The 54,443-nt window shown below is 71.1% G+C and carries 46 protein-coding genes and 1 pseudogene; 18 read left to right on the top strand and 29 right to left on the bottom strand.

What is annotated here, in order from left to right:
* The 13 genes and pseudogenes from BIV03_RS19525 to BIV03_RS07280 form a co-directional block, all read right to left on the bottom strand.
* A pseudogene (locus tag BIV03_RS19525) lies at positions 1-432 on the bottom strand (hypothetical protein); the annotation flags it as partial.
* Positions 433-608: 176 nt separating this feature from the next.
* The gene (gene pilO / locus BIV03_RS07335; protein ID WP_071295206.1) at positions 609-1,301 is read right to left on the bottom strand and encodes a type 4a pilus biogenesis protein PilO; all 693 of its coding nucleotides are present in this window, start codon (positions 1,299-1,301) and stop codon (positions 609-611) included.
* The gene (locus BIV03_RS07330) at positions 1,298-2,035 is read right to left on the bottom strand and encodes a hypothetical protein (protein ID WP_083295164.1); all 738 of its coding nucleotides are present in this window, start codon (positions 2,033-2,035) and stop codon (positions 1,298-1,300) included. Before BIV03_RS07330 ends, pilO begins: the two co-directional genes overlap by 4 nt.
* The gene (gene pilM / locus BIV03_RS07325; protein ID WP_070417672.1) at positions 2,032-3,084 is read right to left on the bottom strand and encodes a type IV pilus assembly protein PilM; all 1,053 of its coding nucleotides are present in this window, start codon (positions 3,082-3,084) and stop codon (positions 2,032-2,034) included. The genes BIV03_RS07330 and pilM overlap by 4 nt, the downstream gene beginning before the upstream one ends.
* Before the next feature lie 39 nt (positions 3,085-3,123).
* The gene (locus BIV03_RS07320; RefSeq protein WP_254789424.1) at positions 3,124-3,999 is read right to left on the bottom strand and encodes an A24 family peptidase; all 876 of its coding nucleotides are present in this window, start codon (positions 3,997-3,999) and stop codon (positions 3,124-3,126) included.
* On the bottom strand, positions 3,966-5,795 hold the full coding sequence (locus BIV03_RS07315) for a hypothetical protein (RefSeq protein WP_139201901.1): 1,830 nt from the start codon (positions 5,793-5,795) through the stop codon (positions 3,966-3,968). Before BIV03_RS07315 ends, BIV03_RS07320 begins: the two co-directional genes overlap by 34 nt.
* Before the next feature lie 47 nt (positions 5,796-5,842).
* Positions 5,843-6,547, bottom strand: coding sequence for a type II secretion system protein J (locus tag BIV03_RS07310; protein ID WP_071295204.1), 705 nt, complete (start codon positions 6,545-6,547; stop codon positions 5,843-5,845).
* Complete coding sequence (locus BIV03_RS07305) at positions 6,544-8,007, bottom strand: prepilin-type N-terminal cleavage/methylation domain-containing protein (protein ID WP_139201900.1); 1,464 nt, start codon at positions 8,005-8,007, stop codon at positions 6,544-6,546. Before BIV03_RS07305 ends, BIV03_RS07310 begins: the two co-directional genes overlap by 4 nt.
* Before the next feature lie 80 nt (positions 8,008-8,087).
* Positions 8,088-8,510, bottom strand: a complete 423-nt coding sequence (locus BIV03_RS20295) for a prepilin-type N-terminal cleavage/methylation domain-containing protein (protein ID WP_336697333.1) — start codon at positions 8,508-8,510, stop codon at positions 8,088-8,090.
* A gap of 192 nt (positions 8,511-8,702) precedes the next feature.
* On the bottom strand, positions 8,703-9,926 hold the full coding sequence (locus tag BIV03_RS07295) for a type II secretion system F family protein (protein WP_083403275.1): 1,224 nt from the start codon (positions 9,924-9,926) through the stop codon (positions 8,703-8,705).
* Positions 9,926-11,596, bottom strand: a complete 1,671-nt coding sequence (locus BIV03_RS18720) for a PilT/PilU family type 4a pilus ATPase (protein ID WP_083403274.1) — start codon at positions 11,594-11,596, stop codon at positions 9,926-9,928. The genes BIV03_RS07295 and BIV03_RS18720 overlap by 1 nt, the downstream gene beginning before the upstream one ends.
* A 16-nt stretch (positions 11,597-11,612) precedes the next feature.
* On the bottom strand, positions 11,613-13,283 hold the full coding sequence (locus BIV03_RS07285) for a GspE/PulE family protein (protein ID WP_071295202.1): 1,671 nt from the start codon (positions 13,281-13,283) through the stop codon (positions 11,613-11,615).
* 208 nt (positions 13,284-13,491) lie between these two features.
* A complete protein-coding gene (locus BIV03_RS07280) occupies positions 13,492-14,514 on the bottom strand; it encodes a GNAT family N-acetyltransferase (protein ID WP_071295201.1) in 1,023 nt (340 codons plus the stop codon).
* Positions 14,515-14,593: 79 nt separating this feature from the next.
* Between BIV03_RS07280 and BIV03_RS18715 the strand changes: the two genes are divergently transcribed.
* Positions 14,594-14,989, top strand: a complete 396-nt coding sequence (locus BIV03_RS18715) for a VOC family protein (protein WP_071295200.1) — start codon at positions 14,594-14,596, stop codon at positions 14,987-14,989.
* Positions 14,990-15,059: 70 nt separating this feature from the next.
* Here the strand turns inward: BIV03_RS18715 and rpoC are convergent, their stop codons facing one another.
* The 6 genes from rpoC to BIV03_RS07245 form a co-directional block, all read right to left on the bottom strand.
* On the bottom strand, positions 15,060-18,941 hold the full coding sequence (gene rpoC / locus BIV03_RS07270; RefSeq protein WP_070417663.1) for a DNA-directed RNA polymerase subunit beta': 3,882 nt from the start codon (positions 18,939-18,941) through the stop codon (positions 15,060-15,062).
* A 42-nt stretch (positions 18,942-18,983) separates the two neighbouring features.
* Positions 18,984-22,472: a DNA-directed RNA polymerase subunit beta gene (rpoB, locus tag BIV03_RS07265; RefSeq protein WP_070417662.1), complete on the bottom strand. Its 3,489-nt coding sequence runs from the start codon at positions 22,470-22,472 to the stop codon at positions 18,984-18,986.
* 390 nt (positions 22,473-22,862) lie between these two features.
* A complete protein-coding gene (locus BIV03_RS07260) occupies positions 22,863-23,390 on the bottom strand; it encodes a hypothetical protein (protein ID WP_071295199.1) in 528 nt (175 codons plus the stop codon).
* Between the two features lie 348 nt (positions 23,391-23,738).
* Entirely contained in the window at positions 23,739-24,398 is a 660-nt protein-coding gene (locus tag BIV03_RS07255; protein ID WP_071295198.1) for a response regulator transcription factor, read from the bottom strand.
* Positions 24,395-25,606, bottom strand: coding sequence for a sensor histidine kinase (locus BIV03_RS07250; RefSeq protein ID WP_071295197.1), 1,212 nt, complete (start codon positions 25,604-25,606; stop codon positions 24,395-24,397). The genes BIV03_RS07255 and BIV03_RS07250 overlap by 4 nt, the downstream gene beginning before the upstream one ends.
* Positions 25,603-26,112 carry a hypothetical protein gene (locus BIV03_RS07245; protein WP_071295196.1) on the bottom strand — a complete coding sequence of 170 codons (510 nt, stop codon included), beginning with the start codon at positions 26,110-26,112 and terminating at the stop codon, positions 25,603-25,605. Before BIV03_RS07245 ends, BIV03_RS07250 begins: the two co-directional genes overlap by 4 nt.
* A gap of 133 nt (positions 26,113-26,245) precedes the next feature.
* Here BIV03_RS07245 and BIV03_RS07240 point away from each other — a divergent pair, with 133 nt between their 5' ends.
* The 6 genes from BIV03_RS07240 to BIV03_RS07215 all read left to right on the top strand — a co-directional run bounded on the left by BIV03_RS07240 (position 26,246) and on the right by BIV03_RS07215 (position 31,519).
* Positions 26,246-27,088, top strand: a complete 843-nt coding sequence (locus BIV03_RS07240; RefSeq protein ID WP_070417657.1) for a spermidine synthase — start codon at positions 26,246-26,248, stop codon at positions 27,086-27,088.
* A gap of 126 nt (positions 27,089-27,214) precedes the next feature.
* Entirely contained in the window at positions 27,215-27,970 is a 756-nt protein-coding gene (locus BIV03_RS07235; RefSeq protein ID WP_071295195.1) for a hypothetical protein, read from the top strand.
* Positions 27,971-28,105: 135 nt separating this feature from the next.
* A complete protein-coding gene (locus tag BIV03_RS07230; protein ID WP_070417655.1) occupies positions 28,106-28,948 on the top strand; it encodes a hypothetical protein in 843 nt (280 codons plus the stop codon).
* Positions 28,945-29,421, top strand: a complete 477-nt coding sequence (locus BIV03_RS07225; RefSeq protein ID WP_139201899.1) for a SprT-like domain-containing protein — start codon at positions 28,945-28,947, stop codon at positions 29,419-29,421. The genes BIV03_RS07230 and BIV03_RS07225 overlap by 4 nt, the downstream gene beginning before the upstream one ends.
* Before the next feature lie 47 nt (positions 29,422-29,468).
* Positions 29,469-30,164 (top strand): CGNR zinc finger domain-containing protein, encoded by a 696-nt coding sequence (locus tag BIV03_RS07220; protein ID WP_070417654.1) that lies wholly within the window; start codon positions 29,469-29,471, stop codon positions 30,162-30,164.
* 104 nt (positions 30,165-30,268) lie between these two features.
* Positions 30,269-31,519, top strand: a complete 1,251-nt coding sequence (locus BIV03_RS07215) for an Nramp family divalent metal transporter (RefSeq protein WP_071295194.1) — start codon at positions 30,269-30,271, stop codon at positions 31,517-31,519.
* A gap of 15 nt (positions 31,520-31,534) precedes the next feature.
* On the opposite strand, the gene BIV03_RS07210 is transcribed toward BIV03_RS07215, so the two are convergent.
* Both BIV03_RS07210 and BIV03_RS07205 read right to left on the bottom strand, forming a co-directional pair.
* Positions 31,535-31,837 (bottom strand): DUF427 domain-containing protein, encoded by a 303-nt coding sequence (locus BIV03_RS07210; protein WP_070417652.1) that lies wholly within the window; start codon positions 31,835-31,837, stop codon positions 31,535-31,537.
* A gap of 54 nt (positions 31,838-31,891) precedes the next feature.
* Complete coding sequence (locus BIV03_RS07205; RefSeq protein WP_139201898.1) at positions 31,892-32,500, bottom strand: 2-phosphosulfolactate phosphatase; 609 nt, start codon at positions 32,498-32,500, stop codon at positions 31,892-31,894.
* A 96-nt stretch (positions 32,501-32,596) separates the two neighbouring features.
* On the opposite strand from BIV03_RS07205, the gene BIV03_RS07200 reads away from it, so the two are divergent.
* The 4 genes from BIV03_RS07200 (at position 32,597) to BIV03_RS20235 (ending at position 34,849) form a co-directional block, all read left to right on the top strand.
* Positions 32,597-33,229, top strand: a complete 633-nt coding sequence (locus BIV03_RS07200) for a GNAT family N-acetyltransferase (RefSeq protein ID WP_071295193.1) — start codon at positions 32,597-32,599, stop codon at positions 33,227-33,229.
* Positions 33,230-33,299: 70 nt separating this feature from the next.
* Positions 33,300-33,791, top strand: a complete 492-nt coding sequence (locus BIV03_RS07195) for a hypothetical protein (protein WP_070417649.1) — start codon at positions 33,300-33,302, stop codon at positions 33,789-33,791.
* A gap of 118 nt (positions 33,792-33,909) precedes the next feature.
* Positions 33,910-34,479, top strand: coding sequence for a DUF1684 domain-containing protein (locus BIV03_RS07190; RefSeq protein WP_071295230.1), 570 nt, complete (start codon positions 33,910-33,912; stop codon positions 34,477-34,479).
* A gap of 10 nt (positions 34,480-34,489) precedes the next feature.
* On the top strand, positions 34,490-34,849 hold the full coding sequence (locus tag BIV03_RS20235) for a GntR family transcriptional regulator (protein WP_071295229.1): 360 nt from the start codon (positions 34,490-34,492) through the stop codon (positions 34,847-34,849).
* Positions 34,850-34,982: 133 nt separating this feature from the next.
* Here the strand turns inward: BIV03_RS20235 and BIV03_RS07180 are convergent, their stop codons facing one another.
* Positions 34,983-35,807, bottom strand: coding sequence for an endo alpha-1,4 polygalactosaminidase (locus tag BIV03_RS07180; protein WP_071295228.1), 825 nt, complete (start codon positions 35,805-35,807; stop codon positions 34,983-34,985).
* 273 nt (positions 35,808-36,080) lie between these two features.
* Between BIV03_RS07180 and BIV03_RS07175 the strand changes: the two genes are divergently transcribed.
* Together BIV03_RS07175 and BIV03_RS07170 are read left to right on the top strand one after the other, a co-directional pair.
* Positions 36,081-37,688, top strand: coding sequence for a DEAD/DEAH box helicase (locus tag BIV03_RS07175; RefSeq protein WP_071295192.1), 1,608 nt, complete (start codon positions 36,081-36,083; stop codon positions 37,686-37,688).
* Positions 37,689-37,813: 125 nt separating this feature from the next.
* Complete coding sequence (locus BIV03_RS07170) at positions 37,814-38,017, top strand: CsbD family protein (protein ID WP_070417647.1); 204 nt, start codon at positions 37,814-37,816, stop codon at positions 38,015-38,017.
* An 80-nt stretch (positions 38,018-38,097) separates the two neighbouring features.
* Here BIV03_RS07170 and BIV03_RS07165 read toward each other — a convergent pair whose 3' ends face one another.
* Positions 38,098-38,640 carry an NUDIX hydrolase family protein gene (locus BIV03_RS07165; RefSeq protein ID WP_070417646.1) on the bottom strand — a complete coding sequence of 181 codons (543 nt, stop codon included), beginning with the start codon at positions 38,638-38,640 and terminating at the stop codon, positions 38,098-38,100.
* A gap of 85 nt (positions 38,641-38,725) precedes the next feature.
* Here BIV03_RS07165 and BIV03_RS07160 point away from each other — a divergent pair, with 85 nt between their 5' ends.
* Positions 38,726-39,343: an alpha/beta hydrolase gene (locus tag BIV03_RS07160; protein ID WP_071295191.1), complete on the top strand. Its 618-nt coding sequence runs from the start codon at positions 38,726-38,728 to the stop codon at positions 39,341-39,343.
* Between the two features lie 155 nt (positions 39,344-39,498).
* On the opposite strand, the gene BIV03_RS07155 is transcribed toward BIV03_RS07160, so the two are convergent.
* Entirely contained in the window at positions 39,499-40,137 is a 639-nt protein-coding gene (locus tag BIV03_RS07155) for a PadR family transcriptional regulator (RefSeq protein WP_071295190.1), read from the bottom strand.
* Between the two features lie 170 nt (positions 40,138-40,307).
* On the opposite strand from BIV03_RS07155, the gene BIV03_RS07150 reads away from it, so the two are divergent.
* On the top strand, positions 40,308-45,092 hold the full coding sequence (locus BIV03_RS07150; RefSeq protein ID WP_071295189.1) for a DEAD/DEAH box helicase: 4,785 nt from the start codon (positions 40,308-40,310) through the stop codon (positions 45,090-45,092).
* A gap of 20 nt (positions 45,093-45,112) precedes the next feature.
* On the top strand, positions 45,113-45,892 hold the full coding sequence (locus tag BIV03_RS07145; protein WP_071295188.1) for a DNA-formamidopyrimidine glycosylase family protein: 780 nt from the start codon (positions 45,113-45,115) through the stop codon (positions 45,890-45,892).
* 117 nt (positions 45,893-46,009) lie between these two features.
* Here BIV03_RS07145 and BIV03_RS07140 read toward each other — a convergent pair whose 3' ends face one another.
* The 4 genes from BIV03_RS07140 to BIV03_RS07125 form a co-directional block, all read right to left on the bottom strand.
* Positions 46,010-48,127, bottom strand: coding sequence for a glycosyl hydrolase (locus BIV03_RS07140; protein ID WP_071295187.1), 2,118 nt, complete (start codon positions 48,125-48,127; stop codon positions 46,010-46,012).
* 4 nt (positions 48,128-48,131) lie between these two features.
* A complete protein-coding gene (locus tag BIV03_RS07135) occupies positions 48,132-48,872 on the bottom strand; it encodes an HlyD family efflux transporter periplasmic adaptor subunit (protein ID WP_071295186.1) in 741 nt (246 codons plus the stop codon).
* Positions 48,869-50,629 carry a glycosyltransferase gene (locus tag BIV03_RS07130; RefSeq protein WP_071295185.1) on the bottom strand — a complete coding sequence of 587 codons (1,761 nt, stop codon included), beginning with the start codon at positions 50,627-50,629 and terminating at the stop codon, positions 48,869-48,871. Before BIV03_RS07130 ends, BIV03_RS07135 begins: the two co-directional genes overlap by 4 nt.
* Before the next feature lie 344 nt (positions 50,630-50,973).
* The gene (locus BIV03_RS07125) at positions 50,974-52,008 is read right to left on the bottom strand and encodes an aldo/keto reductase (RefSeq protein ID WP_070417638.1); all 1,035 of its coding nucleotides are present in this window, start codon (positions 52,006-52,008) and stop codon (positions 50,974-50,976) included.
* A 116-nt stretch (positions 52,009-52,124) separates the two neighbouring features.
* Between BIV03_RS07125 and BIV03_RS07120 the strand changes: the two genes are divergently transcribed.
* Positions 52,125-52,670, top strand: a complete 546-nt coding sequence (locus tag BIV03_RS07120) for a TetR/AcrR family transcriptional regulator (RefSeq protein WP_083403270.1) — start codon at positions 52,125-52,127, stop codon at positions 52,668-52,670.
* Here BIV03_RS07120 and BIV03_RS07115 read toward each other — a convergent pair.
* Positions 52,652-53,575 (bottom strand): LysR family transcriptional regulator ArgP, encoded by a 924-nt coding sequence (locus BIV03_RS07115; RefSeq protein WP_070419344.1) that lies wholly within the window; start codon positions 53,573-53,575, stop codon positions 52,652-52,654. The two genes, BIV03_RS07120 and BIV03_RS07115, sit on opposite strands and share 19 nt — an antisense overlap.
* 69 nt (positions 53,576-53,644) lie before the next feature.
* Between BIV03_RS07115 and BIV03_RS07110 the strand changes: the two genes are divergently transcribed.
* Complete coding sequence (locus BIV03_RS07110) at positions 53,645-54,385, top strand: LysE/ArgO family amino acid transporter (protein ID WP_071295183.1); 741 nt, start codon at positions 53,645-53,647, stop codon at positions 54,383-54,385.
* Positions 54,386-54,443: the final 58 nt, after the last annotated feature.

The following is a 54,443-nucleotide window of genomic DNA, read 5'->3' as shown; positions in this document are numbered from 1 at the left end:
GGTCGCGTGCGTCGCGTCGGGCGTGCTGGTCGCGTCGCCGTCGGCGTCCGGGCCCTGGAGGCGCGGCGCGGGTGCCACGGCGAGCGTCGCCGCCGCCCCGTGGTCGCGCAGCGCGGGTCCGACGATCGGCAGGACCGCCGTGGTCGCCGGCGGCTCGGCGTGGAGCACCGGCGTCTCGGTCGACGGGGCACCCCGCTTCGCCGCACGACGGGCCTTCGCCATCTTGACGAGCACGACGACCGCGACGATCGCCCAGATGCCGTTCACGATCGTCGACGGGACGGCGTGGTGCGCCGCGACGTTGATCGCCACGGCGAGCCCGCCCACGAGGTTGAACAGCTGGTACACCGGGCCGTTCGGGAGCTTGCCCATCGAGAAGAGCAGGTAACCAGCAAGGACGGTTACCGCTCCGAACCAACCGAGGAACTCCACGATTCCAGCCAACACGCGCGACTCCGGGCACGACGAGGAACGGCCGTTTCGAGCGACCGTTCGAGAGAGGGACGAGCAGCCGCGAACGCGGGCTCAGGAGCATCGTAAGCACAGCGGGAGGCCGTGCGGAAGAGGGTGCGGCGTGGCGCGTCGGACCCCAGTTGGTGGGGGTCGGATCAGCCGTTCGTGGCGGGGTCTGCGAGCACGTAGACGTACCCGGAGAGCGACCACGACTGGTCGGCCATCGGGTCGCCTCCCGAGTCGGAACTCGTCGCCGCGACCCCGTTCACGAGGAACAGCCGCTGACCGTTCTGCACGTTCTTCGTGAAGGCGAGCGCCTGGTCGTACGACCCCTTGACGGCCGCCGTCACGGGCACGACCACGAAGTTCGCGCTCGTGATCTGGGCGTCGCTGTGCGGGGCCGGCGCCTCGGGCGTCGCTGCGGCTGTCGGCGCTGCCGACGCGGACGCCGTCGACGACGGGGACGCACTCGCGGACGGGGCCGGTTCCGCCGCGGCCACTGGTGCGTACGCCTTGGGGTCGCCGATGGTGATCGACGTGACCGTGACGCCGCTGGCTGCGCCGGCGCCGTTCAGCTGGTTCAGCAGCGAGGCGGTGTCGGTCGAGGACGGGACCGAGGCCCGCAGGGCAGCCAGCTCGGCCTTCGTCGCGTCGAGCGACGTGTACGCCTCCTCGAGTCGGTGGAGTTCGGCGCGGTTCCGGGCGTTCGTCGCGTCGATGTCAGCCTGCTGGGCGCTGTTGTCGGACGCCTGTGCGAGCTGCGGCTGTGCGCCGAGGAACCACCCGCCCGCGAGGACGGCCAGCGTCGCGGCCAACGCGATGATGAGGGAGAGACGGTTCTTGTTCACTTCGATCCGTCCTTCGTGTACTTGCCGTCGAACGCCTTCGCGCCGAGGTGCGCCTGGATGGTCGCCGAGTACTGCCCCGTGTCCTCCTCGAGCGCGACCGAGGTGATCGTCGAGTCGACGTAGCCACGGAGCTGCGAGAGGCGTGCGGTCCAGTCCGGGACCGAGGGGATGCTCGGGCTCTGGATCGTCAGCTGCATCGTCGCCGCGCGTGACCCCTGCAACGGGACGGTCGACTGCGCGAAGGACTCCGTGGAGTCCGCCGAGTCGATCGTCATCGCGGTGATGGAGACGCCGGCGGGGAGCACCGACTTCAGCTGCGCGAGTGTCGAACTCCAGTCGATCTCGGTGGAGCCACCGACGGACTGGGCGGCTTCGAGCAGGGCCGTGTCGTTCTCGGCCGAACGGACCTCCGAGTAGCGCTGCTGCTGCTGCAGGAGCGAGGTGGTCTCGTTCTGCGCGGACAGGTACGACTGCGCCGTGTCGAGCTGGTGTACGTACGCGCCGCCGGAGCCCAGGGCCGCGACCGCGGCGGCGACGATCACGCCGAGCCAGGCCCGCCGCGCGATGGCCCGTTCGCGGCGCTCCGTGTGGACCTCGGGCGGGAGGAGGTCGACCCGCGGCTCACGCCCCGCGATCGAGGTGGACGCCGTCGTGCGCGGGCCGCGCGGAGCGCGACCCCGTCCGGGTCCGGTGGTGTCCTCGGGCGCTGCGGCCCGGACGTCGGTGGCGGTCATGCTGCTCGACTCCCCACTGCCAGCCCGTAGGCGACGGCGATCGCGTCCTCGTGGTCCGTCACGTCCTGCACCGGGATCGACCGCGCGAGGTCGACCCCCGCGAATGCCGAGCCGCGCTGCACCGGGAGGTGGGTGTGCGCGGCGAGCGCCTCCGGCAGGCCGACGAGGCGAGCGCCACCGCCCACGAGGACGATGCGCTCGACGTGGTCGCCCGGGCGCGTGTTGACGAAGTAGCTGATCGTGTTCCGCAGGCTCGCGATGAGCTCCGTCACGGCGTCGGCGATGACGGAGACGGCGCGCGCGTCGTCCGGCGTGCGAGCGCCCGTACCGATGCCGAGGTGCCGCTTCACGACCTCGGCTTGTCCGAACTCGATGTCGAGCGCTGCCGCGAGCGTCTTGGTGACGTCGTTCCCGCCCGTTGGGATGATGCGGACGAACTGGGGGACGCCGTCGCTCACGAGGACGACGGTCGTCGTGTCGGCGCCGAGCTGGACCAGCGCCGTGGTGCCGTGCAGCCCCGGCCGGCCCACGAGGACGCGGGTCAGGGCGAAGGGGATGAGGTCGACGCCGACCGGGTTGAGGCCAGCGAGCTGCGCGGCCTTGACGTTCGCGAGCACCGCGTCCTTGATCGCCGCGACGAGCAGGCCGTGCACGACGGGACCGTTGTCGCTCATCGCCTCGGCGGTCGGGTAGAAGTCGAGGATCGCGTCGCCGACGGGAACGGGGAGCATGTCCTGCACCTGGAACGGCAGGCTCTCGCGGATCTGCGCCAACGGTGCGGCCGGGACGGTCAGGTCGCGGGAGAGCACGCGTTGGTTGCCCATGCCGAGCACGACGTCCTTCGAGCGGAACCGGCCGATGGACCACAGGGAACGCAGTGCCGACGCGACCGTGTTGGGCTCGAGCACCTCGCCACGGCTGACGGCGTCCGGTGGGGTCGGGACCTCGGCGAACCGCAGGACGGTCGGGCGTGCGCGGTCGGCGTTCGCGACCTCGACCGCGCGGATCGAGGATCCCGCGATGTCGATGCCCACGATGCTCTTGCCCATGTTGCTGCTTTCGTCGAGGAGTGGTCGGTGGAGGATGCGTCAGGCGAGTCCGAGGACCCCGAGGTAGGCGGTCCAGAGAGCGTGTCCGAAGACGATGCCGATCCACGCGCCGATCAGCATCGACGGCCCGAACGGCACGCCACCGCGCCATCGCGCACGTCGTGTGGTGACCAGCGCGATCGCGACGGTACCTCCGACCACGAAGGCGCCGAAAGCACCCACTGCGAGGGGTCCCCATCCGAGGTACGCGAGGACGAGCCCGAGGACGACGGCGAGTTTCACGTCGCCGAGCCCCATCCCGCCCGGAACCGCGACGGCCAGCGCGAGGTAGGCGCCGCCCAGGACCACCGCCCCGATCCCCGCCCGGCCGAGGGCCGCGAGGTCTCCGCTCAGCACCGAGACGACGACCAGGAGGACGGCGAGGACCACGGCGGACGGGTAGACGATCGCGTTCGGCAGGGTGTGCGTCTCGAGGTCGATCAGCGCGAGGGCGACGGAGACCGCCATGAGGTAGAGCAGAGCCGCGAGGAGGACCGCCTGGGCTGCAGGGACACGGACGGGTCCGATCACCACGGGTCCGGAGACCGCGACGGCCGCGACCGCGACGAACAGCAGTGCGGTCGACAGCTCGACGATCGGGTACCGAGGCGAGATCGGCTCCGCGCAGTCCCGGCACCGTCCGCGCAGGAGCACCCAGGAGAGCACCGGCACGTTGTCCCGACGCCGGATGGCGTGTCCGCACCCGGGGCAGGAGCTCGGCGGCGACACCACCGAGAGGCCGGCGGGGACGCGGTGGACGACGACGTTCAGGAAGGAGCCGACGAGCAGGCCGAGCACGCCGGCGAGGACGACGACGATCGGCAGGACCTCGCCCACGCCGATCACCTGCACGCCCCCGTGCTGGTCGTCGCGCACGAGCCGTCTGCCTTGAACGCCGCCTGCACCTCCACCTGCGTGGTCACGCCGTAGGAGGTCGACACGGGTTGGAGGAACTTCGGCGGCGCGGTGGTCAGCAGGCGCTGGTCGTAGACGTAGTTCTTCGAGAACCCCGTGCTGCCCGTCGTCGCGACGGGTCCACGCCAGTTCTGCGCGATGGAGCCGATGACCTTGAGCACACCCAGCTTCGACCCGATGTCGTAGTTCTGGTTCCAGAACGTCCCCGCGTTGCTCGCGATCGCCGCACTGATCGTCAGGGACTCTCCGCCGGAGCGGTTGAGGAGTCGGACGCCGCTCTGGTTGCAGCGTGTGGTGTCGGTGACGTTGCCGACGCCCCACTGGTAGACGGTCGGGTAGGAGGTGCAGCGTGCGGGGTTGTAGACCTCGACGGCGTTCTGCCCGACCAGTCCGAGGATGTCGTTCGTCGCGCTGACGTAGGTGATGTCGTCCGTCACCCAGATGGTGCCGGACGACGCGATGGTCATGGCACCGGCGAACGCGCCGCTGACGAACACGTCCCCCGCCGAGCAGCTGTACGTGTCCGACGCCGACCCGGTCTGCGCGTACGAACCCGACGTGCCGCCGTTGATCCACTCGCCGGCGGCCGGGAAGCCCTGCCCGTTGCTGAAGGGCTGGTTCGTCGTGGTCGTTGTGGTCCCGTTCGATCGCACGGTGACCGTCGTCGTGCAGTACGTGTTCGTGTACTTCGAGGGGAACGTGTTCGCCGCCCAGGAGTTGGCGTTGTTCGAGGCGGTCGGCACGTCCTGGACGTACATGAGGTTCGCCGGGAGGGTCGTGATGGTGGCACCGGCAGCGCTCTGCAGGTCCGAGATGGTCCCGCACAGTGCGGCGGACTTCGCGAGGTCGGCTCCCGCCTTGACCTCACCGGTCGACGCGACCACCTGGATCTGCGTCGCCTTGGACCACGGCGACCAGACGGTCATCTTGCCGTTGCCGAGGAACGACACCCGCGTCGGCCCTGTGTAGAGGCATCCGGGACGAGGGACCGTGGTCGGGGTGTCCGTGCGGGTCTCCTGCGACATGTTCGAGTTCAACGCGGGGAGCCCGAGGTAGGGCACCGCGGTCGCGGCGCCGCCGTTGAACACGCCGCTGCACGTCCCGCTGGACGGGCGGACGCTCGTGTCGTGCTGCTCGACGGTGCCGTTGAACACCGTCGAGCAGGCCGCGGTGAACACGTCGTTCGTCCGGATGGGACCGTTCAGGACGTCGGTCCCGGCGAACTGCACCGCCTGGCACTTCGTCCCGCTCTGCCACTGGTACATGGTGGTGCAGGAGCTGCCCGAGATCGCCGGGTTCGACGATTCGTAGTTCGTGAAGTAGAGGTAGTTGATGAAGCCGTCGCCCTTGAGGTTGGCGACCAGGGACCGCACGCTGCCGCCCGACTTGCCGGTCACGCGGACCTTCAGGACGCCCTTCGACGAGTAGTTCGAGTTGTCGACCTCGTACCGGTACCACTGGTCCGTCGACCCGACGACCGCTGCCCACTTCGAGAAGGCGTCGTTGCCGTTCTGTCCGCTGAAGGTCGACCCGCTGTCCTTGCTGAACTGCGCGTCGGCGTTGCCGTAGAGGGCGTACCCGTTGTCGTTCGAGAGCTTCGACTGGTAGTCGGCGAGCCCCGCGTACGCGGCGGCGATCGCGTTCTGGAAGTTGCGGTCGGTCGCCGACTTCACGGCGCCGGACGTCGACACGGCGATCATGGTCGCGACGAGCAGCATCATGACGGTGCCGAAGATGAGCACGTTGGCGAGGATCATGCCCCGCTCGTCGCGCTGGGCCCGGTCCAGGAGTGCGTGGATCCGCCTCACGGGGTCCCTCCGGTGTTCGTCCCGTAGACCACGTTGAAGAGGTACAGGGTGTTCTGGATGTGGGTGTTCCCGGACAGGCCGGCCGTCGACGAGCCGAGCTCGAGGTTCACGCGCACGGCACGGACGTTCCCGAGCTGCGTCGCGGCGAGCGTGCCGTCCGACTGCGTCGGGACGGTGGTGCCGTTAGCCCCGAGGTACTCGAACAGCGGGTCGCCGTCGACCGTGGGGGACGCGACGGGTCCACCCACGACGACGCTGCGCGTCGGCGTCTGCGAGGTGGCGGGGAACGTCCAGAAGCCGTTGTTGGCGGTGCCGTCCCACTGGTCCAGGACGATCCGCTTGGCAGCGTTGACGGAGTACCGGATCTGGACGGGCTTGTCGGTGCTGTTGCCGTCCAGGTTGATGTAGGCGTAGAAGGTCGTCCGTGTCGGCGCGGCTTCCGTCAGCGCCGCGGCGTAGCTGCCGTCCGCCTTGGGCAACAGGCTCGCCGCGTGGACGTACCGGGTCAGCGAGTTCATGACGATCGACGCCGACCGTGCGTTCTGGTCGGACGTGGTGTTCGTCGAACCGGCCCGGAGCGTGGCGGTGAAGAAGCCGCCGACGGCGACGAGGATGACCATCGCCACGCTCACCGCGACCAGCAGCTCGGAGAGCGTGACGCCCGACTGATCGGCGTGCATCCGACGGAGGGCCCCGGTCACGACGTCTGCCCTCGGGGGTCGAGCGTGAGCGTGTTGTCGTAGCTGATGACCACGAGCGCGCTCTTCTGGTTCACGCGGCCGCTCGTGACCGCGTTCACGTTGGAGGCGTTCGAGGCGATCTCGTTCTTGGTCGTCGCGCCGAAGGACGTCCCCGAGTAGAGGGTCCAGGTCCCGAAGGGCAGGGCGATCGTCGCCGTGTCCGCTGACGAGAGCGGGAACTTCATCGTCATGCCGGCGGAGCACCCCGGGTCACCGGCAGCGGGGTTCGAGGACGACACCGCGGTCACGTAGCGGCTCTTGACCCCCTTCACCGTTGCGACGCCCATCATCACGGACGCCGAGGACGGCACCCCCGGTGACGTCTCGATCGTCCCCGGTGCCGAGCCGACTGCCCCAGAGGGATTCGGTGTCGACCATGCCGACGGGTTCGGGCTGAGACAGCTCGAGGACGACGCCGAACTGTTCGAGTACGGACCCGCGTAGACGGTGTAGCCCGAGGTGAACGGGAACACCGGCAGGCTCGGCGTCGAGGCGGACGTGACGGCGAGCGAGGTGCTGGTGACGTCCCACGGCTTGACCGTGTCGAGGCCGCCGACCGTCGAGGAGAGCACCGTCACCATGTTCGTGGGGAGCGTCGCGTTGTAGCCCTTCGCGTACTGCAGCGTCAGCTGGCTCGCGCGGTCGTACACGAACGGGACCGGTGAGCTCGCGCCGGCGGAGACGGTGATCGGCGACTGGGAGGACGGCTGCGCCTGGTTCGTGTCGATGCCACCGGTGGTGTTCGCGGTGACCGTGTAGTCGCCGGGCGCCACGTTGACCGCGTAGGAGCAGCCCTGTGCGTCGGTCGGCTGGACCGCCGTGGTGAGCGCGGAGCCACCGCCGCCGGAGACCGGCGTGACGGTGATGCCGACGCCCGCGTACGGGGCACCGGACGCGGTCGCCACCGAGACGATGAGTGTGCCGTAGCCGGGGTCGGTCACGGCGTCGCTCGGGGCGATCGCCGAGGTGACCGAGGTCGAGCTCGTGCCGCCGCCGCGCGGGTTCGGCCAGCTCACGGTCTCGACGACGCTCTTGTAGGCCAGCTTGCCGGTCGATGTCCCGCAGGCTCCGGTCGCACCGTCGCTCTGCACCCAGGACACCGCACGGTCGATCCGGTACTCGACGTTGCCGACCGTCTTCCGGTTGTCGGCGCCCGCCTTGCCGACGACCTTGAAGATCCCGGCGGTCGACGCCGCGGCGGTCTGCCGGAGCGTGTCGATGTCCTGCGAGGCCAGCGCCACCGCGGTCTCACGGCCGCGGGTCGTCTGGGTGAGCTGCAGGGTGTTCGCGATGCCGTAGGCGATGCCCACCGACATCACCGCGAACACCATCATCGCGACCATGACCTCGATGATCGAGAAGCCGGCCTCGCCGTCGCGCTCGTCGCGCGGGCTGAGGACGTCCCGCAGTCGTCGGATCATGGTCACCTCCTGGTCGGTGTTCGGGTGAGCGAAAGGGCGGTCCGTCCTTCGACGGACCGCCCTTCAGGCGATCAGTTGGATCAGCAGGTACCGGCGACGGCCGACGTGCTGTCCGTGATCTTGTAGGACGTCTTCGTCGCGCCGACGCCGCTGATGCAGAACGTGGTGGTCCCGGTGGACTTGAACGTCAGCTTGTTGTCCGTGCTCTCCGTGTAGCCGTACTGGCCGAGGGTCGTCGTGTTCACGTCGGTCGCGGCCGGCAGGGCGCCGTTCTTGTCGGTCTGGTACGCGATCACCGCGGTCTTCGCGTTGGCGAGGTCCGACTTCACCGAGGCGTCCTTCGCGTTGTTCTGCACGTTGAGGTACACCGGGATAGCGATCGCGGCGAGGATGCCGATGATGATCACGACGACGAGGAGCTCGATGAGCGTGAAGCCCTTCTCGTCCTCTTCGAGGAGTCCCTTGCGGCGAGCCTCGAGCTTGCCCATGAGAGCGAAGTACATGGTGTTTCCATTCTTTCGGGAATGCGATGGGAAGATTGTTCGGGGCGTGCTCGCCGCCGCTGACAAGAGTATTCAGGGCCAATTCCGGGCGGAATCCCGAGAACGGGGGGCAAGTGGGGAGCGAAATACCCCCACTCCCGGGGGCAGTGGGGGTAATTCCTCCCCCGCACGAGGGGTAGCGGAAAGTCGCTCCTACTTGATGAGGGACGTGATCTGGAAGATCGGCAGGTACAGCGCCACGATCATCCCGCCGACCACCACGCCCAGGAACGCGATGAGCAACGGCTCGATGAGGGCGGTCAGGGACTCTGTGGTCGCCTCGACCTCGGCGTCGTAGAAGATCGCGATCTTCTCGAGCATGACCTCGAGCGAACCCGCGTCCTCACCGACCGCCATCATCTGCGAGACCATGCTCGGGAATACTTTCTCATTTGCGAGCGGCGCGGATATCGACTCGCCTTTCCGAACGCTTTCCGCAACCCGTTCGAGTGCTTTCTGCACGACGAAGTTGTTCGAGACTTCACCGACGATCTGCAATGCCTGCAGAATCGGGACGCCGGCCCCGATCATGTTCGAGAAATTGCGTGCGAACCGCGCAATGACGATCTTCTTCGTCAGCGGGCCGAACACCGGCAGACGCATCATCAGCGGGTCACGGACGGCGCGGAAACGATCGGTGTTCTTGTTGGCGCGGAACCAGAGCCACCCGACGACGACCGCGACGGCCAGCACGGGTCCGAGCCACCGCATCGCGTGGGACATCGTCACGAGGATCTGCGTCGGCACCGGCAGCTGCCCGCCGAGGCTCGAGAACATGTCCTGGAAGATCGGCACGATGAAGATGAGCATGATGACGACCGCGAGCAGCGACATCACCAGCACGACGACCGGGTAGGTCATCGCCGATTTGATGGTCGACCGGAGCTTGTGCTCCTTCTCGAAGTTCGTCGCGATGGAGTCCATCGCCTGGTCGAGGAAGCCGCCGGTCTCACCCGCCCGGATCATGTTGATCATGATCGGGGGGAAGTCGACCGGGTACTTCGCCACGGCGTCGGAGAAGGAGACACCGCGCTCGACGTCGTCCCGGACCTTGCCGAGGATCACCTTGAGCTTCTTGTTCTCCGTCTGGTCGGCGAGGATCGACAGCGCGCGCAGCAGGGAGAGCCCCGACGTCAGCATGGTCGACGCCTGACGCGACATGATCGCCAGGTCCTTGAGCCCCACACCCTTCTCGAACCCCGGGATCTTGATCTCGGTCTGCAACCCGGTGCCGGGCTTCGCCTCGGTGATGGCGATCGGCGAGACGCCCATGCCCCGCAGACGCTGGACGACCGCTCCTTCGGAGGACGCGTCGAGCCGTCCCTTGACGAGCTTCCCGGCGCCGTCGCGCCCCCGGTAGTCGTAGGCGAGCGACATCAGTGGCCTCCTGAGTACTTGTCGCCGAAGTCGATCTCGGACGCGGCGATCGCGGCGGCCGAGGAGTCGGACGGGGACTCGACGCGCTGCACGAGGCGGTCGAAGCCCTCGTGGTCGTGCACCTTCTCCATCGCGGCAGCCCGTGTGACGGTGCCGACGTTGACGAGCTCGGCGAGGTCCTGGTCCATCGTGTGCATCCCCATGTCACGCCCGGCCTGCATGGCAGAGGTGATCTGGTACGTCTTGCCCTCGCGCACGAGGTTCCCGATGGCCGGGGTGGTCCTCATGATCTCGGTGGCGACGACCCGGCCGGCACCGTTGGCCTTCGGCACGAGCGTCTGGCAGACGACCCCCTCGAGCGTCGAGGCGAGCTGCGTCCGGATCTGCCCCTGCTGGTGCGGCGGGAAGACGTCGATGACGCGGTCGATCGTGCCGGGAGCGCTCTGGGTGTGCAGGGTGGCGAACACGAGGTGGCCGGTCTCGGCCGCGGTGAGGGCTACGGAGATCGTCTCGAGGTCGCGGAGCTCGCCGATCAGGATGACGTCCGGGTCCTGGCGCAGCACGTGCTTCAGGGCGGCGGCGAACGAGTGCGTGTCGGCCCCGACCTCGCGCTGGTTGATGATCGCCTTCTTGTGGTCGTGCATGAACTCGATCGGGTCCTCGACCGTGACGATGTGGTCGGCCCGGGTCTCGTTGACGAGGTCGATGAGCGCGGCGAGCGTGGTCGACTTGCCGGAACCGGTCGGCCCGGTCACGAGCACGAGTCCGCGCGGCAGCTTGGCGAACTCCCCCACGTGCTCGGGGATGCCGAGCTGCTTGAGGGTCTTGATCTTGGTCGGGATGATGCGGAAGGCCGCGCCCCAGTTCCCGCGCTGCTGGTAGTAGTTCACGCGGAAGCGGTACTCGGGCGACAGCGAGTACGCGAAGTCGAGTTCCTGCTCGTGGTCGAACTGCCCGGCCTGCTCCACCGAGAGCAGGGTCTTGAGGGCGGCGATCACCTTGTTCCGCGCCCACGGCCCACCGGGGACCGCCGGCCGCAGGGATCCGTCGACGCGCACGGTCGGGGCCGCGTCCGCGGTGAGGTGGAGGTCCGACGCACCCTGGTAGACGACCTGGGCGAGCGCGGTGATGAGGTCGGGGTCGGCGACCTCACGCGCGTGGCGGGTGAAGTTGATCTCGTCGTGGCCGGCGGGCGCGGGCACGTGGGTGGCCGCGACGTGGGCGACGGTCGGGAGGATCGTGGTCGGTTCCGCAGGCACGACCGGCAGGTGCTGGGTCACCGCGTCGGCGTAGCCGTAGGACGCGGTCGACGGCGGGACGGCTGCGGACGGCGTCGCGGGGCGGGCGTGCGGCTGCGCGACCGGCACGGCGACGGGGTCGCCGGACGGCGCCGGCCAGGACCCGCTCGGGACGGACGCGGAGGGCGCGGCGGCACCGGGGACGGGCGCAGCCGGAGCCGGCCACGCGGTGTCACCCGACAGGTCGTAGACCGGCGCGGCCGAGGCGGGGGCGATCTGCGCCTCCACGGCCGGCGACGTCGGCTGCTGCGCCGCTGCGGCCGCGAGCCGGGCGGCGCGGCGACCACCGACCTCGTGGCCGGGACGGCCCGGGTGCCACCCCGCGACCGGCTCGTCGCCGGGCACGGAGATGTCGTAGACGGAATCGGTCATCGTTCCACTCCCACGCCTACGCGACCACGCGCAGGATCTCGTCGATGCTCGTCATGCCGAGCTTGACCTTCTCCCACCCGTCCTGGCGGAGGGTGAGCATGCCCTGCTGCTGGGCGACGCGGCCGATCTCGGCGCTCGAGGCACGCGAGACGGCGAGGCGCTCGATCTCCTCCGTCACGGTCATGACCTCGTGCAGGGCGATGCGGCCTCGGTACCCGGTGTTCGAGCACACGGCGCAGCCGACCGGGCCGAAGAACTCCGGCACGGCGGTGTCCTCGGTGCCCACGAAGCCGAGCGCCACGAGCTGCGCCGGCGTGTACTGCGCCGGGGCCTTGCAGCGGTCGCAGAGCCGTCGTGCCAGACGCTGGGCGACCACGGAGTCGAGTGCAGACCCGACGAGGAACGGCTCGATGTCCATCTCCGTCAGTCGCGTCACCGCCGACGGGGCGTCGTTCGTGTGCAGCGTGGACAGCACGAGGTGGCCGGTGAGCGAGGCCTCGATCGCGATCTGCGCGGTCTCGTGGTCGCGGATCTCGCCGAGGAGCACGACGTCGGGGTCGGACCGGAGGATCGACCGCAGGGCCGACGCGAACGTGAGTCCGGCCTTCGGGTTGACCTGCACCTGGTTGATGCCGGCCATCCGGTACTCGACCGGGTCCTCGACGGTGATGACGTTGATCTCGGGACGGGCGACCGCGTTGAGGGTCGTGTAGAGCGTCGTCGACTTGCCGGACCCGGTGGGACCGGTGACGAGGATCATGCCGTACGGCTTCGAGTAGGAGCGCTGGTACGCCTGGAAGTTCTGCTCGAGCAGGTTGAGGTCCTTGAGGGACATCGACGTGTTCGTGTTGTCGAGGATCCGCATGACGACCTTCTCGCCCCACACGGTGGGGAGCGTCGCGACGCGGAGGTCGATCTGCCGGCCACCGTGGCGCACCGACATGCGGCCGTCCTGCGGCTTCCGACGCTCGGCGATGTCGATGTCGCTCATGATCTTGAGCCGGCTGATGACGCCGTTCTGGATGTTCTTCGGCGCCGGGGCCATCTCGTGCAGCACGCCGTCGATGCGGTAGCGCACCCGGACCTCGTGCTCGCCGGGCTCGATGTGGATGTCCGACGCGTGGTCCTGGATGGCCTGGGACACGAGCAGGTTGACGAACCGGACGATCGGGACGTCGTCGAGCGCGCCGTCGGTGAGGTCGACCTGCTGCTGGGTCTGCGCCGATGCCTCTTCCTCGAGCGAGGAGGTCAGGTCGTTCAGCTCGTCGTCGGCACGCAGGTAGCGGTCGAGTGCTGCGGCGAGGTCGCGCTCGTCGACCTGCAGCGGCTTCACGGGGCGTCCGGAAGCGGTCCGGGCGTCGTCGATCGCCAGCACGTTCGTCGGGTTCACCATCGCGAGGACGAGGACGTCGCCCTCGAACCCGACGCCGAGCACGCCGTGCCGACGGCAGAGGGCCGCCGGCAGCATCGACACCGCGGTGCCGTCGACCGGGTAGTCCGTCAGCGGGACGGTCTTGGAGTTGTTCGACGCAGCGCGCGCGGTGATGTACTGCGCCTCGCTGACGAGGCCCTGGTCGACGAGCGAGCGGATCGAACGGTCGTCGATCTCCTCGTCGCCGGTCATCGAGTCGAGGTGCTCGATCGGCAGGGCTCCGTTGAGGATGAGGATCTCGGACAGCGTGGCCATGAGCTGCGGAGCCTCCTTCGGGTCGCGCGCGGTTCGTGGGGACGAGCGCCGCAGGGGTTCGACGCCCGACCACGCTACGTCCGCACGGAACGGCCACCGCAGTCCCACAACGAGGGGGCGAGGGGGTGTTCGGTGGCCCCAGTGCAGGGGTACCCGCGGGTATCGACACCGCCGACGGCGTGCGCGCCGAGGGCCGCGACGACCCCCGTCAGAGGGTCGTCGACGCGGTGACGTGCACCGGCCCCGGGACGAACCCGAGCCGCTCGTAGATGCGTCCGGCGCCGGTCGGGTTCTCGGCGTCGACGTGCAGGACCGCGGCGGACAGCCCCTCGGCACGCATCCCCTGCAGCGCGGCGTCGAGGACGATCGGCGCGAGTCCCGTCCCTCGTGCCGCCCGCACGACACCGACCCAGTGCACGTACCCGAACGACCGGCCGCGAGCGGCGAAGCCGTCCGGATCCACCTCGACGAGTGCGAACGCCACGATCCGGCCCGAGGGGTCGACGACGACCCGGCCGAGGTCGAGCCGGGCCGTCGCCGCGGTGAGGAACCCGCGCCAGTCGGACTCGACCATCGGTTGCGATCCCCAGTGGTCGCGGAAGGCGTCGTTCTTCGCGATCCGCAGCGGCTCGATGTCGTCGGACCTCGTCGCACGCACGACGTACCCGTCCGGCACCGGCGGGACCACGATCTCGGCGCGGTCGCCGAGCACGACCTGCATGTCGACCCAGTGGCGGACCGGCTCAAACTCGAAGTGGGCCGCCAGACGGAGCGCACCGGTCCCCTGCGCGGCGCCGACCTCGATCGTCGCCGGCAGGTCGAGGTCGAGCGCGGCGAGTCGCTGCCGCGCGCGCCCGATGAGCCACGCGAGCACACGACGGCCGATCCCCCGGCCGCGCAGCGCGGGATGGACCGCCCCCTCGAGCACCACGCGAGCAGCGGTGACGCGAGAGGGGACGTCGATGACGATGCCGTACGCCTGCACATGCCCATCAGCATCGACGCCGACGAGGGTGTCCCGAGCGAGGTCGAGCCCTTCGGTGGAGAACGTCCGCTCCAGGCTCGCTGTGGAGGGACGAGCGTGTGGGTCGTCCACCGCGGCAGCCGCCACGGCGAGGGCGTGCACGGCCGCCAGGTCGTCCCGGGTCGCAGACCGGAAGGTCAGCCCGGCGATCGGGACCGGGAGCTCGAGGTGGGCCGGGGCGGTGATCCGTTCGCGCAGCGTTGCCATCCGCCCAGCCTGCCAGCGGTCACGGGCGCGACGGCGGAAAGTGCTCGACGTGCAGCCCTGCTCCGGGACATGATGAGTCATGGACATCACGAGCGTGACCGTGGGGCTGCCCGTCACCGACATCGAGGCGTCCTGCCTCTGGTACGGCGCCGTGTTCGAACGTGCCGAACCGGACCTCGAGCCCGACGAGGGCATCGCCGAGTACGAGGTCGGCGGCATCTGGATCCAGCTCTACGAGGACGCCGACGCCGAGGAGAACCCCGTGAGCGTCCGCTTCGGCGTCGACGACGTCGCCGCCCAGCACGCACGCATCGGCGCACTCGGGATCGACATCGGCCCGGTCGAGTGCGTCGACGGAGCCGTCGACTGGTTCGACGTCCGCGATCCCGACGGCAACGTCCTGAGCCTGTTCTCCCTCGTCGACGAGACCGGCCGGGGCTCCGGACGCGACAACGGGGCGGACCGCGCGGTCTGAGCCGTCACGCCACCAACGGGAACGGCCCCCGCATCCGAGGATGCGGGGGCCGTTCCGGTGGAGCTCAGGCTCAGTTGTAGGTGCCCGGCGTGAAGTCGTCCGACGAGAAGCTGTCGAAGTCGACGAAGCTCAGGTCGGCGTCCGAGAACGACGAGTCGTCCGCGAAGATGCGGTTCGGGTACCGCTCCGCCTTCGCTTCTTCCGTCGCGTTCACGTCCACGTCGCGGTACCGGCTGAGGCCCGTCCCGGCGGGGATGAGCTTACCGATGATGACGTTCTCCTTGAGGCCGACGAGGTGGTCCTGCTTGCCCTCCATGGCCGCCTGCGTGAGCACGCGGGTGGTCTCCTGGAAGGACGCGGCGGACAGCCACGACTCGGTCGCGAGGGACGCCTTCGTGATGCCCATGACCTCCTGGCGAGCGGAAGCGGTCTTGCGACCCTCCTGCAGCGCCGCACGGTTGAGCTCGTTGTACCGCGAACGGTCCACGAGCTCGCCCGGGAGCAGGTCGGTGTCGCCGTGGTCGACGACGGTGACCTTGCGGAGCATCTGGCGCACGATGACCTCGATGTGCTTGTCGTGGATCGGCACGCCCTGCGAGCCGTACACGTCCTGCACACCGTTGACGAGGTGCTTCTGGACCTCACGGACACCCTTGACGCGGAGGACTTCCTTCGGGTCGACGGTGCCGGCGATGAACTGCTCGCCGAGCTCGACGTGCTGTCCGTCCTCGATGAGGAGCGTCGCACGCTTCAGCACCGGGTAGATGAACGGCTCGTCACCGTTGTCCGGCGTGAGGATGATGCGACGACCCTTGTCGGTGTCCTCGATCGTGGCGCGGCCGGGGGCCTCGGCGATCGGGGACGCGCCCTTGGGGGTACGCGCCTCGAAGAGCTCCGTGACACGCGGCAGACCCTGGGTGATGTCGTCGGCCGAGGCCGAACCACCCGTGTGGAAGGTACGCATCGTCAGCTGGGTACCGGGCTCACCGATGGACTGGGCGGCGATGATGCCGACCGCCTCGCCGATGTCGACGAGGTTGCCCGTGGCGAGCGAACGGCCGTAGCACTTCGCGCAGACACCGACGCTCGACTCGCAGGTCAGGACCGAGCGCACCTTGATGCTCTCGACACCGGCCGCGAGCAGCTTGTCGATGAGGACGTCACCGACGTCCTCGCCGGCCTCGGCGACGACCGTGCCCTTCGCGTCCACGGCCGGGGTGGCCAGGGTGCGGGAGTACACGGTGTTCTCGACGCGCGGGTCGCGCACGAGCTTGCCGTCGGCGCCCACGGTCGCGATCGGGAGCTCGAGGCCCCGGGTCGTGCCGCAGTCGTCCTCGCGGATGATGACGTCCTGCGAGACGTCCACGAGACGACGGGTGAGGTACCCGGAGTCCGCGGTACGGAGCGCGGTGTCGGCAAGACCCTTGCGAGCACCGTGCGTGGCGATGAAGTACTCCGCCACGGTCAGGCCCTCGCGGTACGAGTTGATGATCGGGCGGGCGATGATCTCGCCCTTCGGGTTGTTCACCAGACCACGCATACCGGCGATGTTGCGGACCTGGAGCCAGTTACCACGAGCACCGGAGGACACCATGCGGTTGATGGTGTTGTCGACCGGGAAGTTGTCGCGCATCTCCTGCGCGATCTCGTTCGTGGCCTCGGTCCAGATCTTGATCAGGTCGGCGCGACGCTCGGCGTCGGTGATCAGACCCTTGTCGAACTCGCCCTGCACCTTGGCGGCCTGGACCTCGTAGCCCGCGATGATCTCCTTCTTGCGAGGAGGCGTCACGACGTCGGAGAGCGCCACGGTCACACCGGAGCGCGTGCCCCAGTAGAAGCCCGCGTCCTTGATCCGGTCCAGCGCGGCGGCCGTCTCGGTCTTGGAGTAGCGCTCGGCGAGGTCGTTGACGATCGCGGAGAGCACGCCCTTGTCGGTGACCTTCTGGACGAACGGGTAGTTCGCCGGGAGGGTCTCGTTGAAGAGCGCACGGCCCAGGGTCGTCTCGAGCAGCACGGTGTCGCCCTGCTCGTAGCCCTCGGGTGCTTCACCCTCGGCGAAGTGGACGTCCGCCATGCGGATCTTCACGAGCGCGTTGAGGTGCAGCGTGCCCTGGTCCTTCGCGAGGATGGCCTCGGCGACGGAGGAGAACGCACGACCTTCACCCACGGCGCCCTCGCGGACGGTCGTGAGGTGGTGCAGACCGATGATCATGTCCTGTGCGGGCAGGGTCACCGGACGGCCGTCGGACGGCTTCAGGATGTTGTTCGAGGCGAGCATCAGGATGCGGGCCTCGGCCTGGGCCTCGACCGACAGCGGCAGGTGCACGGCCATCTGGTCACCGTCGAAGTCCGCGTTGAACGCAGCACACACGAGCGGGTGGAGCTGGATGGCCTTGCCCTCGACGAGCTGCGGCTCGAACGCCTGGATGCCCAGACGGTGCAGCGTCGGCGCACGGTTCAGCAGCACGGGGCGCTCGCGGATGATCTCCTCGAGCACGTCCCACACCTGCGGACGCGAACGCTCGACCATGCGCTTGGCCGACTTGATGTTCTGCGCGTGCGACAGGTCGATCAGGCGCTTGATCACGAACGGCTTGAAGAGCTCGAGCGCCATCTGCTTGGGCAGACCGCACTGGTGCAGCTTCAGCTGCGGGCCGACGATGATGACCGAACGGCCCGAGTAGTCGACGCGCTTGCCGAGCAGGTTCTGGCGGAAACGACCCTGCTTGCCCTTGAGCATGTCGCTCAGGGACTTCAGGGCGCGGTTGCCGGTACCCGTGACCGGACGACCACGACGACCGTTGTCGAACAGCGCGTCGACCGCTTCCTGCAGCATGCGCTTCTCGTTGTTCACGATGATCTCGGGGGCACCGAGGTCGAGCAGGCGGCGGAGACGGTTGTTGCGGTTGATCACACGACGGTAGAGGTCGTTGAGGTCACTCGTGGCGAAGCGCCCACCGTCGAGCTGCACCATCGGGCGCAGCTCCGGCGGGATGACCGGCACGACGTCGAGCACCATCGCGGCCGGCGAGTTGCCGGTGGCGAGGAAGGAGCTGACGACGCGCAGACGCTTGATCGCGCGGATCTTCTTCTGGCCCTTGCCCTCGGCGATCTGCAGGCGCAGCGCCTCGGCCTCGGCGGCCAGGTCGAACGCCTCGAGCCGCAGCTTGATCGCCTCGGCGCCCATGTAGGCGTCGAAGTAGATCCCGAAGCGGTCCTGGAGCTCGTGGAAGACGGCGTCCTCGGGCTTGAGGTCGCCCACCTTGAGGTTGCGGAAGTCCTCCCACACGCGCTCGAGGCGGGTGATGTCCTCGTCGAACGACTTGCGGACCTGGGACATCTCCTTCTCGGCGGTGTCCTTGGTGCGGCGCTTGACGTCGGCCTTGGCGCCCTCTTCCTCGAGCGCTGCGAGGTCGTCCTCGAGCTTCTTGAGGCGGTCGGCGATGATCGAGTCGCGCTGCCCCTCGAGGTTCTTGATCTCGAGGCGCATCTCGTTCTCGAGACCCGGCATGTCGGCGTGACGGCCCTCTTCATCGATGTCGATGATCATGTACGCCGCGAAGTAGATGACCTTCTCGAGGTCCTTCGGCGCCATGTCGAGGAGGTAACCGAGGCGCGACGGGACGCCCTTGAAGTACCAGATGTGCGTGACGGGCGCGGCGAGCTCGATGTGGCCCATGCGCTCACGGCGGACCGAGGACTTGGTGACCTCGACGCCGCAGCGCTCGCAGACGATGCCCTTGAACCGGACACGCTTGTACTTGCCGCAGGCGCACTCCCAGTCGCGGGACGGACCGAAGATCTGCTCGCCGAACAGACCGTCCTTCTCGGGCTTGAGGGTGCGGTAGTTGATGGTCTCCGGCTTCTTGACCTCGCCGTACGACCACTGGCGGATGTCCTCGGCCGTGGCGAGACCGATCCGCAGTGCGTCAAATGAAGTTGCTTCGAGCAATGTTCTTCTCTCTAGCTGGATTCGTTACGAGTACGGGCGGGATCAGATGTCGTCGACGGACGACGACTCGAACCGCGAGGAGATGTTGATGCCGAGCTCTTCAGCGGCACGGAAGACCTCGTCGTCCGTGTCGCGGAGGCTGACCGCCTGGCCGTCGGCCGAGAGGACCTCGACGTTCAGGCAGAGCGACTGCATCTCCTTCATGAGGACCTTGAACGACTCCGGGATACCCGGCTCCTGGATGTTCTCGCCCTTGACGATCGCCTCGTAGACCTTCACGCGGCCGAGGATGTCGTCGGACTTGATCGTCAGGAGCTCCTGGAGGGCGTAGGCGGCGCCGTACGCCTCGAGCGCCCACACCTCCATCTCGCCGAAGCGCTGTCCACCGAACTGCGCCTTACCACCCAGCGGCTGCTGCGTGATCATCGAGTACGGACCGGTCGAACGGGCGTGGATCTTGTCGTCGACCAGGTGGTGCAGCTTGAGGATGTACATGTAGCCGACCGACACGGGCTCCGGGAACGGCTCGCCGGAGCGACCGTCGAAGAGCTGCGCCTTGCCGGACGAACCGATCAGGCGCTCGCCGTCGCGGTTCGGGAGGGTCGAGTCGAGGAGGCCCTCGATCTCGCGCTCGTAGGCACCGTCGAACACCGGGGTGGCGACCTTCGTGCCGGGCTCTGCGCTGCGGGCTGCCTCGGGGAGGGCAGAAGCCCACTCCTGGATGCCCTCGACGTTCCAGCCCTGCTTCGCGAGCCACCCGAGGTGGATCTCGAGGACCTGGCCGAAGTTCATGCGGCCGGGGACGCCGAGCGGGTTGAGCACGATGTCGACGGGGGTGCCGTCGGCGAGGAACGGCATGTCCTCGACCGGGAGGATGGTCGAGATGACGCCCTTGTTGCCGTGACGACCGGCGAGCTTGTCGCCCGCGGTGATCTTGCGCTTCTGGGCGATGTACACGACCACGCGCTGGTTGACGCCCGAGCCGAGCTCGTCGTCGCCGTCCTGCGAGTCGAACACCTTGACGCCGATGATCGTGCCCTCTTCACCGTGGGGCACCTTGAGCGAGGTGTCGCGGACTTCGCGCGACTTCTCGTTGAAGATGGCGCGGAGGAGGCGCTCTTCGGCGCTGAGCTCGGTCTCGCCCTTCGGCGTGACCTTGCCGACCAGGATGTCGCCGGGGCGGACCTCGGCACCGATGCGGATGATGCCGCGCTCGTCGAGGTCGGCCAGGAGGTCCGGGCTGACGTTCGGGAGGTCGCGGGTGATCTCTTCCTTGCCGAGCTTCGTGTCGCGGGCGTCGACCTCGTACTCCTCGATGTGGATCGAGGAGAGCGTGTCGTCCTTCACGAGGTTCTGCGACAGGATCATCGCGTCCTCGTAGTTGTAGCCCTCCCACGGCATGAACGCGACGAGGAGGTTCTTGCCGAGCGCGAGCTCGCCGTTCTCCGTCGCGGGACCGTCGGCGATCACCTCGCCCTGCTCCACACGCTCACCGGCCGAGACGACCACGCGGTGGTTGTAGCTCGTGCCCTGGTTCGAGCGGTCGAACTTGCGCAGGTAGTAGGTCTGCGTGCCGCCCTCGTCGAGCTGCAGGGTCACGGCGTCGGCCGAGACCTCGGAGACGACACCGGCCTTGTCGGCGGTGACGACGTCGCCGGCGTCGATGGCGGTGTAGCCCTCCATGCCGGTGCCGACGAGCGGCGACTCGGAGCGGAGCAGCGGGACAGCCTGACGCTGCATGTTCGCACCCATGAGGGCGCGGTTCGCGTCGTCGTGCTCGAGGAACGGGATGAGCGACGTCGCGACCGACACCATCTGGCGCGGGGAGACGTCCATGTAGTCGACCTCGTCCTTGCCGACGAGCTCGACCTCGCCGCCCTTCTTCCGGACGAGCACCTTGTCGTCCTGGAAGTGGAAGGAGTCGGTGAGCGGGGCGTTCGCCTGCGCGACGACGAAGTCGTCCTCTTCCGAGGCCGTGAGGTAGTCGATGGTCGTGGTGACCTGACCGTTCACGACGCGACGGTACGGCGTCTCGATGAAGCCGAAGGAGTTGATCCGACCGAACGACGCGAGCGAGCCGATCAGGCCGATGTTCGGGCCTTCCGGGGTCTCGATCGGGCACATGCGGCCGTAGTGCGACGGGTGGACGTCACGGACCTCGACGCCGGCACGCTCACGGGACAGACCACCCGGGCCGAGGGCCGAGAGGCGACGCTTGTGCGTCAGGCCCGCGAGCGGGTTGTTCTGGTCCATGAACTGCGACAGCTGGGACGTCCCGAAGAACTCCTTGATCGCGGCGACGACGGGGCGCACGTTGATCAGGGTCTGCGGCGTGATCGCCTCGATGTCCTGCGTGGTCATGCGCTCGCGGACGACGCGCTCCATGCGGGACAGACCGGTGCGGACCTGGTTCTGGATGAGCTCGCCGACGGCGCGGATGCGACGGTTGCCGAAGTGGTCGATGTCGTCCACGTCGAGGCGCAGCTGCACCGGCTCGCCGTCACGGACACCGTCGAGCGTGGTCTTCTCGGCGTGCAGCGAGACCAGGTACTTGATCGTGCGGACGATGTCCTGCACGGTCAGGACCGAGTCGCTGAGCGGCGCGTCGATGCCGAGCTTGCGGTTGACCTTGTAGCGGCCGACCTTCGCGAGGTCGTAGCGCTTCGGGTTGAAGTAGAAGTTGTCGAGGAGCGCACGCGCGGCCTCGGCGGCGACCTGCTCGCCCGGACGCAGCTTGCGGTAGATGTCCTTGAGCGCCTCTTCCTTGGTGAGGATGGCGTCCTTCTCGAGGGTCGACTCGATCGAGGCGAAGCCCTGGAACTCGTCCATGATCTCTTCGCTCGTCATGCCGAGCGCCTTGAGGAACACGGTGACCGACTGCTTGCGCTTGCGGTCGATGCGCACGCCCACCTGGTCGCGCTTGTCGATCTCGAACTCGAGCCAGGCACCACGCGACGGGATCACGCGGGCGGAGTAGATGTCCTTGTCGGAGGTCTTCTCCTGCTGGCGCTCGAAGTACACGCCCGGCGAGCGGACGAGCTGCGAGACCACGACACGCTCGGTGCCGTTGATGATGAACGTGCCGCGCTCGGTCATGAGCGGGAAGTCGCCCATGAAGACGGTCTGCGTCTTGATCTCACCGGTCATGTGGTTCATGAACTCGGCGTTGACGTAGAGCGGGGCGGCGTAGGTCTTGCCACGCTCCTTGCACTCGTCGATCGAGTACTTCGGGTCCTCGAGCTCGGGCGACGTGAAGCCGAGCTGCATGGTCTCGCCGAGGTCCTCGATCGGGGAGATCTCCTCGAAGATCTCCTCGAGCCCGGAGTGCAGTGCGAGGTCGGTGCGACCCTGCTCCTGGCCTTCGGCGAGGCGGGCCTTCCAGACGTCGTTGCCGACGAGCCAGTCGAAGCTCTCCGTCTGGAGTGCGAGCAGATCAGGAACCGTGAGGGTGTCCGTGATCTTGGCGAACGAGAGTCGCGAGTGGTTGCGACCGTTCTTGGGGTTGGTGGATGCGTTGGGCGCAGCAGCCAAGGGTTTGACCTCCGGTAGGCCCCGTCGGGCCGGTACTGACGAGCAGCACGTAGGTGAGTGGATTGACGCTTCAGCGCACCCCTCGAAGACACGCGATCACGCGACGGCCGGTGAGCTGTGCACGTGTGCGATGATCTGGGTGGACGGGACCCGCCGACATATACGGGACCGGCACCACCAGGGCACGTTCTGGAAGAACGCTGCGTCGACCGCAATATGACGACACGGATGCCAGGGAGCGCGAACTGCCATCATAGGTCGGGCTCGTCGCGGATGTCCAGTCCTGGCTTGACCGAATTCGGCAGTGCCGTGTATAAGCCGGTGGACAGCGTGGGTATTCCCTGCTCCGCAGCCCGGCCACGCCCGCCAGCGCAGGACGCGCCTCCCCCGTCAGCGCAGGGCGCGGAACGCCGCCTCGGGCTGCCGCGTCCGCACGAACGTGACACGTCCGCGGTCGTCGGTGAACTCGATCCCGAGGCCCGGCGTGAGGATGAGCGCGCGGACGCCGCGTCCGATCCGGAGCCCGATGCCGCCGTACGTCGACGCGTCCGCCTCGACGAGTCGCACGTCGGTGATCCGGTCGCGGGCGATCCGTCGCGCGGGCAGCGGCCGGAAGCGCAGGACGACGTGGGTGTCCGTAACCGTCCACCCCGAGCGGGCGACGAGGAGCAGGAACCCGACCGCGACGCCGACGAGCGCCGGCACCAGCAGCGCCGTCTCCGGAGCGTCGCCCGGCCATCCGAGCACCGCTGCGGTCAGCCCGAGCCCGCCCACCAGCAGGACCGCACCCACCGCACGCATCCAGGTCGGCGCGTGCTCGCGCTCGGTGTGGGTGGACGGACGGGAGGCGCGGGTGGCGACCGCGGGACGGCTCGCGGTGGCGCGGCGGTACGTGGGCACGCTCATGGTGTCGGTCATGCGGGTCGACTCCTCGTGGGATCGGGTCCGTTCGTGCTCATATTTTACATAGCGCACGCAATGTGTTCAATGGTCACGGCGGGCGGACCACGGGCGGCGCGCAGGAGAGCGGGGAGCCCGGCGCACGCCGACGGCGCGCACACGAGGGGCAGTGGGGGTGCCGGACGGTCGCGCCGCGGTCACGAGCGGGGTGCGGAAGCGCGCGAGGTGTGGGGCACTGCGCGGATCGACGCACCGAGGTGACGACCCGGTGAACGGTAGGCGACGACCCTTGGCGTCCGCTGGTGGTGCATGTGCACGCATTCACCTGCGCCGGGTGGACCGGCCGGTCGGGACCGCGGACCCGGGTCAGCGCAGGACGAGGGCGACGGCCTCCGCGCGGGTGCGGACGCCGAGCTTCGTGAACACCTGGTTCACGTAGGACTTCACGGTGGGCACGGTGAGGAAGAGCTCGGCGGCGATCTGCGGGTTCGACCGGCCCTCGGCGATGCGCCCGAGCACGTCCGCCTCGCGCGGGGTGAGCGTCGGGAAGCGTGCGCGGAGCGACTCGGTCGGGTCCGGCGTCGCGACGGGCGCGGGCCCGGTGCCGCCGGCCAGCTGGGCGACGAGCCGGGCGCCCACGGTGGCGTCGAACGTCGACTGCCCCGACGCCACCGCACGGATCGCCGTCGCGATCTCGCCGCGACCGGCGTCCTTGGTGAGGTACCCGCGCGCGCCGGCCCGCAGCGCGGTCAGGATCGACTCGTCGTCGGCGAACGTGGTGAGGACGAGCACGGCGACCCCGGGGTGTCCCTCGGTGATGCGTGCCGTCGCCGTCGGGCCGTCGACGCCGGGCATCCGGAGGTCCATGAGCACGACGTCCGGGGACTCCCGCTCGACCGCGGCGACCGCCTCGGCCCCGTCCGACGCCTCGCCGACGACCTCGAGGTCGTCCACGAGCGAGAGCACCGTCACCAGCCCGTCGCGCACGATGGCCTGGTCGTCGACGACGAGGACGCGGATGGTCACGGGCGGTCCCCCTCGGCGGCCAGCTCGTCGACCGGCAGGTGCATCGCCACGACGAACTCGTCGTCCGACCGGTCCGCCTCGACCGCGGCGCCGCTGCCGAGCTCCGCGAAGCGTTCGCGCATCCCGAGCAGACCGTGGCCGCCGCCGGACAGCGGGTTCGCGACGACCACGTCCACGGCGTCGCCGTCCCGGATGACGGACAGGGACACGGGGCGGCCGGGGGCGTGCCTGCGGGCGTTGCTGAGCGCCTCCCGGACCACCTGGACCACGGCGGCGCGGTGGGCCGCATCGAGGTCGGTGAGCGCTGTGTCGCCCTGCGTCACGATCTCGCCGCCGAACGACCGGTGCGCGTCGACGAGGGCCGCCAGGCCCGTCGCGGGGTCGGTGGTCGGACGGGAGGCACGGTGCGGGACCGTAGACCGGCCCGCGTCCGCCTCGGCGTCGGTCTCGGTCTCGGCGTCGTCCCGCAGGGCGTGCACCGCACGTCGCGCCTCGGCCAGGCCGTCCGCGGCGAGCGCGCGGGCCTCGGCGGCGCGCTTCGTGGCGTCGTCGACCCGGCCGGCCTCGAGCAGGGCCTCGACCGCGTCGAGCTGGAGCACCAGGCCGCCGAGGGAGTGCGCGAGCACGTCGTGGATGTCCCGGGCGGCGCGGGACCGGTCCGCGAGGAGTTCGGCGCGCTGCTGGTCCCGCTCGGCCTCGCGCGCCCGTTCCGCCGCGATGCGGAACTGCCGACGGCTGAAGCCGATGAGGACGCCCAGGAGCATGCCACCGCTCGTCCCGAGGACGAACTGGACCGAGGCGTGCTCGATCGAGGCGGACACCGCGACGACCACGATCGCGGCGAGTGCGGCGACGGATGCCGCCCAGACCGGGACGCGGAGGTTCGCGCCGAGCAGGACGATCCCGACGATCACGGGGACGATCATGAGCGAGTCCGTCGGCACCACCGTCAGGGTGCCCGCGGCGATCATCAGGACCCCGGCGACGACGAGGAGCCGGGGTGTGCGACCGAACTCGCGGAGCGCCCACGCGGCGAGCGCCACCGCGCCGAGCACCCACACCCACGCGGGGTGCTGCAGGGCGATGCCGTTCTTCACGAACCAGAACGCGACGATCGCGATGCCGAGGGCGTTGAGCCCCCAGGCGGCGCCCGAACGGGACCGGCCTCCGGGGAGGTCGGTCTCGTCCTGGCCGGTCAGCAGGGTCACCGGACCATCATGCCGCGCGGCTGGCGGTCGCCGCGGGGGATGCGGCCGTCGATGACGACGGCGCGTGCGGCGCGGTTCAGTGCGAGGACGAGCAGGATCGTGCCGGTCGACGTGAGCAGGTGCGCGCCGAGGTGGCCGCCGAGCACGTCGAGACCGATGCGGACGGCGATGAGGACGATCCACAGCACCGCGCCGAGCGCACCCGTGCGGGACTGGATCGTGCGGCCCTTGGCGTCCGGGGTGCCGACCGTGCGGAAGCGGGTGATGCTGCCCATGGTCAGGCCGACCCCGATCGTGATGAGCGCCTCGATCCCGAGGAACACGACGTCGGTGGTCGTGATCGTCGCCTTCGTCTGGGCGAGGACGACCACGCCGACGATCGCCATGATGAGCGGCGTGCGCCAGATGCGCGCCGGGTCGAGGTACTGCCAGGTCGCCTGGCGGTACCCGAGGAACGCGACCAGGGCGATGCCGACGAGGATGTTCACGAGGAGCTGGACCGACATGGTGTCCGCCTTCCGAGGAGGTCCGGCGGGCGTCTCCCGGCCGGTGGTACCAGCCTCGTTCGACGGCGTCGGCGGGCACACCAACCAGGGGTGGGGACGCGGGTGGTGATCGCGGTGGTGTTCGATTGGTGCCATGGCTGATGCGTTCGACGGGTTCCGGATCGGTGCGGGGTACGCGGTGGTCGAGCCGGACCGGCACCGCCCGGGGTCGTTCACGCTCGTGGTGGACGGCACGCCGCAGTCGCACGTCGACCTCGAGGACCCGACGCACCTGGCGTTCGAGTACATCCGGCGGATCGGGCACGCCATCGACCTGCTCCCGGACGGCCCGGTCACGGCGCTGCACCTCGGCGCCGGGGCCCTGACGCTCCCCCGGTACGTCGCGGTCACGCGGCCGGGCTCCCGGCAGCAGGTCATCGAGCTGGAGCGGGACCTCGTCGACCACGTGCGGGACGCGCTGCCCTTCCCCCGCGGGGCCTCGATCCGGGTGCGGTACGGCGACGCCCGCGAGGTCCTCGGCAAGCTCCCCGCCGGACTGCGGGGCACGGTGGACCTGGCCGTGGTGGACGTGTTCGGCGGCTCGCAGATCCCCGCGCACGTGACGAGCATCGAGTTCTACCGCGAGGTCGCGGAGTTCCTGTCGCCCACCGGCATCGTGGCCGTGAACGTGGCGGACGGGGCCGGGCTCGCGTTCGCCCGGGGGCAGGCGTCGACGCTGCAGGCGGTGCTGCCGTCGGTGGCGGCCGTCGCGGACACCGGGATGCTCAAGGGCCGGCGGTTCGGGAACATCGTGCTGCTCGGGTCGCCGACGGACCTGCCCGTGGCGGAGATGCCTCGTCGGTACTCCTCCGACCCGATGCCGGCGAAGGTCGTGCACGGGGCGGAGCTGCGGGCGTTCATCGCCGGGGCGCCGATCGTCACGGACCAGACCGCCGTGGCGTCGCCGGAGCCGAACCGGAGCGTCTTCGGCGGCTGACGCGCGACCGCGGGTCGGGCCGACGGTCGCCGTGCGATCGGGCGGATGCCGCGCACGCGGAGGGTCCGCCTGCCAGGATGGGTCTGAACGACCGCGCAGGTGCGCGACCGAGCAAGGGGATCCCTGATGACGAACGACGACCGGAGCAACGAGGACCGGACGGGCGACGGCCAGGCGCCGAGCTGGGGCGGAGCGCCGCAGCAGCCCGCTCCCTCGGCCGACGAGCCGCGCTACGGCGAGCGGGTCGACCCCGCTCCCGCCTCCACGCCGCAGTACGGCGAGCCGGCCCCGCAGGCCGACGCGCCGCGCTGGGGCGAACAGGCCCAGCAGCACCAGGCCCCGCAGGGCGAGACCCCGCAGTACGGGTCGACGCAGTACGCCGAGCAGCAGGGCCAGTACGGGCAGCCGCAGCACGGGCAGCCCCAGTACGGCCAGCAGCCCTACGCGGCGGCTCCGGCGAGCGCCGGTGCCCCCTCGTGGCAGGGCTACGAGGAGCCGAAGGCCAAGAAGAAGACCGTCGGTGTCATCGCGTTCGTCGTGGCCGTCGCCGCGCTCGTGGTCGGCATCATCGGCGGTGCACTGTTCGGTGGCGTCTTCGGCGGCTCCGAGGCGTTCCGCGAGTCCGTGCAGAACGGCGGGGCGACCCCGAGCGACTCCGACATCATGGCGCTCACCACGTCGTCGAGCGCCGTCACCGGGTCGCTGCTGTTCTACCTCGGCTCGGCGCTCGGCCTGTGGGCGATCGTGCAGGGCATCGTCGCCGCGGTCACGAAGCGCGGACGCGGCTGGGGTGTCTTCGCGATCATCCTCGCGGTCGTCGCGGCGATCGCGTTCGTGGTGGCCATCCTCATCTCGGCCGTCTCGGCCAGCGGGATGTCCTGACCCGACCAGATCGTCCCGGACGGCCCGTCGTGCACCCGCACGGCGGGCCGTCCTCGTCCCCGCGGGCGACACGAGCGTGACCCCCGTGCGCGTGGCACCGCTCGCTCTCGGGGCGGCGCGGTTACCCTCGAACCGATGTCCCTCCCGCCCGACGACCGCCAGCAGCCCGACCGCACCGACCGCGCCCGGGAACCGCGTCATGCGGCGCCCGTGACGGCCGGCGTGAGCCCCGGCAGCACCTTCGCTCCGATCAGCCTGCGCCCCGCGGTCGACGCCGACGCCGTCCAGCAGCGGCTGCGCGACCTCGGGCAGAGCCGCAGCACCGACGCGCTCGCGGAGCGTGCCGAGCTCCTCCGCCTGCTCGGTCGGCTCGACGAGTCGCTCGTCATCGCCGAGGAGGTCTTCCGCCTGACGATGTTCACGGGGGAGCGCTCGGACAAGGTCTCCGCACGGATCCGTCGCGCGCACGTCCTGCACGACCTGGGGCGGTACGAGCGTGCCGCGACCGAGTCGGCCCTGGCACGGGACACCGCCCGGACCGAGGAGTGGCCGGAGCTCGAGGGCGCAGCGGCCGAGCTCGAGGGCTGGTCGCTGTTCGAGCTCTCCCGCTTCGACGAGGCCCGTGCCGCGCTGTCCCGGGCGTACCAGGCGTTCCGCCAGGCCGGTGCGCCGTCGGAGCGCACCGAGGCGCTCCGGACGGCGGTCGAGGCAGCGCTCCGGGCCTCGGTCGCGCAGCCCCCGGCCGAGGACAAGCCGCGCACCGCCCGCGACGTCGCCGCACGCCGCGCGGACGAGGACGAACCGGCCGCACCCCGCGCTCCGGAGCCCGTGCAGCAGACCCCGACGGTGCGCCGCCGGGTCCTCGGTGCGCCGGACGCCGCCCGGACCGAGGCGGACGAACTCTGGGGCCGCATCGCCGCACGTGCCGCGCAGAAGGGCCAGGCCGGGCGCGACGAACCCGGCGACGACGAACGGTGACGACGCTCGAGGCCGTCCGGTCCCGCGCCGAACACCTGATGACGGCACACCTCGGGGCGGGCAGCTGGTCGTTCGGGTTCGACCACGCCAAGACCCGGGCGGGCCAGTGCGACTTCGCCCGCAAGCGCATCACGGTGAGCCGCCACCTCGCCGTGCGGTTCTCCGAGGACGACGTCGACCAGGTGCTCCTGCACGAGATCGCGCACGCGTTGGCCGGGGCCCGCGCCGGCCACGGACCCACGTGGCGCCGGACGGCGAAGGCACTCGGCTACACGGGCTCGCGCCTGTACGACGGCCCCGTGGCGAGCGAGCTCGCACCGTGGATCGGCACGTGTCCGGCCGGGCACGAGCACTTCCGCTACCGCACCCCGACCCGGCCGCTGGCGTGCGCGAAGTGCTCCCGCCGGTTCGACGCCCGGAACGTCATCGCGTGGGAGCGCCGAGCGGCGGAGGCCAGCCGAGCTACCGCATGATGCCGATCGCATGCGGAGGCGCGCCGGTAACCCGTTAGCCTGGGCGGATGCACACGGGGCAGCACATCCGCACGGACACCGGTTCCACGTGGTTCTTCGACGCCGGACGGATCGCCCTCGACTTCGCGCACACCGGCGGGTTCGCCGACGACCCGGACGGTCGACGTCCGCGGGCGCAGCTCGGCGAACTGCTCGCGACACCGGCCGACCTCGACGAGTGGCTGAGCGACCACACCGAGCCGATCGACGTCGGCGCGACCGCCCGCGAGCTGCAGGACGCGCGGGCCCTCCGTGCAGCGATCGCTCGACTGGCCGTCGCCGCGGCTCCGGGTCCGGCCTCGACCGCGGCGGAACGGACCGCGGTGGCTGCCGGCCTCCGCGCCGGGACGGGTCGCACGCGCCCGGCGCCGGACGACATCGACACGGTCAACCTGTTCGCCGCGCTGCCGGACGTGCCGCCGAGCCTGCCCGGTGGCCGTCGTCGTGCGGGCGCGAACCGGGTGCGGCTCGCCCAGGCGCTGTCGAGCGTCGCACGGGACGCCGTGGCCCTGTTCACCGAGGTCGGCTTCGACGACGTCGCCGCGGACGGACAGCCGACGCGGTTGAGCCGCTGCTCGGCAGACGACTGCGGCCTCGTCTTCTACGACTCGTCGCGCGGGGGCACACGCCGGTGGTGCTCGATGCAGCGGTGCGGCAACCGGGCGAAGGTGCGGGCGCACCGGGCCCGACGCGCGGCGGTCTGAGCCGACCCGCGCCTCCTGGCCTGCTCGTGGCTCCGGCCCGGGCCGATCGCATGTGTCACGAAAACAAGGATTCGGCGCGCCGAATCCTCTGGCATGCTGTGTGCATGACCGACACCGCTGCCCGTCCCGCCGAGACGACCACGCCTCGGAAGCGCGCGGCCGGCCTGACCCTGCTCGGCCCCGCGTTCGTGGCCGCCATCGCCTACGTCGACCCCGGCAACGTCGCCGCGAACCTCACCGCGGGCGCGAAGTACGGCTACCTGCTGCTCTGGGTCCTCGTCGCCGCGAACGCCAGCGCGGTCGTCGTGCAGTACCTCTCCGCCAAGCTCGGCGTCGTCACCGGCAAGTCCCTGCCGGAGCACCTCGGCCTGCGGATGAAGCGCACGCCCCGACTGCTGTTCTGGGCGCAGGCCGAGGTCGTGGCCGCCGCGACCGACATCGCCGAGGTCATCGGCGGCGCACTCGCGCTGCACCTGCTCTTCGGGCTGCCGCTGGTCGCCGGCGGGGTGATCACCGGCGTGGTCTCGATGGCGATCCTCACCCTGCAGAGCCACCGCGGCACCCGGACGTTCGAGGCCGTGGTGACGGCGATGCTCGCGATCCTCACGGTGGGGTTCTGCGCCGGGCTGCTGTTCGCGCAGGTGTCACCGGGCGAGCTCGTCTCGGGGCTCGTCCCGCGGTTCGAGGGGTCCGAGTCGGTGATGCTCGCCGCCTCGATGCTCGGCGCGACGGTGATGCCGCACGCGGTCTACCTGCACTCCGCCCTGGCGCGCGACCGGCACGGCGACGTCCCGGCGGGCCCGGAGCGTCGTCGGGTGCTCGTCGCGACGCGCTGGGACGTGGGGCTGGCGCTCCTGGTGGCCGGCGGGGTGAACATCTGCATGCTCGTCCTCGCGGCGGCGACGCTGCCCGGGGTCGCCGACACGGACTCGATCCCCGGAGCGCAGCGGGCGATCGCCGAGCACGTCGGACCGGTCGTGGGCGTGCTGTTCGCGGTGGGGCTGCTGGCGTCGGGGCTCGCCTCGACCTCGGTGGGCTGCATGGCCGGCGCCGAGATCATGAAGGGACTGCTGCACGTGCGGATCCCGCTGCTGGCCCGACGGCTGGTCACGCTCGTGCCCGCCATCGTCCTGCTCGCGGTGAACGCCGACGCGACGATGCTGCTCGTGGTGAGCCAGGTCGTGCTGAGCTTCGGGATCGCCTTCGCGATCGTGCCGCTGGTCGTCTACACGTCCCGTCGCAGCGTGATGGGTGCGGACGTCAACGCGATGACCACCCGCGTCGTCGCGGGGGTCATCGCGTTGGTGATCGTCGCGCTCAACGTGGCGCTCATCGCGCTGACGCTGGCCGGCTGAGCGGGTCGGCGCCGGTTAGTCGACGACGCGCACGCCCTTCCAGAACGCCACGTAGCCCGAGTAGTCCTTGCCGACGCGGTCGAACGACGACGGGATGGGCGTCGGGTACGACCAGGCGTTGTCCTGCAGCGCCTGCCCGTCGACGTTCACCGTGTAGTACTGCGTGTCGCCCTTCCACGGGCAGTGGTACTGGGTGGGGCTCTCGGTGAACAGCTCGCTCTTCACGCTCGACGGCGGGAAGTACCAGTTGCCCTCGATCTGGATGAGGTCCTCCTGCGGGGCCTCGGCGATCACGGTGTCTCCGACGACTGCCTTCACGGCACGCTCCTTCGCTCTGCGGTCCGGCGGGGTACCGGATGTGGAGGTCGAACGCTACGCGCGCGAACTCGATTCCCGCAGGGTCTCCAGCTGGCCGTCCACCGCGAGCGCCGCGTGCACGTCGGCGGGCTCGAGCGCCGCGGCCGCCTCGGAGGCGCTGACCAGGTGCTTCACCGCCCGCCGCAGTCCCGTGTACGCCGCACAGGCGGCCGCCGCCTCGGGCGAGGTGTGGTCGATCCCGACCTCGGCGAGCGCGTCGACGACGGCACCGGCCGCGAGCAGGTCCTCGACCGCGAAGTCCGGTGCGTCCGGCACGTCCGCGGCCTCGCCCGCCGCTTCCGCGGCGTCGTCACCGGGTGCGTGGTGGCGTCCGGCGGCGACGATCGCGACGACGCAGCGGTCACCGCGTTCGGCCTGGAGGCGCGTCACGCGTTCCGCGACCGCCGTCGCGTTGCCGAGGTGGCCGAGCACGACCTCCGGACCGTCCGGCACCTGCGCGGCGACCGCGCGGAGCGCCCGTCGGCGGGCGGGTCCGTCGTGCGCCGCGGACGCCGGGAGGACGTCGACCCAGACGACCAGGTGCGTCCCCGGGGCGATCCGCGCGGCGCCGCCGGTCCCCCATGCGAAGCGGACCTGGTACTTCTCCTGCGTGCGTGCTGCCACCTGCGACACGATAGCCGTCGGCGGGTCCCTGATCCTTTCCACAGGTGCTCCGCCGTCCGGGGTTCGTCAGGGTCGGCGACCGTAGGATCTGTTGCCATGGAGATCGCCCCCGCACCCACCCTGACCGGCGACCGCGTGACGCTCGAGCCCCTCGGCTCCGAGCACGCGGACGACCTGCGGGCGGCGGTCGCGGACGGCGATCTGTGGCGCACCTGGTACACCTCGATCCCCGCTCCGGCACAGGTCGACGACGAGATCGACCGGCGGCTCGCCGAGCAGGCAGCGGGACGGATGGTGCCGTTCGCGGTGCGCGACCGCCCAACCGGCCGGGTCGTGGGGTCGACGACGTTCCTCAACCCCGACACGGGCAACCGCCGGGTCGAGATCGGTGCGACGTTCCTGTCGCGGTCGACGCAGCGCACGGGCATCAACACCGAGGCGAAGCTGCTCATGCTCTCGCACGCGTTCGACGTCTGGCAGTGCATCGCGGTCGAGTTCCGGACCCACTGGCACAACCTCCAGTCCCGCACGGCCATCGCGGCACTCGGTGCGAAGCAGGACGGCGTGCTCCGGAACCACTCGATCGGCCGTGACGGCACGCTGCGGGACACCGTGGTGTTCTCCGTGATCGCGTCGGAGTGGCCGACCGTGCGGTTGTCCCTCGCCGAACGGCTCCGTCGGCACGACCGCGCCGAGGGTGCTCGACGCCGATCCGCTCGACACGCCTGACCCGGTTCCGTCCGGCACGCCTGCCGCCGGGCCCGCCGGTCGTCCACCGCGCACGAGTAGCGTTCGCGGCATGCACGTGGGCATCCGGATCACCCTCGACGCACCGGTCGAGGCCGTGCGTGACGCCCTGCTGTCCCCGGCGGTGATGGTCGCCGTGACGAAGCCGTTCCTGGTCTACCGGTCGCGCGATCCGCAGGGGTTCCCGGTGCGCTGGGTGCCGGGTGAGCCGCACCCGATCACCGCGAGCGCCTTCGGCGTGGTCCCGAGCGGCGACACGCACGTCGACCTCGACCTGTACGAGGTGCGCGGTGTGCCCGTGCAACGCGACAACGGCGGTGGCACGAGCGGGCTGTTCGGACGGATGTCGATGCAGCACCGGATGGCGACCGTCGACCTCGGGGACGGTCGGACGCTCCTCGTCGACCGGCTCTCGTACCGGATGCGGCCCGCGGTGCTCGGAGTCCTGCTCTGGCCGGGGATGTGGGTGATCTGGCAGTGGCGCGCGCTGCGGATGCGCGCCCTCGCGCCCGGTTGGCGGCGCGCCCGACGAGCTGCGGCCTGACCGCCGGACCCGCGCCGTTCCTCCAGGCAGGGCGTACGCTCGTACCGTGAGCCAGACGCATGAGCCGGCAACCGACGATCGCGTGCACAGCACGCTCGCCACCGTGGACTGGCGGCGGATGACCTTCGACCTGTACCGACGGGTGCGGGCGACGAACGACCCGGAGACCGCCCACGCGCTGTGGCGCGAGACCCGTGACGCGATGTTCGGCGAGCACCCGGCCAGCCCGCTCCTCGACGAGGACGCCCGCGACTTCGAGTCCCTGCCCGTCCCGGACTACGACCCGTCGTGGCGCTTCCGTGCCCGGATCGAGCCGGCGGAGCCCCTCGCGATGGACGTCGAGACGGGCACCGACGGCATCGTGCACTTCGACCGGCTCGGCGTCGTGACCCTGGCCGGCATCGGTTCGCTCGACGTGTGGTCGCACGGCGGCTACGCGGGCGGCGTGTTCATCCCGGTCAAGGACTCGAGCGCCGGCAAGGCCCGCGGGACCTACGGCGGCGGACGCTACCTCGTCGACACGATCAAGGGCGCGGACCTCGGGGGCGACGACGGCGAGCTCGTCCTCGACTTCAACTTCGCCTACAACCCGTCGTGCGCGTACGACCCGGCGTGGGCGTGCCCGCTCGCGCCTCCGGGCAACACCGTCGCGGTCCCGATCCCCGTCGGCGAGCAGTACGACTTCTAGGGTGGAGCACATGTCGGGTCTCGTCGCGATCGACGCCGGAGGGCGCATCCCGCCGTTCGAGCAGGTCCGGTCCCAGATCGCCGCGCAGATCAGCGCCGGGTACCTCGTGGACGGTGAACGGCTGCCGAGCGTCCGCGGACTCGCGGACGAGCTCGGGCTCGCCGCCGGGACGGTGGCGCGGGCGTACCAGTTGCTGGAAGAGGCCGGGCTCGTGCAGACCGCACGCGGCGCCGGAACCCGGGTGATCCGACCGGCCGAGGTGCCGTCGTCGGTGACCGATGCCGCCCGTGCCCTCGCTGCCGCCGCACGGGCCGCGGGGCTGTCCGCCGACCAGGCCGCTGCCGCCCTGCGGGACGCCTGGCCCGCCTGACGCGGGCGCGGGCTGCGCCGGGGCGCGCCGCGGCGCAGTGTGCGAGGTTCCGCGCGGCGTGCGATGCCGCGCGCGTCCCACAGCGCGCGGAACCTCGCACAGTGCCGCGGCCTTCCGCGTCCGGCGCGCTGCGTCAGCAGCGCTCGAACACGTAGTCGTCGCTCGACGGCGTCACGAGGTCCCGGTCGCGCAGGATGGTCATCGCCGGCCGCTTCGCCGAGGCACACACCGACGACCACGGCTGCTCGCTGTTGTCCGAGTACTCGACGTCGATGACCCGCTTGCCGTACGCCTTCGTGTACTCGCCGCACTCCTGGTAGACGAAGCACTCCTCGGCGACCACGAAGTCGAAGCCGGTCTGCTTCCGCCCGGACGCCCCGAGCTGCGGCGTGTTCTTCTGCCCGACCGCGAGCCCCTCGCCGTGCCCGAGACGGACGAGCGCGGCGGCGAGTGCGAGGTTCCCGGACCGCGTCAGCTTCCCCTTCGAGCGCGTCCACGAGTCGAGGTTGTCGAACTCGACGGCGGCGAACCCGCGATCGGCGCACCGGGCGACGGACTTCGTGAGGACCCGCACGATCGTCGCGCGCTTCGCAGCGGTCGTCGTGTCGAGCAACATCTCGTCCGGCCAGCCCGGGTCGGACACCGGCTTGCCCGATCGGTCGCGGAGGATCGCCGTCGGGTGGTCCCGCTTCCACATCGCGGCGTCCTCCGGCTGGGTCTGGAAGCCGTTGACGTAGCAGATCGAGTACTTCCCCGTCGCTGGTCGTGCGGTGCTGTCGCGCTCGACGATCGTGACACCTGCCGGCGGCGCGTACGAGCCGCCCAGCTGGTAGTCGGGGACGCCCGAGGTGGGCAGGTTCCGGTACGACGCGGTGGGCACCGCGGCGGCGCAGGACGCCGTCCCCAGGACGGCGACGAGGGCCGTCGCGACGGTCAGCAGGACGGTTCTGGTGCGCACCGGTGCATCCTCGCACGAGCCGGCGGACACCTCGGCCTGGGGGATCCGACCCGCGCACGCTATGCTGGACGTACTCGAGGCGCCGATCGCCTCGTGCGTCGTACGGACGCCCCCGAACTCCCGGTCCACGGACCGATGATCGAGCACCTCCCGAAGGTGCCAGGCTTCTCTGCTGCGGCGACTGCGCCAGCCACACCCGTTGGCGCGCATCCCGCCCGCGCGCTGCCTCGCAAGCGCGACCACAGCCGGAGCACTCCGGTTGGAAAGGTCACCATGACCAACGAAGACATCCGTTTCTCCGACCTCGGCGTCCCCGCGCCGATGGTCGCCGTCCTCGCCGACCAGGGCAAGGAGACCGCGTTCCCCATCCAGGAGGACACGCTCCCCGACTCCCTGCAGGGCAAGGACGTGCTCGGCCGTGGCCGCACCGGCTCCGGCAAGACGATCGCGTTCGCGATCCCGCTCGTCGCCCGCCTCGCCGCCAGTGGCCGCAAGCGCCGCGCCGGCCGGCCCCGTGCCCTGGTGCTCGCCCCCACCCGTGAGCTCGCGACCCAGATCGACGTCGCCCTCGCCCCGCTCGCCAAGGCCATGGGCCTGAACACCACGACCGTCTTCGGCGGCGTCGGGCAGGGTCGTCAGGTCGACGCCCTGCGCGGCGGCGTCGACGTGGTCGTGGCGTGCCCCGGCCGTCTCGCCGACCTCATGCAGCAGGGCCACGTCAACCTCGGCGACATCGAGGTGACCGTCCTCGACGAGGCCGACCACATGGCCGACATGGGCTTCCTCCCCGGTGTGACCAAGATCATGCAGGCCACGCCCGAGCAGGGGCAGCGTCTGCTGTTCTCCGCCACGCTCGACAACGGCGTGGACAAGCTCGTCAAGAAGTTCCTGCACAACCCGGTCATGCACTCGGTCGACGAGGCGAACAGCCCCGTCGAGGCGATGACCCACCACCTGTTCGAGGTCGCCGACGCCGACGCGAAGAAGGACCTCGTCCGGACGCTCGCGAGCGGCACCGGTCGTCGCATCCTCTTCATGCGCACGAAGCACCACGCCAAGCGCCTCGCCAAGCAGCTCAGCAGCCAGGGCATCCCGGCCGTCGACCTGCAGGGCAACCTGTCGCAGGGTGCCCGTGAGCGGAACCTCGCGAAGTTCTCCTCCGGCGAGGCCCTCGTGCTCGTCGCCACCGACGTCGCCGCCCGCGGTGTGCACGTCGACCACGTCGAGCTCGTCGTCCACGTCGACCCGCCGACCGAGCACAAGGCGTACCTGCACCGCTCGGGCCGCACCGCCCGCGCCGGTTCGTCCGGCGACGTCGTCACCGTGACGATGCCCGCCGAGCGTCGCGACGTCGCGCAGATGATGCGTGCGGCCGCGATCAAGGTCACGCCGCAGCAGGTCACGGCGAACTCCCCCGCCGTCACGGAGCTCGTCGGCGAGGTCGCTCCGGTCCGCCACGTCGCCCCGGAGCAGCCGGCACAGCAGCAGCGCCAGCCCAAGCAGCGCACCGCCGAGTCCGACAACGCGGGCGGCGGTCGTCGCCGTGGTCGCGGCGGTCGTCCCGGAGGCGCGGCGCAGCCCGCGCGCACCGGCTCGGCTTCCGGGTCGTCCGGTGCAGGGCGTCGCGGCGGTCGTCCCGCCGAGGCCGGCGCCGGCGCGTCGACCGGCTCCGCCGGTGGGCAGCGCTCGGGTGCCGCGTCCGGCGGTCGCCGCAGTGGTGGCAGCCGTCGTGCGTCGAGCGACACCGTCCGCGGTGGGTCCGCTCCGGTCTGGTCCTCGGAGGGCGGCTACGCCGCCGGTCGTGGGTCCGGCGCCGAGTCGGGCGGCAACCGTCGTGGTGGCTCGCGCCGCGCCTCCCGTCCGGCGGGGTCCGCGCGCTGATCCTGTCGGCGTGGGGAACCTCCACGCCGCCTGAGCACGGACGCACTCCACGGGCGTAGGTTCTCCTTCACCGGATGCCGCGCGAGCGGCTGACGGGGAACTGTCCGCTGTCGGAAGGAGAGCCTATGGCTGGGATCGAAGACGTCAAGAACGCCGCTGCGAAGGCAGCTGGCAAGGCCAAGGAAGCCGTCGGGAACGTGACGGACAACGACCGCCTCAAGGCTGAAGGCAAGACCGATCAGGTCAAGGCCGACACCAAGCAGGCAGGTACGAACGTCAAGGACGCCGCTTCAGGCGTGGCCGACAGCCTCAAGAACGACAACAAGTAAGCCGGTCCAGTACCGCGCTGCGAAGCCCCCGGGTCCGATTCGGATCCGGGGGCTTCGTCGTATGCGGGTGGCGTCGGCTGCTACATGAGGGCGCCGACTGATGCGAGTCCGGCGCGGAGGAGCGCTCCGCGACCGCCCTCCATCTCGTCGGCGACGGCGTCGGAGGCCGCCTCCATCGGGCTCATCCAGGTCAGCTCGAGGGCGTCCTGCCGGGGCTCGCACGTGCCGGTCACGGGGACGACGTACGCGAGGGAGATCGCGTGCTGCCGTTCGTCCGTGTAGACGGACGCGCCGGGCAGCGGGAAGTACTCGGCCACGGTGAACGGGGTGGGGCTCGACGGCAGCTGCGGGAACGCCATCGGCCCGAGGTCCTTCTCGAGGTGCCGGAACAATGCGGTCCGGATCGACTCGCCGAACATCACGCGCCCGGACACGAGCGTGCGGGCGATGGAACCGCTCGGGGCGACGCGCAGCAGCACGCCCACCTCGGTGACGACGCCGAGGCCGTCGGTGCGGACGGGCACCGCCTCGACGTAGCAGATCGGCAGTCGACGGCGGACGTTCGCGAGCTCCTCGTCGGACAGCCAGCCGGAGTCGGGGTCGGGGGTGCGCAGCGAGGCCATGCACCGTGTCTACCAGTCACCGTGGCGAGTTCGGCGGAAGGCGCGGGGGTTGGGGATGGTTGATGCGTCAACTACTGTCGTCCACATGATCGATCGCGATGCCGTGCAGTGGACCCGGAGCCCCTCCGAGCGCGCGGGGACCCCGCTGCTCGTGACGATGCACGGGGTGGGGTCGAACGAGCGCGACCTGCTCGGACTCGCCCCGGCGCTGCCGCCGTCGTGGACCATGGCGTCGCTGCGTGCGCCGATGCCGTTCGGGCAGGGGTACAGCTGGTACCCGCTCGGCACGCCGGGCTCCCCGGCACTCGGGCCCGTCGACGAGTCCGTCGCGGGTGTCCTCGAGTGGATCGACTCGGTCGCGGCCGAGCACCCGCGGATCGGACTGCTCGGGTTCTCGCAGGGCGGGTCGATGGCGCTGCAACTGCTCCGGGCACGGCCCGCTGCGTTCGCGTTCGCGGTGTCGCTGTCCGGGTTCGTCGTGCCGGGAGTGACGGACTCGCGTGACGAGGCCGTCGCCGCCGTCCGGCCCCGGGTGTTCCTCGGGCACGGCGACCTCGACCCGGTGATCCCCGGCGAGGCCACCGCCCGGACGCAGGCGTGGGCGGCGACGAACACCGCCGTGACGGATCGCACGTACGAGGGCCTGCCCCACGCGGTGTCCGCAGCGGAGCTGGCGGACGTGGCCGCGTTCATCGGCGCGTAGGCGCGCTCGGCGGGCTCGGCGCGCTCGGCGCGCTCGCCCCGCTTGGTGAGCAGAAATGGTCGGGTCCGACGTGCGGACTCGACCATTGCTGCTCACGATGCGGACGGGAGGCGCGGTGCCAGCTGGCACCGCGCCTCCCGTCACGGGTTCCGACGTCAGTCGGCGAGGATCTGCAGGAGGTCCTTGCGGAGCTGGTCGATCTTGGCGGTCGCCGCCTTCGCCTGCTCCTCCGTCGCGCTGGTGCGGTACATGTGCAGGACGCCCATGGTCTTCCGGAGCGCCTCGATGAACTCGCGGGACGAGTCCGGGAGGCCCGGCGCGTCGAAGGCCGCGGCGATCTCGTCCGCCTTCGCCTCTGCCTCGGCCTTGCCGGCGTCGGTGAGTTCGAAGAGCGTCTTCCGGCCGTCACCCGTGGAGACGACGAGGTCCTCGTCCACGAGCTGCTGGAGCGTCGGGTAGACCGAACCGGGGCTCGGCTTCCAGGCGCCGCCGGTGCGTTCGGCGATGGTCTTGATGACGGCGTAGCCGTTCTGCGGGCCCTCGGCCAGCAGGCCGAGGATCGCGAGGCGGACGTCGCCGCGGCGACGGCGTTCGCGGCCGAAGCCGGGACCGCCGAACCCCGGACCGCCGAAGCCGGGTCCGAAGCCGCGACCGAAGCCGGGGCCGAAACCGCCGCGTCCGCCGTGGTCGTGGTCACCGCGGTCGCGGCCGGGGAAGCCGGCGCCGTGGTGCTGCCGCGCGCCGCCGAAGCGGGGGCCGCGCGGGTGCTGGGTGGTGTCGAAGTCGTTGTGCATGGGTCGCATGATGCGTCCTTCCGTCGTGCTGAGTCGGCTCGCGAACGGTCTGACCGGAATCGTCTTCGCCGTATCGCGATGTGTTAACGATAGATCGGTAACTATCGTTCTGTCAAGGGGTACGTCCGCACGGGCCGCTGTCGGTGGTGGCGGGCAGGATGGAACGGACCATGACGGACGTCCTCGAGCGCTTCTCCCCCGCCACCGCGGAGTGGTTCCGCGGCGCCTTCGCCGCACCGACCCCGGCGCAGGCCGGTGCGTGGGACGCCGTCTCCACCGGGCAGCACGCGCTCGTGATCGCCCCGACGGGGTCCGGCAAGACGCTGGCATCGTTCCTGTGGTCGATCGACCGACTCATCAGCTCGACCGACCGTCCGCCCGCGAAGCAGCGCACCCGGGTGCTCTACGTGTCCCCGCTGAAGGCCCTCGGCGTCGACGTCGAACGGAACCTGCGCAGCCCGCTCGTCGGCATCACCCAGACCGCACGGCGCCTCGGGCTCGAGCCACCCGACGTCACGGTCGGGGTCCGCAGCGGTGACACCCCGTCGTCCGATCGGCAGAAGCTGCTGCGGCAGCCGCCGGACATCCTCATCACGACGCCGGAGTCGCTGTACCTCATGCTCACCTCGCAGGCGCGCGAGACCCTGGTGAACGTCGACACCGTCATCGTGGACGAGGTGCACGCCGTCGCGTCCACCAAGCGCGGCGCCCACCTGGCGGTCTCGCTCGAACGGCTCGACGACCTGCTCGAGAAGCCCGTGCAGCGGATCGGGCTCTCGGCGACGGTGCGCCCCCCGGAAGAGGTGGCGCGGTTCCTCGGCGGACGCGCACCGGTGTCGATCATCGCCCCGCCGGCGCAGAAGACGTTCGACCTGCGGGTCGTCGTGCCCGTCGACGACATGGCCGAGCTCGGTGCAGCGCCCGTCGGTGCGGACGCGACCGAGTCACCGACGAACGGGTCGATCTGGCCCCACGTCGAGGAACGCGTGGTCGACCTGGTCGAGGAACACCGGTCGACCATCGTGTTCGCGAACTCCCGCCGCCTGGCCGAGCGGTTGACGGCACGGCTGAACGAGATCCACGAAGAACGCGTCCTCGCGGCGGCGGGTTCCGTCGGCGACGGGGCGCTGGTGCCGGCCGGTGCCTCCCCCGTCGACGACGGCCTGCCGGTCGCGCGCGGGCGTCCGCAGTCCCCGGCACGGACCTCGGCGCACGCCGTCGCACCGCAGGGCACGAAGCGGCCCCCGGCGCAGGTGATCGGCGCGTCCGGGCAGACCGGTGGCGGGGGCTCCGATGCCGCCGTGCCGGTGCTCGCCCGCGCCCACCACGGTTCCGTCTCGAAGGACCAGCGCGCCATCATCGAGGACGACCTGAAGTCCGGTCGACTGCGCTGCGTCGTCGCGACGAGTTCGCTCGAGCTCGGCATCGACATGGGCGAGGTCGACCTCGTCGTGCAGGTCGAGGCGCCGCCCTCGGTCGCGAGCGGCCTGCAGCGCGTCGGTCGCGCCGGGCACCAGGTCGGCGAAATCTCCCGCGGCGTGCTGTTCCCGAAGCACCGCGCCGACCTGGTGAACAGCGCCGTGACGGTCGAGCGGATGGTCGCCGGGCAGATCGAGTCGATCTCGGTGCCGGCGAACCCGCTCGACGTCCTCGCGCAGCACACCGTGGCAGCGGGGGCGATCGACACGGTCGACGTCGAGCACTGGTTCGAGCTCGTGCGGCGGAGCGCCCCGTTCAGCGGTCTGCCCCGCTCCGCGTTCGAGGCCACGCTCGACCTCGTGACCGGGCGCTACCCGAGCGACGAGTTCGCCGAGCTCCGCCCGCGCCTGGTGTGGGACCGCGTGCACGGCACCCTGACCGGGCGTCCGGGTGCCCAGCGGCTCGCGGTCACCAGCGGCGGGACGATCCCCGACCGCGGCATGTTCGGCGTGTTCATGGTCGGCGAGAAGGCCTCGCGCGTCGGCGAGCTCGACGAGGAGATGGTCTACGAGTCCCGCGTCGGCGACGTCTTCGCGCTGGGTGCGACGAGCTGGCGCATCGAGGAGATCACCCACGACCGGGTGATCGTCAGCCCCGCGTTCGGGCAGCCGGGCCGCGTGCCGTTCTGGAAGGGCGACGGCATCGGTCGCCCCGCGGAACTCGGCCGTGCCACCGGGGCCTTCGTGCGCGAGGTCGAGGGGGCTTCCGACGACGACGCACGCGCCAGGGTCGCCGCCGGCGGGCTCGACGAACGGGCCGTGACGAACCTGCTCACCTTCCTCCGCGACCAGCGCGCCGCGACCGGACACGTGCCGAACGACACGACCCTCGTGATCGAACGCTTCCGTGACGAGCTCGGCGACTGGCGGCTCATCCTGCACTCGCCGTACGGCATGCAGGTGCACGCGCCGTGGGCCCTGGCGGTCGCCGCACGACTCCGTGAGCGCCACGGGATCGACGGCGACGCCATGGCCGCCGACGACGGGATCGTCGTGCGCATCCCCGAGACCGACGCCGAGCCTCCCGGCGCCGACCTGTTCGTGTTCGAGCGGGACGACCTCGAAGCGCTCGTGACGGACGAGGTCGGGGCGTCGGCGCTGTTCGCCGCGCGCTTCCGTGAGTGCGCCGCGCGGGCGCTCCTGCTGCCCCGCCGGAACCCCGGGCAGCGGTCCCCGCTCTGGCAGCAGCGGCAGCGGGCCTCGCAGCTGCTCGAGGTCGCCCAGAAGTACCCGACCTTCCCGATCGTGCTCGAGACTGTGCGCGAGGTCCTCCAGGACGTGTACGACGTGCCCGCCCTGCTGGGGATCGCCGACGACATCGCGGGCCGGCGCATCCGGTTGGTCGAGACCGAGACGGAGACGCCGTCGCCGTTCGCGCGCTCGCTGCTCTTCGGGTACGTCGCCGCGTTCATGTACGAAGGGGACTCCCCGCTCGCCGAGCGTCGGGCGGCCGCACTGTCCCTCGACTCGACGCTGCTCGGCGAGCTGCTCGGTCGTGCCGAGCTCCGCGAGCTGCTCGACCCGGCGGTCATCGCCTCGGTCGAGCGTGACCTGCAGCGGCGCTCACCGGACCGCCGGGCGCGCGACGCCGAGGGGATCGTCGACGTCCTGCGGCTCGTGGGCGCGCTCGACCTCGACGAGATCGTGGACCGGAGCTGGCTAGCGGAGGCGGACGACCGCGCCGCAGCGACGACCGAGGTGCAGACCGTGCTCGCCGCGCTCGAGCGAGACCGCCGCGTGCTCGCGTTCTCGCACGCCGGTGCGACCCGGTGGGCCGTGATCGAGGATGCCTCCCGCCTGCGCGACGCCCTCGGGGTGCCCCTGCCGATCGGCGTGCCGACGGCGTTCGTCGAACCGGTGGCCGATCCGCTCGGCGACCTGGTCGGCCGGTACGCCCGGTCGCACGGGCCGTTCTCCGCGCAGGACGCCGCCGGACGGCTGGGGCTCGGGATCGCCGTCGTGCAGGACACCCTGCGCCGCCTCGTCGCCGACCGTCGCGTGGTCGAGGGCGAGTTCCGTCCCGATCGCCAGGGTGCGGAGTGGTGCGACGCCGAGGTGCTCCGCCGCATCCGCACGAAGTCGCTCGCGGCGCTCCGGCACGAGGTCGAGCCCGTCGCCCCGGACGCCCTCGCGCGGTTCCTGCCCGCGTGGCAGCACGTCCGGACCGCCGGTACCCGCGGCGGACTACGCGGCGTCGACGGGGTGCTCCAGGTCGTCGACCAGCTCGCCGGGGTGGCACTGCCCGCGAGCGCGTGGGAGACCCTCGTGCTGCCGGCACGCGTCGGCGACTACGCGCCGAGCATGCTCGACGAGCTCACCGCCACGGGCGAGGTCCTCTGGTCCGGCGGCGGCACCCTGCCGGGCAACGACGGCTGGATCCGCCTGCACCTCGCCGACACCGCGGCCACGACCCTGGCGGAGCCCTCCGGCGACGAGACGACCGAGCTCCAGCGGGACGTGCTCGGTGCGCTCGCGGGCGGCGGCGCGTACTTCTTCCGGCAGCTCGGGCAGGCCGTGGGCAGCACCGACGACACCGCCCTGGCGACCGCACTGTGGGACCTGGTGTGGGCCGGACAGATCACGAACGACACCTTCGCGCCGTTGCGGGCGATGCTCGGCGGGAAGGCGAAGAGCTCGAGCGCACCTCGCGCACGGGCGTACCGCGGCCGTCGTCGGCCGACGATGCCGACCCAGTCAGGTCCGCCGTCCGTCGGCGGCCGGTGGTCCCTGCTCCCCCTCGCCGAGTCCGACGCGACCGTCCGTGCCGCCGCGACCGCCGAACAGCTGCTCGAGCGGTACGGCGTCGTCACCCGCGGCGCCGTGCAGGTCGAGGGCGTCCGGGGCGGGTTCGCCGGCGTGTACCGGGTGCTCTCCCGCTTCGAGGAGTCCGGCCGGGCGCGCCGGGGCTACTTCGTCGAGGGCCTCGGTGCCGCGCAGTTCGCGACGGGGCCCACCGTCGACCGGCTCCGCACGTACGCGCGCGACATCGACGACGACGAACGGGCCGATCCGGACCGGTCGCGTGATGCCCTGACCCTCGCGGCGACCGACCCGGCGAACGCGTACGGGGCGTCGCTGCCGTGGCCGTCCGACACCGCCGCCGGGCCCGACGACGACGGTCCGGGCAGCGCCGACGGTACGGCTGGTCGTCCCGGTGGGGTCGCCGACTCCGCTCCCGCGAAGACGACGGGCCGAGGGCACCGGCCCGGGCGCAAGGCGGGTGCGCTCGTCACGACGGTCGACGGGCACCTCGCGGTGTACGTCGAACGCGGTGGCAAGTCGGTGCTGACCTTCACCGACGACCCGGCGGACCTCGCCGTGGCGGCGGCGTCGATCGCCGCGACCGTGCGGAGCGGCCTGCGGAAGCTCTCGGTCGAGCGGGTGGACGGGGACTTCGTCCTCGAGACGCCGCTCGGTTCGGCGCTGCGCGAAGCCGGCTTCACCGCCACCCCGCAGGGGCTGCGTCTCCGTGTCTGAGCCTTCGACGGGGGTGCCCGGTGCCTGAGGGCGACACCGTCTTCCGTGCCGCCCGTCGGCTCCACGCCGCACTGGCGGGGAAGGTCCTCACCCGCAGCGACTTCCGGGTGCCGGCGTTCGCCACGCTCGACCTCGTCGGCCGCACGGTGGACGAGGTCGTCCCGCGTGGCAAGCACCTGCTGCACCGGATCGGCGACCTGACCGTGCACTCGCACCTCAAGATGGAGGGGCGGTGGGACGTCTACGCGCCCGGGGACCGCTGGCGTCGCCCGGCACACCAGGCACGGGTGGTGCTCGACGCTGCGGAGGTCTCGACGGTCGGCTTCGCGCTCGGGGTGCTCGAGGTCGTCCCCCGCGACCAGGAGTCCGAGATCGTCGGGTACCTCGGCCCCGACCTGCTCGGTCCCGACTGGGACGCCGACCTCGCGCTGGCGAACCTGACGCGGGACCCTGATCGTCCGGTCGGCCTCGCACTGCTCGACCAACGGGTGCTCGCCGGCCTCGGGAACGTCTACCGGAACGAACTGTGCTTCCTGCGAGGTGTCCTGCCGACCCGTCCGGTGCACCAGGTGCACGACCCGGCGCGGATGATCGCCCTGGCGAGCCGGCTCATCCTCGCCAACCGTGACCGCAGTGCCCGTGTGACCACCGGGGTCGATCGGCCCGGTCGGCGCTTCTGGGTCTACGGCCGGGCGGGGAAGCCGTGCCTGCGCTGCGGGACGCCGATCCGGTACGGGGAGCTCGGTGAGTCGGAGCTGACCCTGCGGGACACGTACTGGTGTCCGCGCTGCCAGACCTGACGGGGCGCGGCCGCGGCCACCGCGCCGGCGCTCTGTGCGAGGTTCCGACCACTGTGGGACGCGAGCAGGGCCGCACGGTGCGCGGAACCTCGCACGCTGTCGTGGAACGCGCCGGCGCTACGCGCGCGACATGATCCACGCCAGCATGTACGACCGCGAGTTCGCCGAGTCGACCACCGCGTCCGGCAACGCCCGCGCCTCCCGCAGCGCCGTGGCCGCATCGGCCCGTGACGCCAGCGCCCGGTACATGAGCAGGTAGTCGCCGAACTGGACGTCGTACCTGCCGTCCGGCACGGCCTCGGCCAGCACCCGGCGGATCTGCGCCGCCCCGCCGGCATCGACGTACGAGGCGGCCACGGCCGGCATCGGGATGAGCTCGATCCCCGCGGGCGCGGCCGCCGCGGCGCTGAACCAGGTCGCGTGGTCGCGCTTGCCGCCCCAGGTCAGCGAGACCACCCGGTGCCGGAACTCCGGGAACGCGGAGAGGTCCGGGTCGAGCACGTCCCGCGCGGCCGAGGCCGCCTCGTTCGAGAGCAGCCACGTCCCGACGGACCGGAGCGACGACGACCCCGACGACGACCCCGACGACGAGCCGGACACCGCTCCCCACAGCGCGACGCCGTTCCACGCCGAGACGGCCTCGGACGACGACTCCTGGTTGTTGCCGTCGGCGAACGGCGAGAACCCGGACGCCCACGAGTGCTGCGCGTACGGGTCGTAGACGCGGAGCGCCGGGAACGAGGCGGTGGCCTCCGGCGAGGCGATGTCCGCCGCGACGAGGTCGGCCACGGTCCGCCACCGGCTGACGAGCGCCGGGTCGTCGGCGGCGAGGACGGCGGCTGCGGACAGGACGTAGCCGTAGTGGAAGTGGTGGTCGTTGAACTCGTCGGAGCCGAACGAGGCCTCCTGCCCGACGAGCCCGTGCAGCGTGGGGTCGTAGGCGAAGCACCGCGCCGTGCGGGTCCCGCACCCGGCGGGGTCGAACCACTGGTCGAGCTCGTCGACGACCGAGGTCTTCAGCGCATCCGCCACCGACGCGAGGTCGAGCTGCGTCGCGAGCCGGTACAGGTTCGCGACGCGGTAGAGGTCCTTCCCACCGCCGTAGCTGTCCGCGGCGTAGGACGAGGCATCCACCGTGGACGCGTCGGCGCGGACCTGGGTGACGAGCGCCGCTCGCTCCGAGGACGACAGCCCCGACAGGTCGAGGGTGTCCGAGGGCCGGACCGTGTCGACCGCGAACCGCAGGGCGGTGCCGGTGCAGACCGGGGCAGGCCCCTGGACGGTCTCGTAGTGCAGGCCGGTGCACTCCAGGCCGGTCGTGCCCTGCCCCGGCTGCGGGACGAGCACGCCCCGGTCGCCGGAGCCGAAGTCGTACGTGAGCGTCGTGCGCTGTTTCCCCCGCGAGGCGCTGCGGTCGAGCGCGACCCCCGTGAGCGGACGGGCGGCGGCGACGAGCCGGGTCGTCTGCGCCGTGGTCGCGCCGTCCGGGACCGGCAGGAGCACGACGCTGCCGCCGGACCGCAGGTCGATCGCGTCGCCGTCGATCGTCCCGTCGCGGACGACGAGCTGCCAGGTCCGGCCGCCGCTGGTGACGGTCCCGGTGCCGTCCCCGGTGCCGTCGATCGGCGAGGTCGCGGTGACGGTGCCGGCACGCGCGGCGGTGTACGTCACGAGCGGCGAGCCTTCGGCGACCACCGTGTGCCCGAGGACGGTGGAGCCGTCACGGTGCTCGACGGTCACGGACACCGAGTCGTAGTCGGACACCAGGGTCGAGGTCGCACCGAGGTCGAGTCCGACCTGCTGCGTCGCGCCGCCGGCGATGGTCTTCTCGGTGGCCGTGACGGTGGGGAGCCCGGCCGCGAAGCCGTCGTCGGTCACCTGCCACGAGATCGGGCTGGGGAACACCGGCTGCGGTGCCGCGCCGAAGACGAGTCCCGAGAACCAGCGGTTCGTCGGCGGCAGCAGGCCGTCGGCGAGGCGCATCGCGCCCGCCTTCGACGACGCGACGTCGCCGAGAGCGGCGACCGCGCGCGCCTGTGCCGCACCGTTCGTGGTGGGCGAGGTGGTCTCGCCGGGGTGATCCGTGCCTCCAGGACCGGTGCACGCGGTCACGAGCATCGCGACGGCCGTCACGACGGTGACGCTGGTGGACAGCCTGGAGGCACGGCGCACGCCGACCCGACGGCGCGCGTCCGGCGCCTGGTCGCGACGGGCAGACCGAGGCAGCCGGAGCATGGGGCTACAGTCCGATCTGCCGCGCGAAGTCACGGACGAGGTCCGTGACGCCCGCGAGCCGGCCGTCGTCCCGCAGGTGCAGGGTGGCGTCCACCGGCGTCCCGGGGCTCGTGATCCCGCTCGACGGCGACGCGGAGAGCTCGGGGCTCTCGACGTCGACCGTGGTCTTCGCCTGTCCCTGGTCGTTGGTCTCGACGCTGACGCTCTTCACGGTCCCCCGGATCGTCGTGTCGTTCGGGAGCACGAGGTCGACCGCGGCGCCGTTCCGGATCCGCCCGTAGTCCCGGGCCGTCACGATGAAGCTCGAGGTGACGAAGAGGCTGTCCTCCTTGTGGATCGTGCCGAGCTCGGAGCCGGCCTGCACGTATCCGCCGATCTTCACGTCGACCTTGGCGACGGTGCCGGAGACCTCGGCCTTGAACGTGATGAAGCCGTCGGCGCCGATGTCGTACGCGCTCGTCTGCGTGTTCGCGCCCACGACGCCCTTCCGGATGTCCTGCGCGAGCTGGAGGCTCTGCACCTGGAGGAGCTGGTCGCCCTTCCGGACGGTGTCGCCCTCCTCGACGTACTCCTCGGTGACGGTCCCGCCGTAGTCGGTGCCGACGGCGTACTCCTGCGCGGCGATCGCCGCCGAGGTGCTCGCCACGGCGCTCTGCCGCTGGTTGAAGACGAGCGTGAACGCCGCCACGACCACGAGCACCACGATGAGTCCCGCGAACAGCCGGAGTCGGTTCGTCCAGGTCATGCCGTCACCCCGTCCAGCATTGCGGTCAGCCGGTCCGTCACGCGGTTCCGGGCCTGTTCGCGGAACGCGGCGATGATGAACGCGAGGAACACGAGGGTGTTCGTGGTGTTCCAGGCCGTCGCGAGCGTCAGCTGCCCGTTGTCGAGGTCACGCCAGACCGCCACGACGCTCGTCAACGCCAGGAACACGAACACGAGCACCTGCGGGACGATGAAGTTGAACGGGGAGGGCGTCCGACCACGGGAGGCACCGGTGACGTGCCACGCCTGCTCCTTGCCGCAGACGACGTTCCAGAGCGCGCTCGCGTAGATCGGGAACGAGACCGCGGCGAGCAGGAGCGTCTCGTACCGGAACGACCCGAGGGCGTAGAACGCGAGGAGCACCTGCGCGCCGTAGAAGCCGAGGTAGAACAGCACCCACTCGCCGGCCCCGATCGTCAGGTTCATCGGGCGCAGGTCGAAGTAGATCTCGAGCGGGGGCACGAGCAGGAGGAGCCCGGGGACGATGCCCGTCAGGTAGAAGCTCGCGGTGACGAGGTACTGCAGTCGCTGGTCCATCGTCAGCCGGTGCTTCGGGCGGAACGGGAAGTGCGTGAGCAGGATCTCGAAGCCGCCCGTGGCCCACCGGAGCTGCTGCTTGGTGAAGCCCTCGATGGTCTCCGGGGCGTCCCCGACGGCGAGGGTCATCGGGATGAAGACGGTCTTCCAGCCGCGCTCGTGGAGCATCAGGCTCGTCCAGACGTCCTCGGACTTCGAGTCGGTGTACATGCCGCCGATCTCGTCGATGGCCTCGCGGCGGAAGATGACGTTCGTCCCGACGCAGAACGCCGCGTTGAACCGGTTCCGGCCGGGCTGGATGAACCGGTAGAACACCGTCTGCATGTACCCGGCACCCCGCGAGACGAGGTTGTGGAGGTTGCCGTAGGACTGCGGGGTCTGCACGAAGGCGATCCCGTCGTCGGCGAAGAACGGCACGGTCTCGAACAGGAAGTCCGGCTTCGGCACGAAGTCCGCGTCGAAGACCGCGAAGTAGTCGCCCTTGGCGAGCGTCAGCGCGTGGTTGATGTTGCCCGCCTTCGCGCCGTGCGACGAGAGCCGACGGACGTACCGGGCGCCGAGCTCCTCGGCGAGCGCCCGCACCTCGTCGCTCCGCCCGTCGTCGAGCACCCACGTGCGGTGCTCGCCGCGCATGGCCACCGCGGCCTGCACGGTCGCGGCCACCTTGGTGAGCTCCTCGCCGTAGACGGTGATGAAGACGTCGACGTCCACCCGGCGTCCGCGCACGTGCATCGGCCAGCGGTGGGGCTGGTCGGCGGCGCCGCTCCGGGCGATGGTGTCGCGGTCGAACAGGGTGTCCTGGGTGTGGTGGAACGCGAAGTCCCGGGGGTCGGAGCCGCCGGACAGGATCGTCCACATGGACAGGAGCGCCTGCCCCACGAGCACGCTCTCGGCGACGATCACGAGTCCGTACGGCAGGAAGTCGCCCCGGTTCGCCGGGTCGAGGAGGAACACCGCGTACGCCATCACGCCGAGCGTGGCGACGAGCACGATGAGGACCATCACGGGGCTGTGCGCCCGGCTCTCGGCACGTGGTCGGACGTAGGGCACCGGCTCGGTCTGCCGGCGGCGTCGGGCGCGCTCGCGGTCGCGCGGCGTGAGCGGGGCCGGGAGCTGGAAGTCGAAGGACTGCAGCTCGTCGGTCGCCTCTGGTGCTCGGAGTGGCGTCGGGGTACGACGAACGTCGGGTGGTGCGGACATGGCGTGGTCTCCTGTCGGGTTCGGAGAGGACTCACGCGTGGTCGAGCGCAGGCGCCGACGCATCGTGAGACGGGCGTCGGCGGCTGCGGCGACATGGATCCGGACCCTCGGGAGGTCCGGCCGGCGAGGGACTAGGGATCCTGCGCCGGCGGTGCTCGCGACCGTGGGTGCGGTCGCGGTGTTCGGTGTTTCGTGTCGTGGTGCGGTCGTGCTGTCGACGGCCCGTCGCCGTCGGTGTTGCGAGCGTAGGTCCGACGGTGGTGCTGGTTCGTGACGAACGTGTGAACAAGTCTCGGGGGCGGCGATCGTGCGGTTTCCCGCAAGCGGCCGCCCCCGACGCGACGTCACGCCGCGGAGCGTCCCGCGGCGGGGCGTCGGCGCAGGGTGGCGTCGAGCACGGCCGGCGGCTGGTACTGCTGGTCGAGCCGTCCGACGTCGGTGCCCGGCGGGACGATCGCGTCGATGCGGTCGAGGACCTCGTCGGAGAGCACCACGTCGGCGCCGGCGAGCAGGTCGTCGAGTTGTTCCACGGAGCGCGGGCCGATCAGGGCGCTCGTGACGCCGGGGTGCGCGATCGCGAAGGCCATCGCGAGGTGGGTCATCCGGATGCCGGTCTCCTCGGACAGTGCGACCACCTGTTCCACGGCGTCGATCCGTCGCTCGTCGCGGTTGTGCCGGAACATGGTCGCGCGGGCGAGGTCGGTGTCCTGGCCCTTCCGGAAGCGGCCGGTCAGCATGCCGCCGGCGAGGGGACTCCACACGAGGGACCCCATGCCGTACCGCTGGACGACCGGGAGGACCTCCCGCTCGATGCCGCGGTTGAGGATCGAGTACGTGGGCTGCTCGGTCCGGAAGCGCTCGAGTCCGCGACGCTCCGACGTCCACTGCGCCTCGACCTGCATCGACGCGGGGAAGTCCGAGCTGCCGATCGCCCGGACCTTGCCGCTGCGGATCAGGTCGGTCAGGGCGGACAGGGTCTCCTCGAGGTCGACCGTGTCGTCGGGTCGGTGCGCCTGGTACAGGTCGATGTGGTCGGTCCGGAGGCGCCGCAGCGACCCCTCGACGGCCTGCGTGATCCACCGCCGGGAGTTGCCGCGCCGGTTCGGGTCGTCGCCCATCGGGCCGTTGAACTTGGTGGCGATGACGACGTCGTCCCGGCGGCCGGCGAGCGCCTTGCCGAGCAGTTCCTCCGAGCCGCCCTGCGAGTAGCGGTCGGCGGTGTCGATGAAGTTGATGCCCGCGTCGAGTGCGCGGTGGACGATGCGGATCGAGTCCTGCTCGTCGCCGTTGCCGATGCTGCCGTCGGTGCCGAGCATCATGGCGCCGAGGGCGAAGGGGCTGACCTGGATGCCGGTGCGGCCGAGGGTGCGGTACTGCATGTGCGGTTCCTCCTGTCGATGGCGTTCCGGGTGTCGGTGCCGTATCGTGGCCCGAAGTGGAACGCTCTTCCGGAACTATACGGAACGGCTTTCCGTTTACGCAAGAGGAGGACTCCGTGCGCGCCGACGCCCGACGCAATGCCGACGCCCTGACCGACGCCGCCAAGGCCGTCTTCGCGACCGACGGGGTGGACGCCCCCGCGAAGCTGATCGCGGACCGGGCCGGGGTCGGGGTCGGCACGCTGTACCGACGGTTCCCGCAGCGCTCGGACCTCGTCGTCGCGGTGTTCCAGCGGGCGGTCGAGTCGACGGCGGCCGCCGCGGACGAGCTCGCCGCCGCGCACGCCCGCGACGAGGCGCTCGCCCTGTGGCTGCAGCGGTTCACCGAGTTCGTCGCGACGAAGCGCGGGCTCGCCGCCGCCCTGCACTCGGGCGACCCGGCGTTCGAGGCGCTGCCGGACTACTTCCTCGCGCGGCTCGGTGGCGCCCTCGGTGGACTCCTCGACGCCGCGGCGGCCGCGGGGACGATCCGCCCCGACGTCGACGCGCAGCAGCTCCTGCACGCGGTGGCCGACCTGTGCCACGGTGCTCCGACGATCGAGCAGAGCCAGCTGCTCGTCGGGCTGCTCGTGGACGGGCTCCGCTACCGCGCGACGGCCTGACCGGCGGGGTGGAGCCGCTCGGCCGCGGTCGCCCGGACGGCCTCGGTCACGCGCTCGAGCAGCGGTGAGGCCAGGTTCCAGCGCTGCCACCAGAGCGCCACGTCCGCCCGACGCCCGGGAGTGAGCTCGACGAGGTCACCCCGGTCGAGGGCATCGAGGCACTGAGCCTCCGGCAGCATCCCCCAGCCGAAGCCGAGCGACACCGCACGGGCGAAGTCCGCCGAGGTCGGGACGAAGTGCCGCGGCCCGGACGGCGCGTGGCCGAGCACCCGCCGCAGGTACCCCTGCTGCAGGTCGTCGTCGCGGTCGTAGTCCACGAGGGGTACCCGGTCGAGGAGCCGTGTCATCCGCTGCTCGCTGTCGACACCCGGCAGGTACCGGGCGACGAACGACGGGGAGGCGACTGCCCGGTACCGGTCGATCCCCAGCGGCACCGAGGAGCACCCCTGCACCGGCTCGGCCTCGGCCGTGACCGCCGCCATCACCGTGCCCGCGCGGAGGAGTTCGGCGGTGCGGTCCTGGTCCTCGCGGTGGAGGTCGAACACGACCTCGGTGTCGGCGCGCACGAGGGCGAGTGCATCGAGGAACCAGGTGCCCAGCGAGTCGGCGTTGACCGCGAGCGGGATCGACGGGACGACCGAGTCACCGCCGCCGAGCGCCCGGGTGGTCTCCTCGTCGAGCAACCGGGCCTGTCGTGCGTGACGGAGGACGACCTCGCCGTCGGGGGTCGGGCGGACCGGCGTCGTCCGCTGCAGGAGCACCCGGCCCACCTGCTGCTCCATCGACTTGATGCGCTGCGACACCGCCGACGGCGTGATCGACAGCGCTCTGGCCGCGGCGTCGAGCGTCCCGTGGTCGACCGCGGCGAGCAGGGTCTCGAGGTGTTCGCGCTGCAGTCGTGGCATGCAGCTGAGCTTACGCAGCATCAGGAACGTGAGCTGTACTGCACGTGGCCGCGGCCGTACGGTCGGACCGTGACCACACTCCTCCCCCTGCTCGCCGGCCTCGGTACCGGGCTCGCGCTCATCGTGGCGATCGGTGTGCAGAACACGTACCTGCTCCGGCTCGCGGTGACCTCGTCGGTGCGGGTCGTCGCGGCCGCGGTGGTGGTCTGCGCGCTCTCGGATGCCGTGCTGATCCTCGCGGGGGTGCTCGGCGTCGGGGTCGTGGTGGAGCGGTTCCCGGTGGCGCTCGTGGTGATCCGTTTCGTCGGTGCGGCGTTCCTGGTGACCTACGGGGTGCTCGCGGCTCGGCGGGCGCTGTGGCCGTCCGGCGCGGCGATGCGGGTGGAGTCGGCGGCGGCGGCGGCGGACGACGGCGTGCCGGTGGCGACCGCGGCGGTGGGACCGGCCACCTCGGCGACGGTGGGTGCGGGGCGGACGCGAACCGCGCCTCCTGGACCCGGACGGACCGACCGCGCCGTCACCCTGCGGACGGCCGTGGTGACGATGCTGCTGTTCACGTGGGCCAACCCGCACGTCTACCTGGACACGCTCGTGTTCCTCGGGTCCGTCGCGAACCAGCAGGGGCCGGCGGAGCGGTGGTGGTGGACGGTGGGGGCGGTCCTCGCGAGTTGCCTGTGGTTCGGCGCGCTCGGGTTCGGCGGACGGCTGCTGCGACCGTTGTTCGCGAAGCCGCTGACGTGGCGCGTGTTCGACGGGCTCGTCGCGCTCGTCATGCTCGGATTCGGCGCGGCGCTCGCGCTGGGCGCCTGACGCGGCGCGCGGCGGGTGGCTGCGCCCACGCCCGCGTGGAACCACGTTTCCGACACCG

Source organism: Curtobacterium sp. MCBA15_016 (genome assembly GCF_001865105.1).
GTDB lineage: Bacteria > Actinomycetota > Actinomycetes > Actinomycetales > Microbacteriaceae > Curtobacterium.
Note: the sequence above shows the minus strand (reverse complement) of the source record. Positions and strands in the feature narration are given on the sequence as shown.

What these genes read in the sequence shown, in the direction of transcription:
- BIV03_RS18720 (WP_083403274.1), bottom strand. Translation starts at nt 11,596, where the DNA reads ATGACCGATTCCGTCTACGACATCTCCGTGCCCGGCGACGAGCCGGTC.
- BIV03_RS07165 (WP_070417646.1), bottom strand. Translation starts at nt 38,640, where the DNA reads ATGGCCTCGCTGCGCACCCCCGACCCCGACTCCGGCTGGCTGTCCGAC.
- pilM (WP_070417672.1), bottom strand. Translation starts at nt 3,084, where the DNA reads ATGGGCAAGAGCATCGTGGGCATCGACATCGCGGGATCCTCGATCCGC.
- BIV03_RS07235 (WP_071295195.1), top strand. Translation starts at nt 27,215, where the DNA reads ATGACGAACGACGACCGGAGCAACGAGGACCGGACGGGCGACGGCCAG.
- BIV03_RS07240 (WP_070417657.1), top strand. Translation starts at nt 26,246, where the DNA reads ATGGCTGATGCGTTCGACGGGTTCCGGATCGGTGCGGGGTACGCGGTG.
- BIV03_RS07135 (WP_071295186.1), bottom strand. Translation starts at nt 48,872, where the DNA reads ATGACCTGGACGAACCGACTCCGGCTGTTCGCGGGACTCATCGTGGTG.
- BIV03_RS07150 (WP_071295189.1), top strand. Translation starts at nt 40,308, where the DNA reads ATGACGGACGTCCTCGAGCGCTTCTCCCCCGCCACCGCGGAGTGGTTC.
- BIV03_RS20235 (WP_071295229.1), top strand. Translation starts at nt 34,490, where the DNA reads ATGTCGGGTCTCGTCGCGATCGACGCCGGAGGGCGCATCCCGCCGTTC.
- BIV03_RS07115 (WP_070419344.1), bottom strand. Translation starts at nt 53,575, where the DNA reads ATGCCACGACTGCAGCGCGAACACCTCGAGACCCTGCTCGCCGCGGTC.
- BIV03_RS07200 (WP_071295193.1), top strand. Translation starts at nt 32,597, where the DNA reads ATGGAGATCGCCCCCGCACCCACCCTGACCGGCGACCGCGTGACGCTC.
- BIV03_RS07260 (WP_071295199.1), bottom strand. Translation starts at nt 23,390, where the DNA reads ATGACCGACACCATGAGCGTGCCCACGTACCGCCGCGCCACCGCGAGC.
- BIV03_RS07220 (WP_070417654.1), top strand. Translation starts at nt 29,469, where the DNA reads ATGCACACGGGGCAGCACATCCGCACGGACACCGGTTCCACGTGGTTC.
- BIV03_RS07160 (WP_071295191.1), top strand. Translation starts at nt 38,726, where the DNA reads ATGATCGATCGCGATGCCGTGCAGTGGACCCGGAGCCCCTCCGAGCGC.
- BIV03_RS07140 (WP_071295187.1), bottom strand. Translation starts at nt 48,127, where the DNA reads ATGCTCCGGCTGCCTCGGTCTGCCCGTCGCGACCAGGCGCCGGACGCG.
- BIV03_RS07295 (WP_083403275.1), bottom strand. Translation starts at nt 9,926, where the DNA reads ATGTCGCTCGCCTACGACTACCGGGGGCGCGACGGCGCCGGGAAGCTC.
- BIV03_RS07305 (WP_139201900.1), bottom strand. Translation starts at nt 8,007, where the DNA reads ATGATCCGACGACTGCGGGACGTCCTCAGCCCGCGCGACGAGCGCGAC.
- BIV03_RS07175 (WP_071295192.1), top strand. Translation starts at nt 36,081, where the DNA reads ATGACCAACGAAGACATCCGTTTCTCCGACCTCGGCGTCCCCGCGCCG.
- BIV03_RS07330 (WP_083295164.1), bottom strand. Translation starts at nt 2,035, where the DNA reads ATGACCGCCACCGACGTCCGGGCCGCAGCGCCCGAGGACACCACCGGA.
- BIV03_RS07125 (WP_070417638.1), bottom strand. Translation starts at nt 52,008, where the DNA reads ATGCAGTACCGCACCCTCGGCCGCACCGGCATCCAGGTCAGCCCCTTC.
- BIV03_RS07285 (WP_071295202.1), bottom strand. Translation starts at nt 13,283, where the DNA reads ATGGCCACGCTGTCCGAGATCCTCATCCTCAACGGAGCCCTGCCGATC.
- BIV03_RS07315 (WP_139201901.1), bottom strand. Translation starts at nt 5,795, where the DNA reads ATGATCCTCGCCAACGTGCTCATCTTCGGCACCGTCATGATGCTGCTC.
- BIV03_RS07245 (WP_071295196.1), bottom strand. Translation starts at nt 26,112, where the DNA reads ATGTCGGTCCAGCTCCTCGTGAACATCCTCGTCGGCATCGCCCTGGTC.
- BIV03_RS18715 (WP_071295200.1), top strand. Translation starts at nt 14,594, where the DNA reads ATGGACATCACGAGCGTGACCGTGGGGCTGCCCGTCACCGACATCGAG.
- BIV03_RS07170 (WP_070417647.1), top strand. Translation starts at nt 37,814, where the DNA reads ATGGCTGGGATCGAAGACGTCAAGAACGCCGCTGCGAAGGCAGCTGGC.
- BIV03_RS07230 (WP_070417655.1), top strand. Translation starts at nt 28,106, where the DNA reads ATGTCCCTCCCGCCCGACGACCGCCAGCAGCCCGACCGCACCGACCGC.
- BIV03_RS20295 (WP_336697333.1), bottom strand. Translation starts at nt 8,510, where the DNA reads ATGTACTTCGCTCTCATGGGCAAGCTCGAGGCTCGCCGCAAGGGACTC.
- BIV03_RS07190 (WP_071295230.1), top strand. Translation starts at nt 33,910, where the DNA reads ATGACCTTCGACCTGTACCGACGGGTGCGGGCGACGAACGACCCGGAG.
- BIV03_RS07280 (WP_071295201.1), bottom strand. Translation starts at nt 14,514, where the DNA reads ATGGCAACGCTGCGCGAACGGATCACCGCCCCGGCCCACCTCGAGCTC.
- BIV03_RS07195 (WP_070417649.1), top strand. Translation starts at nt 33,300, where the DNA reads ATGCACGTGGGCATCCGGATCACCCTCGACGCACCGGTCGAGGCCGTG.
- BIV03_RS07215 (WP_071295194.1), top strand. Translation starts at nt 30,269, where the DNA reads ATGACCGACACCGCTGCCCGTCCCGCCGAGACGACCACGCCTCGGAAG.
- BIV03_RS07155 (WP_071295190.1), bottom strand. Translation starts at nt 40,137, where the DNA reads ATGCACAACGACTTCGACACCACCCAGCACCCGCGCGGCCCCCGCTTC.
- BIV03_RS07130 (WP_071295185.1), bottom strand. Translation starts at nt 50,629, where the DNA reads ATGTCCGCACCACCCGACGTTCGTCGTACCCCGACGCCACTCCGAGCA.